General features: G+C 70.4%; 52 protein-coding genes and 1 tRNA gene (1 of these 53 running past the window's edge). 35 read left to right on the forward strand and 18 right to left on the reverse strand.

All coding sequences use genetic code 11. The annotated features are described in order from the left end of the window. From secG to lpdA, 10 genes are all read left to right on the forward strand, one after another. Positions 1-254, forward strand: a 254-nt coding sequence (gene secG / locus VGL30_RS03985) for a preprotein translocase subunit SecG (protein ID WP_331537008.1), incomplete at its 5' end; no start/stop codon positions are given. A 165-nt stretch (positions 255-419) separates the two neighbouring features. Then, complete coding sequence (locus tag VGL30_RS03990) at positions 420-2,060, forward strand: CTP synthase (RefSeq protein WP_331537010.1); 1,641 nt, start codon at positions 420-422, stop codon at positions 2,058-2,060. A gap of 156 nt (positions 2,061-2,216) precedes the next feature. Further along, on the forward strand, positions 2,217-2,399 hold the full coding sequence (rpmF, locus tag VGL30_RS03995; protein WP_331537012.1) for a 50S ribosomal protein L32: 183 nt from the start codon (positions 2,217-2,219) through the stop codon (positions 2,397-2,399). Between the two features lie 185 nt (positions 2,400-2,584). Next, the gene (eno, locus tag VGL30_RS04000) at positions 2,585-3,865 is read left to right on the forward strand and encodes a phosphopyruvate hydratase (protein ID WP_331537014.1); all 1,281 of its coding nucleotides are present in this window, start codon (positions 2,585-2,587) and stop codon (positions 3,863-3,865) included. A 72-nt stretch (positions 3,866-3,937) separates the two neighbouring features. Next, positions 3,938-4,234: a septum formation initiator family protein gene (locus VGL30_RS04005; protein WP_331537016.1), complete on the forward strand. Its 297-nt coding sequence runs from the start codon at positions 3,938-3,940 to the stop codon at positions 4,232-4,234. A gap of 68 nt (positions 4,235-4,302) precedes the next feature. Next, positions 4,303-5,343: a pyruvate dehydrogenase (acetyl-transferring) E1 component subunit alpha gene (gene pdhA / locus VGL30_RS04010; protein WP_331537018.1), complete on the forward strand. Its 1,041-nt coding sequence runs from the start codon at positions 4,303-4,305 to the stop codon at positions 5,341-5,343. Further along, entirely contained in the window at positions 5,340-6,767 is a 1,428-nt protein-coding gene (locus VGL30_RS04015) for a pyruvate dehydrogenase complex E1 component subunit beta (protein WP_331537021.1), read from the forward strand. Before pdhA ends, VGL30_RS04015 begins: the two co-directional genes overlap by 4 nt. A gap of 55 nt (positions 6,768-6,822) precedes the next feature. Then, entirely contained in the window at positions 6,823-7,128 is a 306-nt protein-coding gene (locus tag VGL30_RS04020) for a hypothetical protein (protein ID WP_331537023.1), read from the forward strand. A gap of 12 nt (positions 7,129-7,140) precedes the next feature. Next, positions 7,141-8,436: a pyruvate dehydrogenase complex dihydrolipoamide acetyltransferase gene (locus VGL30_RS04025; protein ID WP_331537025.1), complete on the forward strand. Its 1,296-nt coding sequence runs from the start codon at positions 7,141-7,143 to the stop codon at positions 8,434-8,436. An 8-nt stretch (positions 8,437-8,444) separates the two neighbouring features. Then, positions 8,445-9,851: a dihydrolipoyl dehydrogenase gene (gene lpdA, locus VGL30_RS04030; RefSeq protein ID WP_331537027.1), complete on the forward strand. Its 1,407-nt coding sequence runs from the start codon at positions 8,445-8,447 to the stop codon at positions 9,849-9,851. Between the two features lie 258 nt (positions 9,852-10,109). Here lpdA and VGL30_RS04035 read toward each other — a convergent pair whose 3' ends face one another. Continuing rightward, positions 10,110-11,678 carry an AMP-binding protein gene (locus tag VGL30_RS04035; RefSeq protein WP_331537029.1) on the reverse strand — a complete coding sequence of 523 codons (1,569 nt, stop codon included), beginning with the start codon at positions 11,676-11,678 and terminating at the stop codon, positions 10,110-10,112. A 295-nt stretch (positions 11,679-11,973) separates the two neighbouring features. Between VGL30_RS04035 and lipA the strand changes: the two genes are divergently transcribed. Both lipA and VGL30_RS04045 read left to right on the forward strand, forming a co-directional pair. Continuing rightward, on the forward strand, positions 11,974-12,936 hold the full coding sequence (gene lipA / locus VGL30_RS04040; RefSeq protein ID WP_331537031.1) for a lipoyl synthase: 963 nt from the start codon (positions 11,974-11,976) through the stop codon (positions 12,934-12,936). Between the two features lie 8 nt (positions 12,937-12,944). After that, positions 12,945-13,442, forward strand: a complete 498-nt coding sequence (locus VGL30_RS04045; protein WP_331537033.1) for a type II toxin-antitoxin system RatA family toxin — start codon at positions 12,945-12,947, stop codon at positions 13,440-13,442. On the opposite strand, the gene VGL30_RS04050 is transcribed toward VGL30_RS04045, so the two are convergent. Beyond that, positions 13,422-13,913: a CinA family protein gene (locus VGL30_RS04050; protein ID WP_331537035.1), complete on the reverse strand. Its 492-nt coding sequence runs from the start codon at positions 13,911-13,913 to the stop codon at positions 13,422-13,424. The two genes, VGL30_RS04045 and VGL30_RS04050, sit on opposite strands and share 21 nt — an antisense overlap. 78 nt (positions 13,914-13,991) lie before the next feature. On the opposite strand from VGL30_RS04050, the gene VGL30_RS04055 reads away from it, so the two are divergent. Continuing rightward, a complete protein-coding gene (locus tag VGL30_RS04055; RefSeq protein ID WP_331537037.1) occupies positions 13,992-16,226 on the forward strand; it encodes a fused MFS/spermidine synthase in 2,235 nt (744 codons plus the stop codon). 9 nt (positions 16,227-16,235) lie between these two features. Here the strand turns inward: VGL30_RS04055 and VGL30_RS04060 are convergent, their stop codons facing one another. Then, entirely contained in the window at positions 16,236-17,369 is a 1,134-nt protein-coding gene (locus tag VGL30_RS04060; protein ID WP_331537039.1) for a bifunctional 2-C-methyl-D-erythritol 4-phosphate cytidylyltransferase/2-C-methyl-D-erythritol 2,4-cyclodiphosphate synthase, read from the reverse strand. 90 nt (positions 17,370-17,459) lie between these two features. Between VGL30_RS04060 and dusB the strand changes: the two genes are divergently transcribed. The 8 genes from dusB to hflX all read left to right on the forward strand — a co-directional run bounded on the left by dusB (position 17,460) and on the right by hflX (position 27,838). Continuing rightward, on the forward strand, positions 17,460-18,467 hold the full coding sequence (gene dusB / locus VGL30_RS04065) for a tRNA dihydrouridine synthase DusB (RefSeq protein ID WP_331537041.1): 1,008 nt from the start codon (positions 17,460-17,462) through the stop codon (positions 18,465-18,467). Next, positions 18,464-19,585, forward strand: coding sequence for a two-component system sensor histidine kinase NtrB (locus tag VGL30_RS04070; RefSeq protein WP_331537043.1), 1,122 nt, complete (start codon positions 18,464-18,466; stop codon positions 19,583-19,585). Before dusB ends, VGL30_RS04070 begins: the two co-directional genes overlap by 4 nt. After that, the gene (locus VGL30_RS04075) at positions 19,582-21,018 is read left to right on the forward strand and encodes a sigma 54-interacting transcriptional regulator (RefSeq protein WP_331537045.1); all 1,437 of its coding nucleotides are present in this window, start codon (positions 19,582-19,584) and stop codon (positions 21,016-21,018) included. The genes VGL30_RS04070 and VGL30_RS04075 overlap by 4 nt, the downstream gene beginning before the upstream one ends. A 220-nt stretch (positions 21,019-21,238) precedes the next feature. Beyond that, positions 21,239-23,455, forward strand: coding sequence for a PAS domain-containing sensor histidine kinase (locus tag VGL30_RS04080; protein ID WP_331537048.1), 2,217 nt, complete (start codon positions 21,239-21,241; stop codon positions 23,453-23,455). 9 nt (positions 23,456-23,464) lie between these two features. Further along, entirely contained in the window at positions 23,465-24,856 is a 1,392-nt protein-coding gene (locus VGL30_RS04085) for a sigma-54 dependent transcriptional regulator (RefSeq protein WP_331537050.1), read from the forward strand. A gap of 457 nt (positions 24,857-25,313) precedes the next feature. Beyond that, entirely contained in the window at positions 25,314-26,177 is an 864-nt protein-coding gene (locus tag VGL30_RS04090; RefSeq protein WP_331537052.1) for a D-amino-acid transaminase, read from the forward strand. Between the two features lie 102 nt (positions 26,178-26,279). Then, complete coding sequence (gene hfq / locus VGL30_RS04095) at positions 26,280-26,525, forward strand: RNA chaperone Hfq (protein WP_331537054.1); 246 nt, start codon at positions 26,280-26,282, stop codon at positions 26,523-26,525. A 47-nt stretch (positions 26,526-26,572) separates the two neighbouring features. Next, positions 26,573-27,838 carry a GTPase HflX gene (gene hflX / locus VGL30_RS04100; RefSeq protein ID WP_331537056.1) on the forward strand — a complete coding sequence of 422 codons (1,266 nt, stop codon included), beginning with the start codon at positions 26,573-26,575 and terminating at the stop codon, positions 27,836-27,838. Here the strand turns inward: hflX and mazG are convergent. The 9 genes from mazG to VGL30_RS04145 all read right to left on the reverse strand — a co-directional run bounded on the left by mazG (position 27,835) and on the right by VGL30_RS04145 (position 36,113). Next, a complete protein-coding gene (gene mazG / locus VGL30_RS04105) occupies positions 27,835-28,653 on the reverse strand; it encodes a nucleoside triphosphate pyrophosphohydrolase (RefSeq protein ID WP_331537058.1) in 819 nt (272 codons plus the stop codon). The two genes, hflX and mazG, sit on opposite strands and share 4 nt — an antisense overlap. Next, positions 28,622-29,998, reverse strand: coding sequence for an MFS transporter (locus VGL30_RS04110; RefSeq protein ID WP_331537060.1), 1,377 nt, complete (start codon positions 29,996-29,998; stop codon positions 28,622-28,624). The genes mazG and VGL30_RS04110 overlap by 32 nt, the downstream gene beginning before the upstream one ends. 215 nt (positions 29,999-30,213) lie before the next feature. Further along, positions 30,214-30,816 (reverse strand): phosphoribosylglycinamide formyltransferase, encoded by a 603-nt coding sequence (locus VGL30_RS04115; RefSeq protein ID WP_331537062.1) that lies wholly within the window; start codon positions 30,814-30,816, stop codon positions 30,214-30,216. Further along, the gene (locus tag VGL30_RS04120; protein WP_331537064.1) at positions 30,816-31,640 is read right to left on the reverse strand and encodes an MBL fold metallo-hydrolase; all 825 of its coding nucleotides are present in this window, start codon (positions 31,638-31,640) and stop codon (positions 30,816-30,818) included. Before VGL30_RS04120 ends, VGL30_RS04115 begins: the two co-directional genes overlap by 1 nt. Further along, positions 31,637-32,413 carry a TatD family hydrolase gene (locus VGL30_RS04125; protein ID WP_331537066.1) on the reverse strand — a complete coding sequence of 259 codons (777 nt, stop codon included), beginning with the start codon at positions 32,411-32,413 and terminating at the stop codon, positions 31,637-31,639. Before VGL30_RS04125 ends, VGL30_RS04120 begins: the two co-directional genes overlap by 4 nt. 6 nt (positions 32,414-32,419) lie before the next feature. Continuing rightward, positions 32,420-33,418 (reverse strand): DNA polymerase III subunit delta', encoded by a 999-nt coding sequence (locus VGL30_RS04130; protein ID WP_331537068.1) that lies wholly within the window; start codon positions 33,416-33,418, stop codon positions 32,420-32,422. After that, the gene (gene tmk, locus VGL30_RS04135; protein ID WP_331537070.1) at positions 33,411-34,043 is read right to left on the reverse strand and encodes a dTMP kinase; all 633 of its coding nucleotides are present in this window, start codon (positions 34,041-34,043) and stop codon (positions 33,411-33,413) included. Before tmk ends, VGL30_RS04130 begins: the two co-directional genes overlap by 8 nt. A gap of 91 nt (positions 34,044-34,134) precedes the next feature. Next, positions 34,135-35,214 (reverse strand): septal ring lytic transglycosylase RlpA family protein, encoded by a 1,080-nt coding sequence (locus VGL30_RS04140; RefSeq protein WP_331537072.1) that lies wholly within the window; start codon positions 35,212-35,214, stop codon positions 34,135-34,137. Positions 35,215-35,393: 179 nt separating this feature from the next. Continuing rightward, the gene (locus VGL30_RS04145) at positions 35,394-36,113 is read right to left on the reverse strand and encodes a class I SAM-dependent methyltransferase (RefSeq protein WP_331537074.1); all 720 of its coding nucleotides are present in this window, start codon (positions 36,111-36,113) and stop codon (positions 35,394-35,396) included. 244 nt (positions 36,114-36,357) lie between these two features. Between VGL30_RS04145 and VGL30_RS04150 the strand changes: the two genes are divergently transcribed. The 10 genes from VGL30_RS04150 to VGL30_RS04195 all read left to right on the forward strand — a co-directional run bounded on the left by VGL30_RS04150 (position 36,358) and on the right by VGL30_RS04195 (position 46,657). Continuing rightward, a complete protein-coding gene (locus VGL30_RS04150; protein WP_331537076.1) occupies positions 36,358-36,798 on the forward strand; it encodes a cupin domain-containing protein in 441 nt (146 codons plus the stop codon). Positions 36,799-36,921: 123 nt separating this feature from the next. Next, a tRNA-Ser gene (locus tag VGL30_RS04155) sits at positions 36,922-37,009 on the forward strand. 248 nt (positions 37,010-37,257) lie between these two features. Next, a complete protein-coding gene (locus VGL30_RS04160) occupies positions 37,258-37,383 on the forward strand; it encodes a hypothetical protein (protein WP_331537078.1) in 126 nt (41 codons plus the stop codon). A gap of 115 nt (positions 37,384-37,498) precedes the next feature. Next, positions 37,499-38,578: a potassium channel family protein gene (locus tag VGL30_RS04165; RefSeq protein ID WP_331537080.1), complete on the forward strand. Its 1,080-nt coding sequence runs from the start codon at positions 37,499-37,501 to the stop codon at positions 38,576-38,578. 128 nt (positions 38,579-38,706) lie between these two features. After that, the gene (locus VGL30_RS04170) at positions 38,707-40,968 is read left to right on the forward strand and encodes a diguanylate cyclase domain-containing protein (RefSeq protein WP_331537082.1); all 2,262 of its coding nucleotides are present in this window, start codon (positions 38,707-38,709) and stop codon (positions 40,966-40,968) included. Between the two features lie 55 nt (positions 40,969-41,023). Continuing rightward, on the forward strand, positions 41,024-41,395 hold the full coding sequence (locus VGL30_RS04175; RefSeq protein ID WP_331537084.1) for a hypothetical protein: 372 nt from the start codon (positions 41,024-41,026) through the stop codon (positions 41,393-41,395). A 101-nt stretch (positions 41,396-41,496) separates the two neighbouring features. Then, positions 41,497-42,660 carry a patatin-like phospholipase family protein gene (locus VGL30_RS04180; RefSeq protein WP_331537086.1) on the forward strand — a complete coding sequence of 388 codons (1,164 nt, stop codon included), beginning with the start codon at positions 41,497-41,499 and terminating at the stop codon, positions 42,658-42,660. 9 nt (positions 42,661-42,669) lie between these two features. Continuing rightward, the gene (locus VGL30_RS04185) at positions 42,670-43,455 is read left to right on the forward strand and encodes a 3-hydroxybutyrate dehydrogenase (protein WP_331537088.1); all 786 of its coding nucleotides are present in this window, start codon (positions 42,670-42,672) and stop codon (positions 43,453-43,455) included. A gap of 252 nt (positions 43,456-43,707) precedes the next feature. Next, entirely contained in the window at positions 43,708-45,975 is a 2,268-nt protein-coding gene (locus VGL30_RS04190) for an NADP-dependent malic enzyme (protein WP_331537090.1), read from the forward strand. 91 nt (positions 45,976-46,066) lie between these two features. Then, the gene (locus tag VGL30_RS04195) at positions 46,067-46,657 is read left to right on the forward strand and encodes a sigma-70 family RNA polymerase sigma factor (protein ID WP_331537092.1); all 591 of its coding nucleotides are present in this window, start codon (positions 46,067-46,069) and stop codon (positions 46,655-46,657) included. Between the two features lie 97 nt (positions 46,658-46,754). Here VGL30_RS04195 and VGL30_RS04200 read toward each other — a convergent pair whose 3' ends face one another. The 4 genes from VGL30_RS04200 to VGL30_RS04215 form a co-directional block, all read right to left on the reverse strand. Continuing rightward, entirely contained in the window at positions 46,755-46,916 is a 162-nt protein-coding gene (locus VGL30_RS04200; protein ID WP_331537094.1) for a hypothetical protein, read from the reverse strand. Between the two features lie 145 nt (positions 46,917-47,061). Continuing rightward, complete coding sequence (locus VGL30_RS04205) at positions 47,062-47,673, reverse strand: sugar transferase (RefSeq protein WP_331537096.1); 612 nt, start codon at positions 47,671-47,673, stop codon at positions 47,062-47,064. 315 nt (positions 47,674-47,988) lie between these two features. Next, positions 47,989-49,983: an elongation factor G gene (locus VGL30_RS04210; RefSeq protein ID WP_331537098.1), complete on the reverse strand. Its 1,995-nt coding sequence runs from the start codon at positions 49,981-49,983 to the stop codon at positions 47,989-47,991. A 268-nt stretch (positions 49,984-50,251) separates the two neighbouring features. Next, positions 50,252-51,361 carry an S-(hydroxymethyl)glutathione dehydrogenase/class III alcohol dehydrogenase gene (locus VGL30_RS04215; protein ID WP_331537100.1) on the reverse strand — a complete coding sequence of 370 codons (1,110 nt, stop codon included), beginning with the start codon at positions 51,359-51,361 and terminating at the stop codon, positions 50,252-50,254. Between the two features lie 108 nt (positions 51,362-51,469). Here VGL30_RS04215 and VGL30_RS04220 point away from each other — a divergent pair, with 108 nt between their 5' ends. Continuing rightward, complete coding sequence (locus VGL30_RS04220; protein ID WP_331537102.1) at positions 51,470-51,703, forward strand: sulfurtransferase TusA family protein; 234 nt, start codon at positions 51,470-51,472, stop codon at positions 51,701-51,703. Here VGL30_RS04220 and VGL30_RS04225 read toward each other — a convergent pair. Continuing rightward, a complete protein-coding gene (locus tag VGL30_RS04225; protein WP_331537104.1) occupies positions 51,675-52,622 on the reverse strand; it encodes a YihY/virulence factor BrkB family protein in 948 nt (315 codons plus the stop codon). The genes VGL30_RS04220 and VGL30_RS04225 overlap by 29 nt on opposite strands. Before the next feature lie 371 nt (positions 52,623-52,993). Here VGL30_RS04225 and VGL30_RS04230 point away from each other — a divergent pair, with 371 nt between their 5' ends. Continuing rightward, complete coding sequence (locus tag VGL30_RS04230) at positions 52,994-54,325, forward strand: diguanylate cyclase domain-containing protein (protein ID WP_331537106.1); 1,332 nt, start codon at positions 52,994-52,996, stop codon at positions 54,323-54,325. A gap of 331 nt (positions 54,326-54,656) precedes the next feature. On the opposite strand, the gene VGL30_RS04235 is transcribed toward VGL30_RS04230, so the two are convergent. Continuing rightward, positions 54,657-55,316 carry a hypothetical protein gene (locus VGL30_RS04235; RefSeq protein WP_331537108.1) on the reverse strand — a complete coding sequence of 220 codons (660 nt, stop codon included), beginning with the start codon at positions 55,314-55,316 and terminating at the stop codon, positions 54,657-54,659. Between the two features lie 71 nt (positions 55,317-55,387). On the opposite strand from VGL30_RS04235, the gene VGL30_RS04240 reads away from it, so the two are divergent. Further along, on the forward strand, positions 55,388-55,525 hold the full coding sequence (locus VGL30_RS04240; RefSeq protein ID WP_331537110.1) for a hypothetical protein: 138 nt from the start codon (positions 55,388-55,390) through the stop codon (positions 55,523-55,525). A 627-nt stretch (positions 55,526-56,152) separates the two neighbouring features. Further along, positions 56,153-56,648, forward strand: the beginning of a protein-coding gene (gene tyrS / locus VGL30_RS04245) for a tyrosine--tRNA ligase (protein ID WP_331537112.1). Its footprint extends 764 nt past the window's final position; 496 of the gene's 1,260 nt are visible here — the first part of the coding sequence; the start codon lies at positions 56,153-56,155; its stop codon lies off the right edge, out of view.

Genomic DNA, 56,648 nt, shown 5'->3' on the forward strand with positions numbered 1-56,648 from the left:
TCCAAAAGAGCGAGGGCGGCGGGCTCGGGATGAGCGGTGGCGGCGGCATGTCGGGCTTCATGACCGGCCGCTCGACCCATAACCTGCTGACGCGGACGACGGCGATCCTCGCCGCCGCCTTCTTCGCGACCAGCATCGGCCTTGCCATCATGGCGGGCACCCAGCGCGCGCCGCGCTCGATCATCGAGCAGAGCCAGCCCGCACCTGCGGCCCCGGCCGAGCCGGCGGCGCCGAGCGTGCCGCTGACGAAATAGCCGAGTCGCGCCCGATTCGGCAGGGCGATGGACTCGTCGCTGCAAGCGGCGGGGTGACGACACGCCGGGGGCATTGGCGGAAAACCTCGGAATCGCGCAAGGCAGACCTGCGCCGGCCGCTTTTGGCTGGCGTTTCCGATGACCCTTCCCTTAAACTGAAATTCCATGACGCGGTACATCTTCATCACCGGCGGCGTGGTCTCCTCGCTTGGTAAAGGTCTGGCCTCGGCGGCGCTCGGCGCCCTGCTGCAGGCCCGTGGCTACAAGGTGCGGCTGCGCAAGCTCGACCCCTATCTGAACGTCGATCCGGGCACGATGAGCCCCTACCAGCACGGGGAGGTGTTCGTCACCGACGACGGGGCCGAGACCGACCTGGACCTTGGCCACTACGAGCGGTTCACCGGCGTGAACGCCACCCGCGGCGACAACATCACCACCGGCCAGATCTACAAGACGATCATCGAGAAGGAGCGCCGGGGCGACTACCTGGGCGCCACCGTGCAGGTGATCCCGCACGTCACCGACGAGATCAAGCAGTTCATCCGCGCCGATCCCGGCGAGGGGGTGGACTTCGTGCTGGTGGAGATCGGCGGCACGGTGGGCGACATCGAGGGCCTGCCGTTCTTCGAGGCGATCCGCCAGCTGGGCCAGGAGCTGCCGCGCGGCCACGCCTGCTACATCCACCTGACGCTGCTGCCCTACATCAAGACCGCCGGGGAGATGAAGACCAAGCCCACGCAGCACTCGGTGAAGGAGCTGCGCTCGATCGGCATCCAGCCGGACATCCTGCTCTGCCGCTGCGAGCAGGCGATCCCGGCCAGCGAGCGGCGCAAGATCGCCCTGTTCTGCAACGTGCGCGAGACGGCGGTGATCCAGGCGATGGACAGCGCCAACATCTACGCGGTGCCGCTGGACTACCACGCCCAGGGGCTGGACGCCGAGGTGCTGGACGTGTTCGGGCTCACCGACGCCCCGGAGCCGGACCTGGCCCGCTGGGAGGGGATTTCGCACCGGCTGAACAACCCGGACGGCGAGGTGAACATCGCCGTGGTCGGCAAGTACACGGGGCTCACCGACGCCTACAAGTCGCTGGTGGAGGCGCTGGTGCACGGGGGCGTGGCCAACAACGTCCGCGTCCGCTTCGAGTGGATCGAGGGCGAGAGCTTCGAGGACCAGGAAGAGGGGCTGATCGCCGAGCGGCTGACCAACGTGCACGGCGTGCTGGTGCCGGGAGCCTTCGGCGACCGCGGGTCGGAGGGGATGATCCAGGCGGTGCGCTTCGCCCGCGAGCACGGAATCCCCTACTTCGGCATCTGCTTCGGCATGCAGATGGCCATGATCGAGGCGGCGCGAAACCTGGCGGGGATCACCCAGGCCTCCTCCACCGAGTTCGGGCCCACGTCGGAGCCCATCATCGGGCTGATGACCGAATGGGTGCGCGGCAACGCGCGCGAGGTGCGCGGCCTGGGCGACAACCTGGGCGGCACCATGCGCTGCGGGGCCTATGACGCGGTGCTGGCGCTGGGTTCGCGGGTGGCGGAGATCTACGGCGCGACGGCCATCAGCGAGCGGCACCGCCACCGCTACGAGGTGAACATCGATTACCGCGAGGCGATCGAGCGGGCGGGGCTGAAGTTCTCCGGACTGTCGCCGGACGGCCTGCTGCCGGAGCTGTGCGAACGGACCGACCATCCGTGGTTCGTCGGCGTGCAGTTCCACCCGGAGCTGAAGAGCCGGCCCTTCGACCCGCACCCGCTGTTCGGCAGCTTTATCGGAGCGGCGAAGGAACGCAGCCGGCTGGTGTAGAGCGGCCTACGGCGGCTTCGCGGCGCCGGGGGTATAGCTCCCGACAGGACCTCCCGCCCAGGCTTGAATCCCCCGGCGGTTTGCGGCATACACCCGCGCTCATGTCGGCGGCCCGCTTGGCCGCCGCTTCCGTTTTCACGCCTGAGAGATTCTCCCATGGCCGTTCCGAAGAGAAAAGTCTCGCCGTCCCGGCGGAACATGCGCCGCGCCCACCACGCGCTGGGCCCCAACTCCTTTGTCGAGGACAAGGAGACAGGCGAGCTGAAGCGGCCGCACCACGTCGACCTGAAGACCGGCATGTACAAGGGCCGCCAGGTCCTGACGCCGAAGGAAGACTAGGCTCCTTCGGCGCGCCGGCCGCGTAGGGCCGGCCTGCGCCGTAGGCGCCGGGCCGGACCGGGGACATCAGCGAACTCACGCCACCCGGCCTGCATTGGGGCCGGCGGTTCGCAGGCCGGTTGCGGGCTCGTCGCCAGGCAATGTAAGGGCTCGTGCGCGCCGGACCATTGCAGAGCCAGGAACCCATGACCGAGATCGTCGACATCGAAGCCCGCGAGATTCTCGACAGCCGGGGCAACCCGACCATCGAGGTGGACGTCGTGCTGGAGGACGGCGCGCTGGGCCGCGCGGCCGTGCCGTCCGGCGCCTCCACCGGCGCGCACGAGGCCGTGGAACGGCGCGACGGCGACAAGGGGCGCTACGGCGGCAAGGGCGTGCTGGCGGCCGCCGCCGCGGTGAACGGCGAGATCTTCGACGCGCTCTGCGGCCTGGACGCCCGCGACCAGCGGCGCATCGACACCCTGCTGATCGGGCTGGACGGCACGGCCAACAAGTCGCGGCTGGGCGCCAACGCCATCCTGGGCGTCAGCCTGGCCGTCGCCAAGGCCGCCGCCGAATCGGTGGGCCAGCCGCTTTACAAGTACGTGGGCGGGGTCTCGGCCCGGGTGCTGCCGACGCCGATGATGAACATCATCAACGGCGGCGCCCATGCCGACAACCCGATCGACATCCAGGAATTCATGATCATGCCGACGGGGGCGTCCACCTTCGCCGAGGCGCTCAGGATGGGGGCGGAGATCTTCCACACCCTGAAGGCGGCGCTGAAGGCCGCCGGCCACAACACCAACGTCGGCGACGAGGGCGGCTTCGCGCCGAACCTGAAGAGCGCCGACGAGGCCCTGGCTTTCATCGTCAAGGCCGGCGAGGCCGCGGGTTACCGGGCCGGCGAGGACTTCCACCTGGCGCTGGACGCGGCCTCCACCGAGTTCTTCAAGGACGGCCGCTACGTGATGGAAGGCGAGGGCAAGACCCTCGATCCGGTCGGCATGGTCGACTACCTGGCCGACCTCGTGGCCCGCTATCCCATCGTCAGCATCGAGGATGGCTGCGCCGAGGACGACTTCGAGGGCTGGAAGCTGGCCACCGAGCGGTTGGGCGGCAAGGTGCAACTGGTGGGCGACGACCTGTTCGTCACCAACCCGGTGCGGCTGTCCATGGGGATCGGCAAGGGGCTGGCCAACTCCATCCTGGTGAAGGTCAATCAGATCGGCACCCTGTCGGAGACGCTGGACGCGGTCGATATGGCCCACCGGGCCGCCTACACCGCGGTGATGAGCCACCGGTCCGGCGAGACCGAGGACGTGACCATCGCCGACTTGGCCGTGGCCACCAACTGCGGGCAGATCAAGACCGGCTCCCTGGCCCGCGGCGAGCGCACGGCCAAGTACAACCAGCTCCTGCGAATCGAACAGGAGCTGGGGGACCAGGCGCTGTACCTCGGGCTGAAGTCGATCAAGAACGCGTAGCGCTGCGCTGTAATCGGCCGTTAAGCATGTTGGCGGATGGATAGGCGGTCTCCTGAGGACCTGCGATTCGCCGTGCTCGACCGCATACGCCCTTATCTGCCGACCGCCGCCCTGGCGTTCCTGATCGTCTATTTCGGGTTCCACGCCTTCACGGGGGACCGGGGCCTGCTGATGTCCGGGCAACGGGACGAGGCGCTGGCGGCCAAGACGGCGGAGCTCTCCAGGCTGCACCTGGAGCGCCTCGACCTGGAGACCCGCGCCCGCTTGTTGCGCGACAACAGCCTGTCGGCCGATTTGCTGGAAGAACGGGCGCGCTCCCTCCTAGGCTACAGCGATCCAAGGGATTATGTGATCCGGGTGCAGCGCTGACCTGACGCTGGCCGCAAGGCCTGCGCCCGGGTTTGCGCCCACTGCTTTAGGATCCGTGGGAGAGGTTGATGGCGCGCGCGCGGCCGGCCGCAAAGACTGCTGGCAAGACGGCGAAAGCCGACCCGAAGGTCGAGCCGAAAGCCGATCGGGACGAACTGCTCGGCTATTACCGCACCATGCTGCTGATCCGCCGGTTCGAGGAACGGGCCGGGCAGCTCTACGGCATGGGGCTGATCGGCGGGTTCTGCCACCTGTACATCGGCCAGGAGGCGATCGCGGTGGGGGTGCAGGCGGTCAAGCAGCCGGGCGACCAGGTGATCACCGGCTACCGCGAGCACGGCCACATGCTGGCCTGCGGCATGGACCCCAACGAGGTGATGGCCGAGCTGACCGGCCGCGTCACCGGCGTGTCCCGCGGCAAGGGCGGGTCGATGCATATGTTCTCGACCGCGTCCGACTTCTATGGCGGGCACGGGATCGTCGGCGCGCAGGTGAGCCTGGGGACGGGGCTGGCGATGGCCAACCGCTACCAGGACAACGGCAAGATCGCCTTCACCTACTTCGGCGACGGCGCGGCCAACCAGGGACAGGTCTACGAGAGCTTCAACATGGCCGAGCTCTGGCGGCTGCCGGTGGTCTATGTGATCGAGAACAACCAGTACGCGATGGGGACATCGATCGAGCGGTCGTCCTCGGAGACCCACCTCTACAAGCGCGGCGCCTCGTTCCTGATCCCGGGCGAGGAGGTGGACGGGATGGACGTTCTGGCGGTGCGCGACGCTGCGGCCAAGGCCGCCGCCCACGCCCGCGGCGGCAATGGACCCTACATCCTGGAGATGAAGACCTACCGCTACCGCGGCCACTCGATGAGCGACCCGGCCAAGTACCGGACGCGGGAGGAGGTGGACGAGGTCCGCAAGACCCGCGACCCGATCGAGCACCTCGAGGGTCTGCTGGCAAAGCGCGGCCTGGCCGACGAGGCGACGCTGAAGGGGATCGACGCCGAGGCGAAACGGATCGTCGCCGAGGCGGCCGAGTTCGGCCGCACCTCGCCCGAGCCGGAGCCGGCCGAGCTCTATACGGACGTGTACCTGGAGGCCGCCCGTTGACCGACGTGCTCATGCCCGCCCTGTCGCCCACCATGGAGGAGGGCACGCTCGCCAAGTGGCACGTGAAGAAGGGCGACACGGTGAAGTCCGGCGACGTCATCGCCGAGATCGAGACCGACAAGGCCACCATGGAGGTGGAGGCGGTCGACGAAGGCGTGGTGACCGAGATCCTGGTGCCCGAGGGGACCGAGGAGGTGAAGGTCAACACCCCGATCGCCCGGCTGCAGGGCGACGGCGAGGCCGCCGCTGCACCCCCCCGGTCGATTGCGCCGACAGCTCCCCCTGGGGGAGGGGGACCGCGAAGCGGTGGAGAGGGCCAGGCCGCGGGAGACCCTGAGAAGAAACCCCCGGAATCGGCCAGGCCGAAGCCGGAAGGCGAGGGCCCGGCGCCGGTAACGCCCTCCACCCCCCTGCGCGACCCGGAGATCCCGGCGGGAACGTCGCTGGTGAAGATCACCGTCCGCGACGCCCTGCGCGACGCCATGGCCGAGGAGATGCGCCGCGACGAGGCGGTGTTCCTGATGGGCGAGGAAGTCGCCCAGTACCAGGGGGCCTACAAGGTGAGCCGCGGCCTCCTGGAGGAGTTCGGCGAGCGCCGGGTGGTGGACACCCCGATCACCGAGCACGGCTTCGCCGGCCTGGGCGTCGGCGCGGCCATGGCGGGGCTGAAGCCGATCGTCGAGTTCATGACCTGGAACTTCGCCATGCAGGCCATCGACCAGATCATCAATTCGGCGGCCAAGACGCTGTACATGTCCGGCGGCCAGATCCGCTGCTCGGTGGTGTTCCGCGGGCCGAACGGGGCGGCCTCGCGGGTGGGGGCGCAGCACAGCCAGGACTATTCCGGCTGGTATGCCCACGTGCCCGGCCTGAAGGTGGTGGCGCCCTATGACGCCGCCGACGCCAAGGGCCTGCTGAAGGCCGCGATCCGCGACCCCAACCCGGTGGTCTTCCTGGAGCACGAGATGCTCTACGGGACCGAGTTCGAGATCCCGGAGGGGATCGACTGGGTGGTGCCGATCGGCAAGGCCAAGGTGCGGCGCGTCGGCTCCGGCGTCACCATCACCGCCCACGCGCGGATGGTGGGCCTGGCGCTGAAGGCCGCCGAGCAGCTGGCCGCCGAGGGCATCGAGGCCGAGGTGATCGACCTGCGCACCCTGCGCCCGCTGGACCACGAGACCATCGTCGAAAGCGTCAGGAAGACCCACCGGCTGGTCACCGTCGAGGAAGGCTGGGGCCCGATGGGCGTCGGCGCCGAGGTGGTGGCGCGGGTGATCGAGCACGCCTTCGACTGGCTCGACGCCCCGCCGGCCCGCGTCCACCAGGAAGACGTGCCGCTGCCCTATGCCGCCAACCTCGAGGCCCTGTCGCTGCCGTCGGTGGAGAAGATCGTCAAGGCGGCCAGGGCGGTGAGCTACAAATGAGTTCGGGCCTGAGCTGGCGGGCGGGCCACTGCCACTGCGGCACGGGGTGGCGACGGTGAGCGATCCTGCGGGCCGTCTCCATATGGAGGCCGCGCCGGGGGCGCTGAACCGCTACCGGTTCGGCCGCCGGGCGACGGACGCGCTGCTGTGCATCGAGTGCGGCGTCTACGTGGCCTCGGTGATCGAGGCCGACGGCGCGACGCTGGCCACGCTGAACGTCGCCGGCGTGGCGCTGCCCGGATTCGAAGGCCGCACGCCGGAGCCGATGACCTATGACCACGAGACCGACGAGGAGCGCCTGGCTCGCCGCAAGGCCCGCTGGACCCCCGCCGTGCTCGTGGAATCCCTACTCAGCGCCTGAGGAGCGCAATCCATGCCGATCGACATCCTGATGCCCGCGCTCTCGCCGACCATGGAGGAAGGCGCGCTGGCGAAGTGGCACGTCAAGGCGGGCGACAAGGTGAAGTCCGGCGACGTCATCGCCGAGATCGAAACCGACAAGGCGACCATGGAGGTGGAGGCCGTCGACGAGGGGACGGTCGCCGAGATCCTAGTGCCCGAGGGCACGGAGGGGGTGAAGGTCAACAGTCCCATCGCCCGGCTGACCGGCGAGGGCGAGACGGCCAAGCCGCAACCGGCCAAGACGGCGTCCCCGACGCCGGCGCCTCAGCCTGCGCCTGAGCCCTCAAAGGCTGAAGCCAAGCCTGCGCCGGCGGCCGCGGAAGCCGCCGGCGACGCCCGCATCTTCGCCTCGCCGCTGGCCAGGCGGGCGGCGCAGGAGAAAGGGCTGGACCTCGCCGCCGTCAAGGGCTCGGGCCCGCACGGACGGATCGTCGAGGCCGACGTGCTGGGCGCCAGGGCCGGCGCAGCGGCCGCCCCGCCTGCAGCGGCGCCGAAGCCGGCGGCTGCGCCCGCCGCGGCCCAGGCCCCGGCGGCCCCGGCTCAGGTCCCGACGCTGGAGCAGATGGGCATCCCGCCGGGCTCCTACGACCTCACGCCCCTGGACGGCATCCGCAAGGTGGTGGCGCGCAGACTGACGGACTCGTTCCGCGACGTGCCGCACTTCCCGCTGAACCTCGACCTGGAGATCGACCGGCTGCTGGACGCCCGGGTGCGGATCAACGCGGCGCTGGAGGCCGACAAGGTCAAGGTCAGCGTCAACGACCTGGTGATCAAGGCCGCCGCGGCGGCGCTGATGAAGGTCCCGCACGCCAACGCCTCGTTCACGCCGCAGGGCATCGCCATGCACCACCACGCCGACATCTCGATGGCGGTGGCCATCGACGGCGGCCTGATCACCCCGATCATCCGCCAGGCCGAGACCAAGAGCCTGAAGCAGATCGCGCTGGAGACCAAGGACCTCGCCGAGCGGGCGCGGACCCGCAAGCTGAAGCCCGACGAGTTCCAGGGCGGCACCTTCTCGATCTCGAACCTCGGCATGTACGGGATCCGCTCGTTCTCCTCGATCATCAACCAGCCGCAGGGGGCGATCCTGTCGGTGGGGGCGGGCGAGAAGCGGCCGGTGGCGCGCGGCGACCAGCTCGCCGTCGCCACCGTCATGACCGTCACCCTGACCTGCGATCACCGGGTCGTTGACGGCGCGGTCGGGGCCCAATGGCTGGCCGCGTTCAAGACCTTCATCGAAGACCCCATCACCCTCCTCGCCTAGGCGCACACATGGCCGTTGATTTCGACCTCCTCGTCATCGGCGCGGGACCCGGCGGCTATGTCGCCGCCATCCGCGCCGCCCAGCTGGGCATGAAGACCGCCATCGTCGAGCGCGAGGCGCTGGGCGGGATCTGCCTCAACTGGGGCTGTATCCCCGCCAAGGCGCTGCTGAAGAGCGGCGAGGTCTACGAGCAACTCGGCCACCTGGGGGACTACGGCCTCAGCGTCGAGGGCCGGGCGTTCGACTTCGACAAGGTGGTGCAGCGTTCGCGCAAGGTCGCCGCCCAGCTGGCCTCCGGCGTGGGCTACCTGATGAAGAAGAACAAGATCGAGGTGATCGAGGGGGCGGCCGTCCTGCAGAAGGGCGAGGGCGCCCCGCGGGCGGTGATCACGCTGAAGGCCGGCGGCCAGCGCACCGTGCAGGCCAGGTCGGTGATCCTGGCGACGGGCGCGCGGGCGCGGACCATTCCCGCCGCGGGGCTGGAGCCGGACGGCGACAGGATCTGGACCTACCGCGAAGCGATAGTCCCCAAGGCCTGCCCGAAGTCGCTGCTGGTGGTCGGGTCGGGCGCGATCGGCGTCGAGTTCGCCAGCTTCTACCGGGCGCTGGGGGCCGAGGTGACGGTGATCGAGGCGCTGCCGCGTATCCTGCCGGTGGAGGACGAGGAGGTCTCGGCCGCCGCCCGGAAGGCCTTCGAGAAGCGGGGCCTGAAGTTTCGGGTGGGCGCCGACGTCAAGAAGCTCGCGAAATCCAAGACCGGCGTGACCGTCGACCTGGACGTCGGCGGCAAGGCCGAGACCCTGGAGGCTGAGGTCGCCATCGTGGCGGTGGGCATCTCCGGCAACGTCGAGGACCTGGGCCTGGAGGCGCTGGGCGTGAAGATCGACCGCGGCCATGTGACCATCGACGCGCACGGGGCGACCAACGTCGCCGGCCTCTACGCCATCGGTGACGTGGCCGGCCCGCCGTGGCTGGCGCACAAGGCGAGCCACGAGGGCGTGCACTGCGTCGAGCACATCGCGGGCCTGGCGCCGGCGAACCTGAAGTCGCCGATCCCCGGCTGCACCTATTCCACCCCGCAGGTCGCCTCGGTCGGCCTGACCGAGGCCCAGGCCAAGGAGCAGGGGCTGGAGGTCAAGGTGGGCCGCTTCCCGTTCAAGGTGAACGGCAAGGCGATCGCCGCTGGCGAGACGGAGGGCTTCGTCAAGACGGTGTTCGACGGCAGGACCGGGGCGCTGGTGGGCGCGCACATGCTAGGCGCCGAGGTCACCGAGATGATCCAGGGCTTCGTGCTGGCCATCACCCTGGAGGCCACCGAGGCCGAGTTGCAGGGCGCGGTGTTCGCCCACCCCACCATGAGCGAGGCGATGCACGAGGCGTCGCTCGACGCCTACGGCCGCGTGCTGCACCTATAGGGCCGGGTCGGCTCAAGACTTTTTGGTGACGCCGAGTTTTGCACTGCGCCTTTTCCGCCCCGTCCCGCAGAGGACGGGGGAGAGGGACCACTCGCCGAAGGGCGAGTTGTGGAGGGGGCGCAGGTTCTGCGGTGCGGCGGCCCCGCCCCCACCGTCACGCCTCTGGAATTCATCCTCGGACCGGCCACGGGCCGGACCCGGGGAGGGCGCGCCACCTCCCCCGTCCTTTTCGGGAAGGGGGAGGAAAGAGGCGAGCGGCTACGCCGCCCTGTTGCGACCGCCGGCGGCGTCGGCCTCGGCCATGCGCTGGACGGCGACGTAGTCGGTCTTGCCGGTGCCGAGCACCGGGATCTCCGCGGCGCGGATGATCTTGCGGGGAACGGCGATCTCGGGTGCGCCGACGGCCTGGGCGTGGGCCACCAGGCTGGCGGGGTCGGCGCCGGGACGGTCGGTGACCAGGACCAGGCGCTCGCCCTTCTTGGGGTCGGGCAGGGAAACGACGGCGTGGCGGCTGTCTGGCCAGACCGCGGTGGCGAGGTCCTCGGCGACGGTGAGCGAGACCATCTCGCCGCCGATCTTCGCGAAGCGCTTCACCCGGCCGAGGATCTTCACCCAGCCGTCCTCGCTGATGGACACCACGTCGCCGGTGTCGTGCCAACCGTCCGCCGGCGGCTCGACGGCGCCGCCGGGCGCGAGGTAGCCGGACATGACGTTGGGCCCGCGCACGAACAGCCGCCCGCCGCCCGGGATGCCGGGGACCGGGTCGAGCCGGGTCTCCACGCCGGGCAGCAGGCCGCCGACCGTGCCGCGGCGGTTGTCGCCGGGCGTGTTGACCGCGATCACCGGGGCGGCCTCGGTGGCGCCGTAGCCCTCCAGCACCGGCACGTCCCCGAAGCGCTCGGCGATCAGGTTGTGGGTCTCTTCGCGCACCTTCTCGGCGCCGCAGACGATGAACTGCAGGCCGGCAAGCTCGCCGCGCTCCGCCGAGCGGGCGTACTGGTTCACGAAGGTGTCGGTGGCCAGCAGGATCGAGGCGCCGGTCTCCTTCAGCAGCGGCGGGATCTGCTTGACGTGCAGGGGCGACGGATATTGGAACGCCTTCATGCCGGTCAGCAGCGGCAGGAGCACGCCGCCGGTCAGGCCGAAGCAGTGGAAGGTGGGCAGGGGGTTGAACATCACCCAGGCCGGGTCGAGCGGGATGTGGGCGGCGATCTGCTCGACGTTGGCCATCAGGTTGGCCTGGCTCAGCACCACGCCGCGGGGCGCCCCGAAGGAGCCGGAGGTGAACAGGATCACGCCCGGGTCGTCGGGCCGGGCGGCGGTGCGGAACCGGCGCGGGAAGGCCCCCGCGGCCGCGGCGTAGAGCTTGTCGGCCAGGCCGATGGAGGCGCGGACCTCCTCCAGGTAGGTGATCGTCGCCAGCGGCTCGAGCGCGTCGGTGATGTCGTGCAGCTTGGCCTGCTCGACGAAACGGTGGGCGGTCAGCACCCGCCTGACGCCGGCCAGTTCGCAGGCGGCCTTCAGGTTGCGGATGCCGGCGGTGAAATTGAGCATGGTCGGCGTGCGGCCGAAGGCGTGCAGGGCGAAGAACGTCACCACCGTGGCGGCGCTGGCCGGCAGCATCACGCCCACCCGCTCGCCGGGCCGGGTCACGCCGGCGAGCTTGCGGCCGAGGGCGAAGGCCGCACGGATCAGGTCGGTGTAGGTGAGGGGGTTGCGCTCCTGGTCCTCCAGGATCTGCTTCCTGGCGCCATGGCGGTCGCGGGCGTCCACAAGGGCGTCGAACAGGGACCTGCGGGTCAGGCGCGGATCGAATACGGCCGTCAACAGTCAGGCTCCCACTTACGTTGCGTGAGCCTACAGACGGGTTTCAGCCTTGAAAAGATCGGTTACACGGCGTGAGCCCATGTGTCAGGCGATCAGGTGATGATCACAGTATAAGACCCGGAAAATACCCGATATTCTTTGTTTCAGGCTTAACCGGAGGTGGGCTTCCGGCGGTTTCGGTCCGCTCGCCGGCTGTGGCGGGCCAAGGCCTGCGTGGTCCGGCTCCTGGGCGTGGGCGCAGGCCCGCGCGAATTCCCGCCTTGATCGCGGGGCCCGGGCGGACGATCTAGAGAGCATGGCCGTGATCATCGACACCCTCGCCGGTCGCCAGAGACCGAGGCACCCCGAAAAGGAGGGCCGCCCCGAGACGCCGCTGCTGCGCAAGCCGGATTGGCTGCGGGTGCGCGCGCCAGGCTCGGCCGGCTACGCCGCCACCCGGGCGATCGTGAAGGAACACGGGCTGGTCACCGTCTGCGAGGAGGCCGCCTGCCCAAACATCGGCGAGTGCTGGACCAAGAGCCACGCCACCATGATGATCATGGGCGACACCTGCACGCGGGCCTGCGCCTTCTGCAACGTCGCCACCGGCAAGCCCGAGCCGCTGGATCCGACCGAGCCCGTGCGGGTGGCGGAGGCGGTGGCCAAAATGGGCCTGAAGCACGTGGTCATCACCTCGGTGGACCGCGACGACCTGGCGGACGGTGGCGCGGCGCATTTCGCCGAGGTGGTCCGGGCGATCCGCCGGGCGGCGCCGGGCACGACCATCGAGATCCTGACGCCGGACTTCCTGCGCAAGGCCGGCGCGGCCGAGCAGGTGATCGACGCCAAGCCCGACGTGTTCAACCACAACCTGGAGACCGTGCCGCGGCTCTACCTCTCGATCCGGCCCGGGGCGCGCTACTACCACTCCCTGCGGCTGCTGGAGCGGGTGAAGGAGCGCGATCCCGCCCAGTTCACCAAGTCCGGGGTGATGGTCGGCCTGGGCGAGGCGAAGGAGGAGGTGATGCAGGTGATGGACGACATGCGCTCGGCCGGCGTCGACTTCATCACCATCGGCCAGTACCTGCAGCCCACCCGCAAGCATGCGGCCATCGACCGGTTCGTCACCCCGGACGAGTTCCGCGCCTATGAGGAGATCGCGCGGGCCAAGGGCTTCCTGATGGTCTCGGCGAGCCCGTTGACCCGCTCGTCGCACCACGCGGGCGAGGATTTCGCCAGGCTGCAGGCCGCGCGCCGGGACCGGGCCGGGGCGCCCTGAGCGCCGCCTTGCGCCATCACGTCACGAAAATCCTGCCCTATGCGCCCGACCAGCTGTTCGCGCTGGTGGGGGACGTGGAGCGTTATCCGGAGTTCGTGCCCTGGATCACGGCCCTGCGCACCTGGAATCCCCGCAGCCTGGGCGAGGAGGCCGACAGCCTGGACGCCGAGGCCTCGGTCGGGTTCGCGGTGGTCAAGGAGCGGTTCTCGACGCGGGTGTGGCGCGACGCCGGCGCGCGGCAGATCGACGTCGGCCTGATCTCCGGGCCGTTCCGGACGCTGGCCAACCGCTGGCGGTTCCTGCCCGACCCGGCCGGGACGCGGGTGGAGTTCGACATCGACTTCGCCCTCAAGTCGAAAGTGCTGCAGGCGCTGCTGGCGGCCAACTTCCGCCATGCGGTGGAACGGCTGATGGGCTGCTTCGAGGCCCGGGCGAAAGCGCTGTACGGCCAGAAGCTCTCCCCCTCGATGGAGGAGGGCTCGAAGTCAGGTCACCCGGTCCCTTAGCGCCTGCAGGGCGGCCTGGACGGCGGCGAGCTGGATTTCCTCGCGGGTTTCGAACTCGAAGAACTCGGACCGGTGCATCAGGCCCTGGTTCGCCCGGGCGGTGGCGATGTGCACGGTGCCGACAGGCTTCAGCGGGGTGCCGCCGCCGGGACCGGCGACGCCGGTGACGGCGACGGCGATATGGGCGTTGGAGTTTTCCAGCGCCCCCTCGGCCATCATGCGGGCCACCGGCTCGGAGACCGCGCCGAGGTCGGCGATCAGGTCGCCGGGGACGCCCAGCATCTCCTGCTTGGCGCGGTTGGAGTAGGTGATGAAGCCGCGGTCGAAGATGTCCGACGCGCCGGGGATCGCGCAGATGGCGCTGGCCACCAGGCCCGCGGTGCAGCTTTCCGCGGTGACCACCCGGAGCGAGCGCCCGCGGGCCTCGTCGATCAGCAGGCGCGCAAGGGTCTCGATTTCCAGGGAAAACATCGGCGGCGGACTCCGCTAGGCGATAACGAGGCGAGACCACAACATCGCGCCGCCCGAAGACACAAGGCGATTCGCCCCATGACCACCGCGGATATCGGCCAGGCGCCGCGCGCCGCCGCCTCGCAGGCCCTGTTCGCGGCGACGATCTTCGCCAGCGCCGCCCTGGTGTTCCTGGTGGAGCCGATGGCGGCGAAGCTGGTGCTGCCGCTGCTGGGCGGCGGACCGTCGGTCTGGAACACCAGCCTGGCGTTCTTCCAGGCGGCGCTGCTGGCGGGCTACGCCTACGCCAACCTGCTGCAGCGGCTGGGCTCGCTGCGGGCGCAGGTGCTCACCCACCTGGGCGTGCTGGCGGCCTCGGCGCTGGTGTTGCCCTTGCGGGTGCACGAGGCGTTCGGGCCGCCGTCGTCGGACCATCCGGCGCTATGGCTGCTGGGCGTGCTGGCGGTGTCGCTGGGGCCGCCGTTCGCGGCGCTGTCGGCCACCGCCCCGCTGGTGCAGGTCTGGTACGCGCGGGTGATGCGCCTGGACGAAGGGCGGGGGCCCTATTCGCTCTATGCGGCCAGCAACCTGGGCAGCCTGATCGCGCTCCTGGCCTATCCCGTCGTGGTCGAGCCGGCGGCGAGCCTGCACGGCCAGAGGATCGCCTGGTCGGCGGGCTACGGGCTGTTCATCCTGCTCCTGGCCACGCTGGGCTTCAGCGCGGCCCGGACGCGGGACCTGTCGCCGGCGCCGGCGCGGGCCGCGGGGCCGTCGGTCGCCTGGCGCGACCGGCTGACCTGGCTGGCGCTGGCGGCGATCCCATCCAGCCTGATGCTGGGGGTGACGACGCACCTCACCACGGACGTGGCGTCCGCGCCGTTCCTGTGGGTGGCGCCGCTGGCGCTCTACCTGCTGACCTTCATCATCGCCTTCCAGGACAAGCCGCTGATCAAGCCGGGGTTGGCGCTGACGCTGCAGGCGGCGGCCGCCGCCGCGGCGGCGGTCACCCTGCCGTTCAAGGCCGGCGGCTTCGTCCTGACGCTGGGCGTGCAGCTGCTGGGGTTCTTCCTGACGGCGCTGATGTGCCACCAGGCGCTGGTCGCGCGGCGGCCGGACCCGTCGCGGCTGACCGCCTTCTACCTGTGGATGTCGGTGGGCGGGGTGGTCGGCGGGGCGTTCAACGCCTTCGCAGCGCCGGTGATCTTCAACAACGTCTGGGAATACCCGCTGGTGCTGGCGCTTTCCTGTCTGGCGCGGCCGTGGGGGCGGGGACGCTTCGCGGTCTGGCGGTGGGGAGTGCTGGCCGCCGCGATCGGCGCGGCGATGGCCGCGCCGATGCTGGCCGAGCGCCATCAGCCTGAGACGGTGGTGAAGCTGGCGCTGGCGACCGTCACGGTCTGCGCCTTCCTGCTGCGCGGGCGCGCGGTGATGTTCCTCGCCGCCATCGTCCTGGTGCTGGTTTCGGCCACCACCATCAACGGGCGGGTCGACGTCCGCGAGACCTGGCGCAGCTTCTTCGGCGTGGTGCGCCAGTCGGAGCGCCCGGTGGCGGCGATGGGCGGGCCGGTGCGGATGCTCTCGCACGGCTCGACCCTGCATGGGGCGCAGGCCCTGGACCCGCGCTGGCGGTGCCGGCCGCTCACCTATTACGCCCCGGAGACGCCGATCGGCCAGGTGTTCACCTCGGCGCTGGAGCGCAAGCCCGCGTTGCGGATCGGGGCGGTGGGGCTGGGGACCGGCACGGTCTCGGCCTACACCCGGCCGACGGACACCCTGACCTTCTTCGAGATCGACCCCCTGGTGGTGCGGATCGCCACGGACCCCCGCCACTTCAGCTACACGACGGGGTGCGCCAAGGGCCGGATCGACTACGTGGTCGGCGACGCCCGGCTGACGGTGGGCAGGCAGGCGAAGGACCGGTTCGACATCCTGCTGATCGACGCCTTCTCCTCCGACAGCGTGCCGGCGCACCTGCTGACCGTGGAGGCGGTGAAAAGCTACCTGGAGCGCGTCATGCCGGACGGGATCGTCATCCTGCACCTGTCGAACCGCAACCTGGACCTGCGCAGCCCGGCGATGGCGGTCGCCCGGGCGGCCGGGGGCGTGGCGCTGCTGCAGCGGCACATGGAGGCGCCTGGCGCGCCGCCGCTGTGGGAGTCCTCCGAGGACGCGCTGATCGTCGGACGCGACGCCGCGGCGCTGGCCCCCTTCGCCGGGAACCCGCGCTGGACGCCCGCCGACCCCACACGGGCCAAGCCCTGGACCGACGACTACATGAACCTGGCCGGCGCGCTCTACGCCCGGCAGAAGGAACGCTTGACCTGGCTGCCGTGAGGTGGGCGCTCAGATGGGGGTCTCGACGGCGGCCACCGCCTGGGCCAGCAGGCCTTCGCCCCGGCCGGTGAAGCCCATGCCCTCGGTGGTGGTGGCCTTGACGCTGACCCGGCTCACGGGGAGGCCGAGGATCGCGGCCAGGCGGAGGCGCATCGCCTCGCGGTGCGGGCCGATCTTCGGGCGCTCGCAGACCAGGGTCACGTCGACGTTGAGAATCCGCCCGCCGTGCTCGGCGACCAGCTTCGCGGCATGGGCCAGGAAGCGGGCGGAATCCGCGCCGCGCCACTGCGGGTCGGAGGGCGGGAAGTGCTGGCCGATGTCGCCCAGGCCCACGGCGCCCAGCAGCGCGTCGGTGAGCGCGTGGAGGCCGGCGTCGGCGTCGGAGTGGCCGACCAGGCCCCGGTCGTGGTCGATCCTGACGCCGCAGAGCCAGACGGCCTCGCCCGGGCCCCAGCGGTGGGCGTCGGTCCCCTGGCCGATGCGGGTGATCCGCGCGGCGCCGGCCAGACGCTCGGCCATGGCGAAGTCCTCGGGATAGGTCAGCTTCATCAGCATGGGGTCGCCCGGCGTCAGCACGACCCGGCCGCCGGCGCGCTCGACGAGAGCCAGATCGTCGGTGGTTTCGCCCGCCTGCAGGGCGGCGCGCAGGCCGCCCAGACGGAAGGCCTGCGGCGTCTGCGCCCGCCAGAGGCCGTCGCGGGGGACGGTGGACACGCCGGCGTCGGTGCGGCGCTTCAGGGTGTCGGCGACGGCCAGGGCGGGGGCGGCGGCGTCTGCACCCGCCAGCGCCTCGATGAGCGCCTGGACGTGGACGGCGCCGACGAAGGGACGCGCGGCGTCGTGGACCAGCACGATCTCGTCATCGGGGCCCGAGAGGGCGGCGAGCCCCGCCCGCACCGACTGCGACCGGCTGTCGCCGCCCGCGACGGCGCGCCACCCGGAGAGGCCGGCCAGCGCTTCCGCCGCGGCGCCCAGGCGGTCGGGGGCGACGACGACAATCGCTTCGCGGGCGCCGGCGGCCAGCAGGGCCTCGACGGACCAGCGTAGAAGGGGGCGGCCGGCCAGCATGCGCCAGGCCTTCGGCGCACCCGGGCCGGCGCGCAGCCCCTGGCCGGCGGCGACGATGAGGGTCGAAAAGGTCACACCGGCTGTTTACGACTCGCCTGCTGCTTGTCCAGGCTTTACTGCGCTGCACAATATGCCTAAAAAGACGGCGATGGGGGTGATCATTAAATGAGCAAAATGCTCGCCATAGGGGATGTCGACGTCGGGGCGCGGACCTGGATCGCGCCGATGACCGGCGTCTCGGATCTGCCGTTCCGCAGGGTGGCCAGCCGCCTGGGCGCCGCCTATGCGGCGACGGAAATGGTCGCCTGCGCGGAATTCGCCCGCGGGCGTCCCGACGTCGTGCGCCGCGCGGCGGTGGGCGAGGGCTTGCCTCTGATGGTGGTGCAGCTGGTGGGCTGCGAAGCGGAACACCTGGCCGCGGGGGCGAGGCTCGCCCGGGCGGCCGGCGCCCAGATCATCGACCTCAACTTCGGCTGCCCGGCGAAGGAGGTGACCGGCGTCCTCTCCGGCTCGGCGCTGATGCGCGACCCGCAGCGGGCGGAAAGCCTGATCGCCGCCGTGGTGGACGCGGTCGATACGCCGGTGACCGTGAAGATGCGGCTGGGCTGGGACGAGGCCTCGATCAACGCGCCGGAGATCGCCGCGCGGGCCGAGGCGCGGGGGGCGCGCGCCGTCACCGTGCACGGGCGCACCCGGCGGCAGTTCTACAAGGACCGTGCCGACTGGGCGGCGGTGCGCGCGGTGAAGGCCGCCGTTTCCATCCCGGTGATCGTCAACGGCGACATCGTGGACGCCGCCAGCGCGCGCGCCGCGCTGGAGGCCAGCGGGGCGGACGCGGTGATGATCGGCCGCGGCGTCTACGGCCGGCCCTGGATCGCCGCCCAGATCGAGACCGAACTGGCGGGCGACGCCTTCGAGGCGCCGGATTCGACAGCGAGGCTGGAGATTGCGCTGGCGCATCTGCACGAAAGTCTTGAATTCTATGGGGACCGGCTGGGGCTGCGGATATTTCGCAAGCACCTGGCGGCCTACGTCGAAAACGCGCCCTGGCCCAATGAGGCCCAGGCCCGACGGAGCGCCCGCGGGGCGCTCTGCCGTATGGAGGATCCCGGTGAGGTCGAACGCGGCCTGACCGCGCTGTGGCGCGGTCGAGAATCGAGGATGGCGGCATGAGCAGTCGTAAGACTGTGCGATCTACGGGTTTTGAATTGGAGGAACTGAAGGCGGCGGCCTTCGACCTCAGCCCGGAACCATCACTGGTGATCGACAAGGACGGCGCGGTCGCCGCGGTCAACGAGGCCGCGGAGGCCTTGTTCGGCCAGGGCCTGGGCCTGCTGGCCCGGGGACGGTTCCGCGCGGCCTTGCCGGCGGGCTCGGCCCTGGTGGACCTGTTGAACCGCGCCATCGAGGAGAACGCCAGGGTCCGCGAACGGGGCCTGGAGATCAACCTGTTCGGCCTGCCGCCCTTCGAGGCGGACGGGGCGGCCGCACCGCTGGGCGACGGCGCCGTGCTCCTGACCCTGCACGTGCGGGGCGGATCGCTGGGCGGCGAACGTAACGGCGTGGAGGCGGCGTCCCTGCGCTCCATCGTCGGCCTGGGCCGCATGCTGGCGCACGAGATCAAGAACCCGCTGGCCGGCATCCGCGGGGCCGCGCAACTGCTCGGCAGCGGGGCGCGGCCCGAGGACGTGCCGCTGGCCCAGCTGATCGTCAACGAGACCGACCGGGTGCGCCGGCTGGTGGATCGGATGGAGGCGTTCTCCGACGACGCCCCGCCGATGCGCACGCCGCTGAACATCCACGAGGTGCTGGACCGGGTGCGGGCCCTGGTGGCCAACGGCGCCGCCGAGGGGCTGACGCTGCGCGAGCATTACGACCCCTCCCTGCCGCCAACCCCCGGCGACGAGGACCAACTGATCCAGATCTTCCTGAACCTCCTGAAGAACGCCGCCGAGGCCGCCCACTCGCGGGGTGACGGGCGCGGCGAGATCTCGATCTTTACCGCCTACCGCCACGGGGTCCGGGTGCGTTCGGCCAGGGGCCAGGTCCTGCGCGGCGCGCCGCTGGAGATCCGGGTCGTGGACAACGGGCCGGGCGTGCCGCCCCACCTGCGCGAAAGCCTGTTTCAACCCTTCGTCACGACCAAGACGCATGGTGCGGGCCTGGGCCTCGCCCTGGTCGCCAAGCTGGTCGCCGGCCACGGCGGCCTCATCGATTTCGAGTCGGAGCCTGGGCGCACGATGTTCCGTGTGCTGCTGCCCATCGCTTCGCAAGAGGATTACCCGGTATGAACGCCAGTCTCGCCAGCAACGCCAGCAAGAAGATCCTGATCGCCGACGACGACGCCTCCATCCGGCTGGTGCTCAGCCAGGCGTTCACCCGCCTGGGCTACCAGGTGCGGGCGACCGGCAACGCCACCACCCTGCTCAAGTGGGTGTTCGACGGGGAGGGGGACCTTGTGGTCACCGACGTCGTCATGCCGGACGAGAACGTCTTCGACGTGCTGCCGCGCATCCGCAAGGAGCGGCCGAAGCTGCCGGTCATCGTGATGAGCGCCCAGAACACCCTGCTCACCGCGGTGAGCGCCGCCGAGATCGGCGCCTTCGACTATGTGCCCAAGCCCTTCGACCTGGACGACATGACCTCGGCGGCCCGCCGGGCGCTGGCCCGTCCCGCCGATCCGGAGGCCGCCAAGGCGCAGGCCCGCGCCATCCGCGACGAGCGGCTGCCGCTGATCGGCCGCTCGGGGCCCATGCAGGACGTCTACCGCACGGTGGCGCGCCTGGTGGGGGCGGATCTGACGGTGCTGATCCTGGGGGAATCGGGCACCGGCAAGGAGCTGGTGGCCCGCGCCCTGCACGAGATGGGGCGCCGGCGGGACGGCAAGTTCGTGGTCATCAACCTGGCCGCCGTGCCGCGCGAGCGCGTCGAGACGGAGCTGTTCGGCCGCGACGACGGCGTCCCCGGCAAGCTGGTGGAGGCCGACGGGGGGACGCTGTTCCTCGACGAGATCGGCGACATGCCGCTGGACGCCCAGACGCGGCTCCTGCGGGTCATCGACGGCTCCGAGCCGGCGCTGAATCCCAAGACCGGCCGGCGGCCCAACGTGCGGCTGATCGCGGCCACCAACCGCGACCTGCGCGCGCTGATCCAGCAGGGGCTGTTCCGCGAGGACCTGTTCTTCCGCCTGAACGTCGCCCCCATCCGCCTGCCGCCGCTGCGCGACCGGGCGGAGGACATCCCGGACCTGGCCCGCGCCTTCCTGCTGCGCGCCAGCCGCGAGGGCCTGCCGGCCAAGACCATCGACACCAGCGCCCTGGAGCGGCTGAAGCTGCACGCCTGGCCGGGCAACGTCCGCGAGCTGGAGAACCTGATCCGCCGGATCTGCGCCCTCTACGCCGAGGAGCTGATCAGCGCGCGGATCGTCGAGCGCGAGCTCGCCGACCACCAGGCGCCGGTGGCCGGCCAGGACGGCCCGCTGACGCTCTCGCAGCTGGTGGAGCGCCACCTGGGCGGCTACTTCGCCGAGCAGCCGGACGGGGTGCCGCCGGTGGGCCTCTATGACCGGGTGCTGGAGGAGGTGGAGCGTCCGCTGATCCAGCTCACCCTCTCGGCCACGCGCGGCAATCAGGTGCGGGCCGCGGAGATCCTGGGCCTCAACCGCAACACCCTGCGCAAGAAGATCCAGGACCTGGGCGTTGAGATGAGCCGCGGCCGGCGCTGAGCCTTCGCCGCAACAAGGCTGTTGGATTCCAGGCACACAAACGCCTAGGGTGCTGGATCTGAAGTTCGCCCGCTTGAAGGGGCGAGCGTGGAGCGGACTTCAGATCCAAAAAGCATACTAGAAACAAGGACTCCCTAGTGTCCTTATCAATTCCGAAGTTCGTCCGAGCCCGCCACCGGCGCTTGCGAACTTCGGAATCGGGACACTAGGCTCGCGGGCGATGTCGTCGTTGGCCTCCAGCCGCCCCTCCGAGCCGCCCCTTCAGGCGACGTTGCGGTCGCGCTACCTGCTGGGCGGGGGATTCGCCCTGGCCGCGGGGCTGACGGCGTTCGCCATCCTGCTGGCCGCTTCTCCGCCGGAGACCGGGCCGCTGGGACCGGCCAGCACGCTGATCCTTACGTTGCTGGGCTTCAACCTGGTGCTGATCGCGGCCCTCGCGCTGCTGGTCGGCATGCGGTTCATGGCGCTGCGCAGCGCCCAGGCGAACGACGCAGGCGCGCGGCTGCACATGCGCTTCGTGGCGCTGTTCGCCTTCGCTGCCGTGGCGCCGGCGGTGGTGGTGGCGCTGTTCTACGGGGTGCTGGTCTCGAGGGGGGTCGACAACTGGTTCAGCCAACGGGTCCAGACCATCGTCAACAATTCCGCCACCGCGGCGCAGAGCTATCTCGATGAGCAGAAGCGCTACATCGGCGACCATGTGACGCTGATGGCCGGGGACCTCAACGACGCCGCCCCGGCGCTGCAGGCCAGCCCGGTGGCCTTCAGCCACTTCCTCGCCCAGCAGGCCGCTTACCACGGCTTCCCCGCGGCCTACTTGATCGATCGCGAAGGCCGGGCGCTGAGCCGCGCGGAGGTCCCCGGCGCGCCGGCCTTCGCGGTGCCGCCGGCGCTCAGCTTCAAGGTCGCCGACGAGGGCGACATCTCCATGGGCATGGTCGAGTCGGCCAACCTGATGCGCGCCATCTACCGGCTGAAGGCCTATCCCGACGCCTACCTCTACGTCGCCCGGCCGGTGGAGAAGGGGATCATCAGCCACCTGCGGGAGACCTCGGACTCCATCGCCTCCTATCGCGACGCCGCCGTGAACCGGCAGCGCATCCAGATGGTGTTCGTGCTGAGCTACGTGGAGACCGCCATGCTGGTCTTCGTGGGCGCGGTCTGGTTCGGCATGTCGCTGGCCAACGCCATCTCCGGGCCGGTCGGTCGGCTGGTGCAGGCGGCCGGCCGGGTCGCGAGCGGCGACCTGACCGCGCGGGTCGACTCCGCGGGGGACTTTGAAGAGATCGCGGTCTTGTCCCGCGCCTTCAATCGGATGACCAATGATCTTCAGGTCCAGCAAGCGGCGCTCCGGCAGGCCAACGCCGAGGCGCAGGAGCGGCGGCAATTCATCGAGACCGTGCTGCTCGAGGTGAGCGCCGGCGTGATCGGCCTGGACGCCGACGGCCGCATCTCGGCGGCCAACCGGCAGGCTGCGGCCCTGGTCGGGCTGGGCGAGGGCGACGAGGGGCGGGGGCGCAGGCTGGCCGACGTGGCGCCGGAGTTCGCCGAGGTGACCGAGCGGGCTGTGGCCTCCGGCGAGGCCGAGGCCGAGGTGGACATGGTGCGGGGCCGCCAGACCCACCGGCTGCGGGTGCGCGCCAGCCGCAGCGAGCGCGGCCTGGTGCTGACCTTCGACGACATCACCCGCCTGGTGGCCGCCCAGCGCAACGCCGCCTGGAAGGACGTGGCGCGGCGCATCGCCCACGAGATCAAGAACCCGCTGACCCCGATCCAGCTTTCGGCCGAGCGCATCCGCAAGAAGTTCCGCCGCAACGTGGCCTCCGACGACCTGGAGGTGTTCGACCGCTGCACCGACACCATCGTGCGCCAGGTGGGCGACATCGGCCGGATGGTCGACGAGTTCTCCGCCTTCGCCCGCATGCCGGCGCCGAAGTTCGCCGAACAGCCGGCGGCCGAACTGCTCCGCGCCGCCGTCTTCGCCCAGCGGGTAGCTTCGCCGGACATCAGGGTGGAGCTGGAGGAGCCGGTTCCGGAGGTCGCGCTGTTCGTCGACGGCCGCATGCTGTCCCAGGCGCTGACCAACATTCTGAAGAACGCGGCCGAGGCGATCGGGGCCCGGCACGGCGAGGCGGGCCGCGGCGAGGGCCGCATTCAGGCCCGGCTGATCTCGGACGACCACGGTCTGGCCTTCGAGGTGGAGGACAACGGGGTCGGCCTGCCGGCCCGCGACCGCGACCGGCTGACCGAGCCTTACGTGACGACCCGGGAGAAGGGCACGGGCCTGGGACTGGCCATCGTCAAGCGGATCATGGAAGACCACGGCGGAGAGCTGGTCCTGACGGACGCGTCCGGCGGCCAGGGGGCCAGGGCGATCCTGCGCCTGCCGGCCTCGTCGCGGGCGCGGCGGCAGGCGACGCCGGAGAAGGCCACGGCATGAGGATGAAGTATGGCGGCTGATGTTCTTGTGGTCGACGACGAGGCCGACATCCGCGACCTTGTGGCGGGCATCCTCGCCGACGACGGTTATGCGGTGCGCACGGCCAACGATTCGGAATCGGCCCTGGCCGCGGTCCGGGCCCGCAAGCCGTCGCTGCTGGTGCTCGACATCTGGATGCAGGGCGGGGGGATGGACGGGCTGGAGCTGCTCGACCTGGTCAAGGCCCTCGACGGCGACCTGCCGGTGATCATGATCTCCGGCCACGGCAACATCGAAACCGCCGTCAGCGCCATCAAGCGCGGCGCCTACGACTTCCTGGAAAAGCCCTTCAAGTCCGACCGCCTGCTGCTGCTGGTGGAGCGCGCCCTCGAGTCGGCCAACCTGAAGCGGGAGAACCGGCGGCTGCGCACCCAGGCGATCACGCCCGAGGGGCTGCTCGGCAAGTCGGTCGCCGCCCAGCAGATGCGAGGCCTGGTGGCCAAGGTCGCCGGCGCCAACAGCCGGGTGCTGATCTCCGGCCCGCCCGGTTCCGGCAAGGAGACGGTGGCGCGGCTGATCCACCAGGCGAGCCCGCGCGCCCGCAACGAATTCGTGGCGATCAGCGCCGCCGGCATGACGCCCGAGCGGATGGACGAGGCGCTGTTCGGCGAGGAGGGGGAGGGTGGGCGCACCGCCCGGGTCGGCGTCTTCGAGCGCGCCCACGGCGGCACGCTCTATCTCGACGAGGTGGCCGACATGCCGCGCGAGACCCAGAGCCGCATCCTGCGGGTGCTGGTCGAGCAGCGCTTCCGGCGGGTGGGCGGGTCCTCGGACGTGCAGGTGGACGTGCGCGTCGTCTCCTCCACGTCGCGCGACCTGCGCGGCGAGATCGCCGCGGGGCGGTTCCGCGAGGACCTGTTCCACCGGCTGAACGTGGTGCCGATCAACGTGCCGGGCCTGTCCGAGCGGCGCGAGGACATCCCGATGCTGATCGACGACTTCATCCAGCGGATCAGCGAGGCCACCAACATGCCCAGGCGCAAGCTGGCGGACGACGCGCTCGCCACCCTGCAGGTGCGGGCCTGGCCCGGGAACCTGCGCCAGCTGCGCAACAACATCGAGCGGATCCTGATCCTGGCCTCCGGCGATCCCGCGGAGCCGATCACCGCCGACATGCTGCCGGCGGAGGCCACGGTGAACGAGCAGAGCTCGAGCATGGGGGCCGAGCGGATCATCGCCCTACCGCTGCGCGAGGCCCGCGAGGTGTTCGAGCGCGAGTACCTGAACGCCCAGATGCTGCGCTTCTCCGGCAACATCTCTCGCACCGCCGCCTTCATCGGCATGGAACGGTCGGCCCTGCACCGCAAGCTGAAGTCGCTTGGCCTGTCGAACGCCCGCATCGTCGAGGAAGAGGTCGAATAGTGGGACGGTGGATCGAAGCGAAGCCCGCCCCTTTCCTCCCCCGTCCCGAAGAGGACGAGGGAGGGGGACCGCCCGCTGAAGAGCCGGTGGCGGAGGGGGCGCGGGTTCTGTCGTGAGGTCGCCGGGGCGTACGCGAGCGCGGGGCCTCAGGTGCGCCGGCCGGCCTGTTTGTTCGTACTATGTTCTTGGCGCACAGCGCCGCTTGAGCTACACTTTCCAGGCGTGAAGAGCCTCGCAAGGTCTTTACCGGTCAACACCCCACGGTGCTGACCGGTTCAGCGCCGGTAACACATCGGAGGTCGATCAAGACATTGATTCAACAGTCATTTCTCCGAGCTCAAAGGTGTTGTTCGCCACCCCGAAAAACGGCTTCCTACCGAAAGCAGGGGACGAGTTGCGGCGTTCGGATGTCTGCGGCCGCAAACCTCTCCGCGACCGCGCAGGAAGGCCTCGCCTGATGGGCCGTATCGTCTATGTGAACGGCCGCTACGTGCGCCACGCCGAGGCCTGCGTGCACATCGAGGACCGCGGCTACCAGCTCGCCGACGCGGTCTATGAGGTCTGGGCGGTGTTCGACGGCCGGCTGGCCGACGCCGAGGGCCATTTCGCGCGGCTCGCCCGCAGCCTGGGCGAGCTGAAGATCGCCGAACCCATGGGCCGCCGGGCGCTGACCGTCGTGCTGCGCGAGACCCTGCGGCGGAACAAGGTGCGCGACGGCCTGCTCTACCTGCAGGTCAGCCGGGGCGTGGCGCCGCGCGACCACGCCTTTCCCCAGGGCTCCGTACCGCCGGCTGTGGTGGTCACCGCCAAGTCCCTCGACCGGGCGGCGGCCGAGGCCAAGGCGGCCAAGGGGATCGGGGTGGTCACCCTGCCCGAGACTCGCTGGGCGCGTTGCGACATCAAGACCGTGGGCCTCCTGCCCAACGCGCTCGCCCGGCAGACCGCCGCCGAGGCGGGAGCGAGCGAGGCCTGGTTCGTCGACGACATGGGCCTGGTGACCGAGGGCGCGGCCTCCAATGCCTGGATCGTCGACGCCGACGGAATCCTGCGCACCCGCGACACCAACGCCAACATCCTGCGCGGCGTCACCCGCTTCACCCTGATCGACGTGATCCGCGAAAGCGGCCTCGCGGTGGACGAACGCCCCTTCACCGTCGCCGAGGCGCTTTCGGCCAGGGAGACGTTCGTCACCGGCGCGGGCGCCCTGGTCACCGCGGTGGTCAGCATCGACGGCCGGCCGGTGGGCGACGGCAAGCCCGGTCCGGTGGCGACGAAGCTCCGGAGCCTCTATATCGAGCGGGCGAGGGCGACGGCGGTCTAGATCGCGCGAGTGCGATTGCTTCGACCGTGAAAGCCTGCGTACTTCGAAACTGTGTGTGGGGGCGGCTGTCGCCCCTCGATGAAAAACAAGAGGCGAAAAGCCATGAGCGACAAGAAACAGAACCTGCAGGACACCTTTCTCAACAGCGTGCGCAGGTCGAAGACTCCTCTCACCATCTTCCTGGTGAACGGCGTGAAGCTGCAAGGGGTGGTGAGCTGGTTCGACAACTTCTGCGTGCTGCTCCGCCGCGACGGCCAGTCGCAACTGGTCTATAAGCACGCCATCTCCACCATCATGCCGGCCCAGCCGGTGCAGCTCTACGAGCCGGCGGAAGACGACGAGGATTGAGTTCATCAAAGGCAGTTGATCGCGAGGCCCCGCCCCAGCGGGCGGTCGTGATCCATCCCGTCCACGACGCGCGCTCCGCCTCGCGCAGCGCTCAGGCGCGGCTGGACGAGGCCACGGGCTTGGCGATGGCGCTGGACCTGGTGATCGCAGGGACGCTGATCGCGCCCCTGCGCGGCCGCACGCCTGCGACCCTGTTCGGCAAGGGCAAGGTCGAGGAGATCGGCCGGCTCTGCGAGGACGTGGAGGCGGACGTCGCGGTGATCGACGACGCCCTGACCCCGGTGCAGCAGCGCAACCTGGAGAAGGCCTGGCAGGTGAAGGTCCTCGACCGTACCGGCCTGATCCTGGAGATCTTCGCTCGCCGGGCGCGGACGCGGGAAGGCCGGCTGCAGGTGGAGCTGGCCAGGCTCTCCTACGAGCGCTCGCGCCTGGTGCGCACCTGGACCCACCTGGAGCGGCAGCGCGGCGGCTTCGGCGTGATGGGCGGCCCGGGCGAAACCCAGATCGAGACCGACCGGCGGCTGCTGGCCGAGAGGATCGGCAAGCTGAAGCGCGACCTTCTCGAGGTGCGCCGCACGCGGACCCTGCAGCGCGCGGCGCGCCAGCGGCATCCTTATCCGACGGTGGCGCTGGTGGGCTACACCAACGCCGGCAAGTCGACCCTGTTCAACCGGCTGACCGCCTCGGAAGTGGTGACCGAGGACATGCTGTTCGCCACCCTGGATCCCACCCTGCGGGCGCTGAAGCTGCCGGACGGCCGCCCGGCGATCCTGTCGGACACGGTGGGCTTCATCTCCGACCTGCCGCATGAGCTGGTGGAATCCTTCCGCGCCACCCTGGAGGAGGTGCGCGAGGCCGACGTGATCCTGCACGTGCGCGACATCGCCAGCGACGAGAGCGAGGCGCAGGCGCAGGACGTGCGCGCCGTGCTGGAGCGGCTGGGCGTGGACCTCGAGGAACGCCGGGTGGTGGAGGTGTGGAACAAGGCCGACCTCCTCGACCTGGAGACCCGACAGGCCCTGGCCGGCGACGCGCGGCGGGTCCATCCGCCGGCGCAGCTGGTCTCGGCCGCGACCGGGCAGGGTTGCGAGGCGCTGCTGGCCACCGTGGCCGGCCTGGTGGACGACGCCCCGCCGGTGGCCGCCCATGTGCCCCCCGGCGACGGGGCGGCGATCGCCTGGCTCTACCGCCACGGCCGCGTCACCCAGCGGACCTCCGACGCCGAAGGGGGCGTCACGCTGTCCGTGCGGCTGAGCGCCCAGGCGCTGGGACAGTTCGAGCAGATGTTTCCTGAGGCCGAGGTGCGGGTCTAGCCCTTCTCCGCCGCCTTCGCCCGGTCCCAGAGGGCGTCCATCTCAACGAGGTCCGATTGCTCCGGCGTCAGCCCTCGGGCGGCGAGCGCCGCCTCGATGAACTGGAAGCGGCGGATGAACTTGGCGTTGGTGGACCTCAGCGCGTCCTCCGGCTCGATGTCGAGGGCGCGGGCGAGGTTGGCGACCACGAACAGCACGTCGCCCAGTTCCTGGCGCAGCTTCTCCCGATCTCCGGCCGCGATCTCGGCCTCCAGCTCGCCCACCTCTTCGTGCAGCTTGGCGACCACCTCGCCGACGGTGGGCCAGACGAAGCCGACCTTCGCGGCGCGCTTGGAGAGCTTGACGGCGCGGGTGAGGGCGGGGAGGCCGACGGGCACGTCGTCCAGCAGGCTGGCGGCGCGGCCCTTGCCAGCTCGCTCGGCGGCCTTGCCGGCCTCCCAGGCGGCGCCCTGCTCGGCGATGGAGCCGTAGGCGACGCCGGCGAAGACATGCGGATGGCGGCGCTCGAGCTTGTCGCAGATGGCGGTCGCCACGTCGTCGAAGTCGAAGGCGCCTTGCTCCTGAGCCATCCGGCCGTGGAACACCACCTGCAGCAGCAGGTCGCCCAGCTCCTCCTTCAGGTCGGACAGGTCGCCCCGCTCGATGGCGTCGGCGACCTCGTAGGCCTCCTCGACGGTGTAGGGCGCGATGCTGGCGAAGGTTTGCTGCACGTCCCAGGGACAGCCGGTGGCAGGGTCGCGCAACCGGGCCATGATGGCGGTCAGCCGGTCGATGGGACGCAGGTCAGTCGGCGGGGCGGGAGCGGGGGCGGGCATGAAGGCTCCCTGAAGGCGACGATTCAACGGCCGGCGCAAGGGGCGGGCTTGCGTCCGCCCGCGCCAGCGCGTCGCGGATGGCCCGATGACGCCGGGCGGTCAGCGGATGGCGCAGCACCAGCCAGCCCGCCAGGACGGAGAGGGCGGCGGGCAGGCCGACGAACAGGCCCTGCAGGCCATGCAGCCCCGCTGGACCTCCGCTGGCCCGGGCGTCGAACCCGAACGCCTGCAACAGCGGGAAGGCGACGCCCACCGCCGCCGCCGAGCCGATCTTCACCGTACCGGAAAGCAGGGCGTAGAGCAGGCCGGTGCGGTCGACGCCGGTCGCCAGCCGCACCTCGTCGCCCACGTCGGCCATCATGGCGCGCAGCAGGAAGGCGCCGGCCGCGAACGGCACGCCGATTAGGAACATCAGCACGCCTGCGACGACCGTGTCCCCCGGCGGGATGGCCAGCGCGCACAAGGTCAGGGCGGCGTAGATCCCGTTGGAGACGGCGAGCGCCCGGTGCTTGCCCAGCTTCACCGCCAGCCAGGCCCACAGCGGCGCTCCGGCCAGACCGCCGATGAAGTAGGCCAGCAGCAGCAGGCTGGCCGCCCCCTTGTCGAAGCCCTTCACCCGCTCGAAGAAGAAGAAGAACAGCGCCCCGGTGATCGCGGGGCCCGCGCCGATCAGGAAGTCGGCGGCCAGGATGCGCAGCACGTTGCGCCGCCCCAGCAGTCCCAGGTAGTCGACCGCGCTGGCGCGAGACGGCGCCGTGGTGACCAGGGGCTCCGGCACGCGCCAGACGGCCAAGGCCACGGTCAGCGGGGTCAGCACCACCACGAACCACCCCATGGCCGCCACGCCGGCGCTGTGGGCCTTGATTCCGAAGAACGGCAGCAGGGCGGGCAGGGTGAGCACCAGCACCATCCCCACTACATTGCCCGCCTGCCACCAAGCGTAGATCCGCGAGCGCTGGTTGTAGTCGGGCGACAGGACCGCGCCCCAGGCGATCTGCGCCAGGCTGGAGATCGAGGTTCCGGCGTAGACCGCCAGCAGCCAGACCAGCAGATAGCCGGTCCCGACGCCCGGCCTGGCCATGAACAGCTGCCAGGTGGCGACCATCAGTATCGGCACGCTGAGCGCCAGCCACAGCCGGAACCGACCGAAGCGGCTGCGGGTGGCGTCCATCACCGCGCCGATGAACGGGTCGAAGCCGATGTCCAGCAGGCGCACCAGCAGGAAGGTCGCGCCCACCGCCGTCAGGCTCAGACCTAGTTCGCTGGCGTAGAACTCCGGCAGATAGACGACCAGCGGCAGGCCCAGGCCCGCCAGCGGCAGGCAAGGCAGGGCGTAGGCCGCCATGCTTGGGTCTGAGCGTCGGACGTCAGCCATTTCGGCGAGCATTTCACATGTCGGTGCGCTGGGACAGCGAGGCGCCGGCCGGCCCGTGTTGCACCGTTCCGGCGAAACCATCCAATTCTCGCCTAAGGAATATTATCAGAAATTAAGGCCTCAGCGCGAGCCTGGTCGTTGGCCCCCAGGGTTATATGGCTGAACATCGGGCGCTCTTCTTTGGGTCAAGCGGGCAGTTTGAGCCGTCCGTCAGCGATCCGTTGCAGCGTTTCGACGAAGAAGCCCGGCTCCAGGGCCGTCACCCGGGCCTCCAGGGTCTCCGCGGTGTCGTCGGGCCGGACCTCAACGGCGCGGCGCGCCACCACCGGGCCGCGGTCGTATTCCTCGTCCACCAGATGGATGCAGGCGCCGCTCTCGGCGACGCCGGCGGCGATCACCGCCTCGTGCACCCGGCGGCCGTACATGCCGTGGCCGCCGAAGTCAGGCAGCGGACCCGGGTGGATGTTGAGGACGCGGCCGCGATAGCGCGCCAGGGTCTGCGGGCCGAGCTGGCGCAGGTAGCCGGACAGCACGACGAGTTCGACCCCGGCGGCCTGCAGGGCGTCGCGCAGAGCCCCGTCGGCGGCCTCGGGGTCGGACTGGGTCGGGATGCAGAGGGTCGGTACGGCGCGAGCGGCGGCGAATTCCAGGACCGGCGCCGTGCGGTTGTTGGAGACGACGAGGCGCGGCTCGGCGTTAAGACTTCCGGCTTCGATGGCGCCAAGGATCGCCCGGGCGCTGGAGCCGTTGCGGGAGGCCAGGAATCCGAGCTTAAGAAATTGAGACATCAGAAGATTCCATGCTCAAGCTGATGTCGGAAGCGAAGGCCGTCGAAGGCCGGTTCCACGCCGGGCGGCAGGGCGGCGGCCAGGGCGTGATAGTCCAGGTCGACGTGCATGTTGGTGAGGATGGCCCGCTTCGGCTTAATGCGCGCGATCCATTCCAGCGCCATGTCGACATGGGCGTGGGTCGGGTGCGGCCGCCAGCGCAGGGCGTCGACGATCCAGACGTCGAGGTCCGCCAGGGCCTCGAAGGCCTCGTCGTCCAGACCGACCACGTCGCTGGAATAGGCCACGCCGCCGAAGCGGAAGCCGATGGAGCGGATGCCGCCGTGGTCCTGATCGAAGCTGACGACGGGGATGGGGCCGGAGGGCCCCTCCACCGCCCAGGCCTGGCCATGCGCGGGCAAGGCCATGGGGCGGCAGATGGCGGGATAGCCCCCCTCCCCCTCGAAGAGGTAGCCGAAGCGACGGATCGTCGAGGCGGCGGTCGCCGTGTCCATGTGGCACGGGATCAACGCGCGCTGGCGCAGGAAGAAGGCGCGGACGTCATCGATGCCGTGGGTCTGGTCGGCGTGGTCGTGGCTGAGCAGGACGGCGTCCAGTCGCTTCACCCCGGCGCCGGCCGCCTGCAGGCGGAAGTCGGGGGAGGTGTCGACCACCAGGGTCGTTTCCTGCTCCGCCCCCTTGCCCAGCCGACGGACGAGCAGAGAGCAGCGGGTGCGCAGGTTCCTGGGCTCGGCGGGGTCGCAGGCGCCCCAGTCGCCGTCGGCCCGCGGCACACCGCCGGAGGACCCGCTGCCCAGGATGGTGACCTCCAGCACGCCGGTCATGGGCGCGGAATCCGGTCGAAGAGGGCGAAGAAGGCGTCCTCGGTGCGCTGTTCGGCCTCCTCGCGGCCCCAGCCGCGGATCTCGGCGAGCTTCTCCAGCACGGGGACGATGTAGGCCGGCTCGTTGCGACGGCCCCGGTGCGGCACGGGGGCCAGGTAGGGGCAGTCGGTCTCGACGATGATCCGGTCGGCGGGCATGTCGGCGATCACCGCGCGGACGTCGGCGGCGGCCTTGAAGGTGGCGATGCCGGAGACCGAGAACCAGGCGCCCAGCGCCGCGGCGCGGGCCGCGAGCTCCGGCCCGCTGGTGTAGCAGTGCATCAGCAGGCGGAAGGGGCCGGCGGCGTGCTCCTCCTCCAGGATGTCGCCCATCGCCGCGTCGGCCTCGCGGGTATGGACGACCAGCGGCAGTCCGGTCCGGCGGGCCGCGGCGACGTGGGCGCGGAAGACCTGGGCCTGCACCTCGCGGGGGCTGAGGTCGTAGTGGAAGTCGAGGCCCGTCTCGCCGATCCCGACCACCCGAAGGTCCTCGGCCAGGCGGACCAGGTCGGCGGCGGCGAGGCCGGGATTCTCCCTGGCCTCGTGCGGGTGGGTGCCCACGGTGCACCAGATGTCCGGCGCGTCGGCGAGCTCGCGGACCTTCTGGAAGTGGGAGACCTTGTCGCTGATGTTGACCATCAGCTTCACGCCCGCAGCGCGGGCCCGGGCGATGACGGCGTCCCGGTCCTCATCGAATTGCGGCGCGTGCAGGTTGACGTGGCTGTCGATCAGCATCGGATCTCAGGCGCGGGCCGCCTCGCGCAGCTCGGACAGGGCGGTGTACAGGGCGTCGGCGCGGTCGAGATTGAGCCCCTCGGCCTCGCGCGGCAGGCGGGTCAGCGTCTCCCACGCCTGGGCCCAGCGATCAAGCCGGCCCTGGCCCTCGGCGGCGCGGGTGACGGCGAAGCCGTAGACCCGCTCGGCCAGTCGCTCGAACAGCAGGCCGAACTGCAGGGCCCCCTCCCCGCCGCGGAACCGGTCGGCCAGCGCCAGCGCCAGGCTCTCGTCCACCTGCGGCAGCGCCTGGAGGATGTCGCGGGCGGCGTCGTCCAGTTCCAGGGCGCCGGCGGCGGCCAGGGTGAAGGCCCGGCCCAGCGCGCCGCCGGACATGCGCGACAGGCGCAGCGCCTCCTCGTCGTTTACCTCCAGGCGGGCCTGCAGGAAAGCCGCCGCGCCCTCCAGGTCGAGGGGACGGAAGGCCAGCCGGCGGCAGCGGGAGCGGATGGTGGCCAGCAGCCGGCCCGGCGAATGGGAGACCACCAGCAGGACGCCGCGGGGCGGCGGCTCCTCCAGGGTCTTCAGCAGGGCGTTGGCGGCGTTGACGTTGAGGTCGTCGGCGGCGTCGACGATGGCCACCCGGTGCGGGGAGCTGGCCGGCGACTTGGAGAAGAACTCGCCCAGGCGGCGGGCCTCGTCGACGGGGATGACCTTGCGCGGCTTGCCGTCCTCGCCGACCCGCTCCAGCACCAGCAGGTCGGGGTGCGAGCGGGCCGTCACCTGGCGGCTGACCGGGTGGGCGGGGTCCGAACCCAGGACGCCGTGGGCCGGATCGGCCGGCGCGCCCAGCAGCCGGCGGGCGGCGCGGTAGGCGAAGGTCGCCTTGCCGACCCCCTCCAGGCCCGTGAACAACCAGGCGTGGTGCAGGCGACCGCGGCCGCGGGCCGACTCGAAGGCCGCCTCCTGGTCCTCGTGGCCCTGAAGTCCGAAGACCTCGCGGGGGTGCGGGACGGGGTCAGCCATCGGCCGCCAGCCGGGCCGCGACCACCGCCCAGATCGCCGCCTCCACCGCGTCCGGCGGCAGGGTGGCGTCGATGACCGTGCAGCGCTTGGGCTCGGCGCGGGCGATGTCCAGGAAGGCCTGGCGCAAGCGGGCGTGGAAGGCCTGGCCCTTGGACTCGAAGCGGGTCTCAGCGTCGCCGCGGCCGCCGGCGCGGGCCAGGCCGTCTTCCACCGGCAGGTCGAGGATCAGGGTGAGGTCGGGGCGCACAGGTCCCAGCACCTGGGCCTCGAGGGCGGCGATCAGGGCCGGATCTGCGCCGCCGGCGGCGCCCTGGTAGGCGCGCGTGGAATCGGCGAAGCGGTCGCAGACCACCCAGGCGCCGCGGGCCAGCGCCGGGACGATCACCCGCTCCACGTGGTCGCGGCGGGCGGCGTACATCAGCAGCGTCTCGGTGACCGGCGACCAGCGGTCGGCCTCGCCGCGGACCAGCAGGTCGCGGATGCTCTCCGCGCCCGGGGAGCCGCCGGGCTCGCGGGTGGCCACCACGTCGCGGGTCCCGGCCAGGCGGGCGGCCAGCCTGCGGAGCTGGGTGGACTTGCCGGCCCCCTCCCCGCCTTCGAACGTGATGAACCTGCCCTGCGCCACGGGCCCAAGATGGCCGGTCGCGCGCCGATGTCCAGACCGGGGTCAGATCCGACGCAAGGCCGGTGAGGACGTTCGTTTGGATCGGCGGGGCTCAGAACGGGCGGATCACCCGGGCGTCGGCGTAGCCGGAGGCCGCGACGCGGTCGCGCAGGGCCCAGGCCTCGGCCTCGTCGTTGGAGGCCTGCAGCATCACCCGGTAGAGGGTGGCGCCGTCCTCGCGGGAAACAGGCTCCACCGTGGCCGGGCCGGCGGAGGCCAGCTGGCTCGCCACCCGCTGGGCGGCGTCGGGATTCGAATAGGCGCCGGCCTGCACCCGGTAGGCGCCGCCCGCCGGCGCGGGACGGCCGGCCGGGCTGTCGGCCTGGGCGCTATAGGTCGGCCTGTAGGCCGGCTGGACGGGCGGCGCGTAGCCGGGCATGGCGGTGGGCGCGTAGGTCTCGCCGGTCCGGCCGTATACGGAGGCGCTCGACGTCTCATAGCGGGCCGGCGCGGCTGCGGCCGGCGGCAGGGATTGGGCGCCGACGGGCGCGGGCGGGGCCAGCGGACGGGCGGCGACCACGGCGATCGGCGCGGGAACCGCAGCCTGCGGGGCGACGGGCCGGGCCGGGCCGGCCGCGGCGTAGCGGGTCCCCTCGCCCACCCCCAGCGGGGCCGAACCCAGGTAGCGCACGCGCACGTTGGCCAGGCCCTTCTGGTCGTAGCCCAGCTGGCGGGCGGCCTCGCGGCTCAGGTCGATGATCCGGTCGCCCACGAACGGCCCGCGGTCGTTGACGCGCACCACCAGCTTACGGCCGTTGTCCAGGTTGGTCACCTCCACCAGCGAGGGCATGGGCAAGGTGGTGTGCGCCGCCGAGATGGCGTGCATGTCGAAGGTCTCGCCGTTGGCGGTGGCCTTCATGTGGAACTCGTCGCCGTACCAGGAGGCGACGCCGGTGTGGTCGTAGGCCGGGTCCTCCTTCGGCACGTACCAGATGCCGCCCACCTGGTAGGGATTGCCCACCTTGTAGACCCCGCCTTTGCCGGCGGGCTGGGTCCCCTGGCTCGCCTGGCCAGCGGCTCCGGTCGGCAGGCGGTTGGAGAGCGTCGGGTGCACGGTGGCGCAGGCCGACAGCGCCACGCCCGCCAGCAGCAGCGCGGTAAGGTTACGGACCGGGGCTCGGGCGGCGGACATGCGGGGATTTTCCTCTCGGCAACACGATCCGCGGGCGCGGCGTCACGGTTAATCCTGGGCAAGGAGGTTTGACCGTGCGTTAAGCGGCTTGGTTAACGGGTGCGACGGTTTGCGCCTTCCCGCCCGCCTGGGCGTATGGCTCGCGTCGGGTTGCAAGCCTCGCGAGCCCCAGTCTCAGGTCAGAACGTGGCCTTGAGCTTGCGAACCACGCGGTCCGCAATCGACAGGCGCTGGGTATGCGTCACCCTGAACACCTTCGGCGCGTCGGCGGAAAGCGACTTCTGGGCCCAGCCCCAGCCGTCGTCTTCGGTGAAATTCCCGAATGCGGGATGCGGCAGGACGAGCTTCTCCCAGACTGCCCGGACCTGCTGGAGATCCTTTTCCTCGTCGGTCAGGGCCTGGACCTGCGGGTTCGACATGGCGGCGGCGCTGCCGCGATAGTTCCAGTCGAGGTCGTCGAACAGGATCCAGCCGCCAGGCTTCAACACCTTCTCGCACAGGAAGAAGGTGAATCCGTCAGCATCCCAGGTGTGCGCCCCGTCGATGAAGATGAAGTCGAACGGTTCCGCGGCGTAGTCGTCGAGGTTCCGTTGCAGGTGCCAAGTGTAGGAGATCGGGTCGAAGTGCAACTCGACGAACCGGTCGAGTCCGGCCTCCGCGACGAGTTGCGCCGCGGCGGGAAGCCGCTCCTTGGCGCTCAGGATATCGACGCCGATTACCTTGCCGTTCAGTTCTTCGGCGGCGCCGGCCATCCAGACCGTCCCCACCCCGTGGGCGAACCCCAGTTCCAGGCAGCGGGGGGCTGGGGTCTGCAGGATGAAGTCGTAGAGCTGGCGGCCTCTCCGCGGGGGCGTGTGCGGTGTGTCCTTGACGATTGAAACGATCCGATCCGGCGTCATGGACGGCTCCGCACATGCTGTGGATCGACGCTAGCACGGCCGGCGACGGACTCCACCATAGGTCGATCAGCAGGAACGGCACGCATGCTTCATCATTGGATTTGCATGCAGACTGCACGCTTAGCGAGCAGGAGGCGAGGCTGCGCCTGGCGTTGATCGCCCGCCAGCGATGGCGTGCGACCACCGGCGGTGGCGACGAATGCGGGTGCGTATGCTAAAATTGCCCTTAGACTGGAGGAACGCCATGCTGAAAGCCATCGCCCTTGCGAGCGGCCTCGTCGCCCTCGCTTCACCCGTCTTCGCCCATGCCGCCGGCGGCGAGGCCTGGGGCCCCGGCCCGCCCGGACTGCCGCCGGGCAGCCAGGCGACGGTGGTCTCCGGCGACCCGACCAAGCCTGGGCCGTTCGTCATCAAGGCGAAGATGCCGGCCGGCTACAGGATCCCACCCCACTGGCACCCCACCGACGAGAACGTCACCTTGCTCTCCGGCGACCTGACCCTGGGCATGGGCGACAAGCTCGACCCGGCCAAGGGCGAAAAGCTCGCCGCCGGCGGGGCCATCGTGGCCAAGGCCAAGATGCACCATTTCGCGATGACCAAGGACGGCGCGGTGGTGCAGATCGCGGCCGAGGGTCCGTTTGAGATCACCTACATCGATCCCGCCGACGATCCGCGCCGGAAGTAGGCCCCGGCAAGGCCCTGCGCCGCCCGCCCTTGGCACCGCAGGGCGAACCCGGATACAGCACCGCGGTCTGCATGCAGGACGGGTGGCCGAGTGGTTTAAGGCAGCGATCTTGAAAGCTTGTGGGGATGGGTGGCCGAGCGGTTTAAGGCACTGGTCTTGAAAACCAGCGACGGGCGACCGTCCGTGGGTTCGAATCCCACCCCATCCGCCAATAAATACAGCCACTTAGCCGTTATTTAGCTCAGCGCCCGGCGCGCGATGCCGCGCCGCTGGAAGCGGCGAATAGCGAGCTGCAACGAAGGGTAAACACGGCAGCGATTTAACGGATGTGCAACAGCGGAGGCGCCGCTACCGGGGCGCGTCAGGCTTATCGACCAGCTTCTCGACTAGGACGAATCGACATTCAGCGCAGCCAGAGCATGACGGCGGCGATGTGGATGAAGGCCGCTGGGACCCCTCATGGCCGCGAACGCCGGGACCGCCGTCCTGCGGATGGCGAGCGGCTTCGAAGTCCCCATCACCCTGATCGAGACCGACGCGGACGGCGCGGACTTCGACGCCAGCGGAGATCTTCCGGCGGCGTGAGGCCGCCAGCCGAAGCTTTGCCGTAAAATCAGGCGCCTGGACTATATTCGGCGCGGCGCGCCTAGGCGCCGGCCGCGGGGTGGGACAGCCTCCGGGCGATGATCCGCACCGGCTGATGAAACGCACCGTCCCAGGGTTACTGGACTCCCCGCTCAGGAACCTGGCGGCCGTGGTCGCCTTCATGCTGGCGCTGATCGTAGTGACCACCGGCGGCTATATGGCGGCCGGCTGGAGCTTCGCCGACGCCGTCTACATGGTGATCCTGACCGTCTATTCGGTGGGCTACGAGGAAGTGCGGCCGATCGATACGCCGGCGCTGCACGCGCTCACCATCGCGGTGATCGCTTTCGGTTGCACGGGCATGATCATCTTGACCGGCGCCCTGGTGCAGGTCTTCACCATAGCGCAGATCAGCCAGATCATGGGCTCCAAGCGTGTGAACACCGAAATCGACCGCCTGAAGGACCATGTGATCATCTGCGGCTTCGGCCGCATCGGGGTGATGCTGGCCGCCGACCTGAGAGGCGCGGCCGGCCGCTTCGTGGTGATGGACCGCAGCGAGGCTCGGATCGCCGAAGCCCGGTCGCTGGGCTATCTCTGCCTGCAGGCGGACGCCGCGGACGAGGCGGCGCTGCGGGCCGCGGGCGTAGCGCGCGCCCGGGTTCTGGCCACCGTGCTGCCCGACGATGCGGCCAATGTGTTCATCACGCTCACCGCCCGCAGCCTGAACCGCGAGCTGCAGATCATCGCCCGCGGCGAGCAGCCCTCCACCGAGAGCAAGCTCATCTACGCGGGGGCGAACAAGGTGGTGCTGCCCACCCACATCGGCGCCGAGCGGATCGCCGAGATGATCCTGCACCCGGAGACGGCCCGGTTCCTGCGCGGGTCGGAGCGAATGATCGACTTCGAAAAGACCCTGCGGAACCTGGGGCTCTATCTGGAGATGGTCACCGTGCCGGCGGGGTCGCGCGCGGTGGGCGACACGATCGGAGACCTGGAGCAGCGGGCGCGCGGCGCCTTCTACGTGGTGCAGGTCGACCGGCGTGAGGGCGACACCATCACCCGGCCCGAGCCCACGGTGCGCGTCGAGGCGGGCGACGGGCTGCTGGTGGTCTCACGCGCCGAGATCGCCGCGGTCACCACCATCCTGCAGGCGCCGCCGGAGCGGGTGCGGGCCGGGCGCAGCCGGTTCTGATCGCCCGGCCCCTGACACGTAATCTGCAATAACTGCGACAATCTGGCTCTGTTTTTCCGCGTCATCTTCAGGGTTTGATCACCCCAAACCGGTAGGTTTCGCAGCGTTGGGGTGGCGGAACGCAGACCATGTATGACCAGAAGACTCGCCGCGGTCTGATCTGGCCGGCCCTGTTGCTGGTCGCAGCCGCGCTGGGCTTGCTGATCGGTGCGCAGATCTATCTGGCTCGCGAGGCGGACTTGTCGGCCTTTATACGCGAGCGGACCGTCGTGGCCAACGGCCTCGACAACTACGCCGACGACATCGCCCGCAGGAGCGTGTCGGTGACCCTGTGGGACGACGCCGTCGTCCACCTGGACAACCGCTTCGACTACGCGTGGGCTGAGACTAACATCGGCCGCTACCTGAGCGACACGGAGAAGTTCCAGGCGGCCTTCATCCTCGATCGCGCCGACCGGACGATCTACGCCATGCGCGGCGGGCTCAGCGTGCCCATCGCCGGCGTCGGCGATCTGGCGGCCGCCGCCTCCGACCTGGTGGCGGAGACGCGAGTCGCGGAAAGCCGGCGCGGGCCGGCCGCGGCGATCATCGCCCGCCGCCACGCCATCGAGACCCCGATATTCGCCTCCGGCTACCGGCGGGTGGGCAGCGACGCCTACCTGATCACCGCCATGCTGGTGCAGCCGGACTTCGGGACCGCCCTGCCGCAGCACGAGCGCTCGACGGTGGTGGTGTCGGCGTTGCGGATCGACGCGGCCTTCCTGGGGGTGATCGCCGATCGCTTCCTGCTGAAGGACGCCCGCTTCCAGTTCGGCGCGCCGCCGGCGGCGGCCGGACGCGCCGAACTGGCGCTGAACAACGGCCGCAACTCGCCGATCGCCAGCATCGCCTGGACACCGCCTACGCCGGGCACGGAATTGCTGCGCCGCGCCTTGCCTTCGACCCTGCTGCTGGTGGGCGCGCTCTGCGCGCTGGCCTGGGCGCTCTACGTCCGGGCACGCAAGGCGGCGCATAACCTGATCGCCAGCGAGGCGCGGGCGGCGCACATGGCCTATCACGACAGCCTGACCGGCCTGCCCAACCGGACGAGCCTGGCGGAGAAGCTGGGCCGCGAGCACGAGCAGTTGCGACGCACCGGCGTGGACTTCGCCGTGCACTGCGTCGATCTCGACCGGTTCAAGGAGATCAACGACACCTTCGGCCACGCGGCGGGCGACGAGCTGATCCGGGCGGTGGCGAAGATCCTGTCGGCCGCCTGCCGGCGGGGGGACACGCTGGCCCGGCTGGGCGGCGACGAGTTCGCCATCGTCCAGGCGTCCGCCACGCCCGGGAGCGCCGCGGCGCTGGCGGACCGGATCATCGCCACCCTGGCCGAGCCGATCGAGCTGTCGGTGGGCCGAACGTACATCGGCGCCAGCATCGGGGTGACCCTGGTGCGCGATCCCCTGACCGATCCCCATGACCATCTGCACCAGGCCGACCTGGCGCTCTATCGGGCCAAGGACGGGGGCCGCGGACGTTACGCCTTCTTCGAGCCGGAGATGGATGCGGCGGTCCGGATGCGCCGCGCCCTGCAGGCGGACCTGCGCCAGGCGCTGAGCAACCGCGACCTGCAGATGGTCTACCAGCCGCAGGTGGACGCCAGCGGCCAGGCCTTCGCCGACAGCGCCGCCTGGCCGGGCCTGAAGGTGGCCGTGAACCTGTCGGCGGCGCAGCTGCGCCTGCGGGACTTCACCACCAAGCTGGCGGAGCTGGTGGCGGAGACCGGCGTCGATCCGCGCCGGTTCGAGGCGCGGCGAACCCGCGTAGCCGGGGGACGGTTTCCACTTCCGGCTGTCGCGCTCTACGCTGCCTTCCAACCCGCCCGGAGCGGGCTCAGAGGAAGGACCACGCCCATGATCCGACGCGCCCTCGCCGTCGCGGCGCTCACGTTCGCCGCCGCAGGGTCCGCCGCGGCGCAGACGCCGACGGTCATCCGCACCTTCGCCTCGCCCACCGCGCCGATCGCCCAGACGGTGAGCGTGCCGGCGGGCTACGAAACCATCCACATCTCCGGCGTGCTGCCCGACCTGCCCAAGGCGCCGGAAAAGCCCGGCGACGCCGAGACGCAGGCCGCCGGCGTGTTCGACAAGATCGCCGCGATCCTGAAGACCAACGACCTGTCCGAAGGCGACGTGGTCACCATGACCATCTACATGGCGGGCGGCGACGGCGGGGCGCGGATGGACTTCGCCGGCATGATGAAAAGCTACCTGAAGCACTACGGCACGGCGGCCCAGCCCAACAAGCCGGCGCGCTCCACCGTGCAGGTCGCAGCCCTGGCCGCGCCGGGCGCGCTGCTGGAGGTGGAGGTGAGCGCGGTGCGTGCGCCGAAGGCCTCGCCGCATTGACCGGGGGCGCCGGGGGCGTATGATTCGCGGGCCTCAGGCAAGAAGGGCCAAGCCCATGCCGAACCCCCCGGAAGCCGAACCCTCCCCGTCCGTCGTCCGCCCCGTCGAGGCGGCGCTCGCGCCCTATCGCCTCTACGCCCAGGCCTTCGCCACCGCCCAGGAGGCGGCGGGCCTGTGGATGCGGGCCTGGCTGCACGCCTGGGAAGGCGCGCAGACACTGGCGCTGCAGCAGATGCAACTGGCGCGCGGGCTCAGCGGCGCGATGACGGCCGCACGTCCTTCGGCGGCGGAAGGCTCCGAAGCGGACCCGCAGGCGGTCGCCTGGCCATTGGGCCGCATCGCGGCCGCGGCGGCCCGCGTGGCCCAAGCGTTCGACAGCGACCCGCGCTGGACGGCGCGGCCGACGGAGCGGCCCCGGCCGCACTGAGGTTGCGAGCCGTCTTCGGCGTCTTCGCTTGTGCACCGCAATATCGCTAGTGCAGCGACGCGGCCGCCGGGCTATGATCGGCCGCACCTCATGGAGCGGCCATGCGAGACACCGCTGAAACAGGCTCACAGCCCAGACGCGTCCTGGTGTTGCAGGGCGGCGGCGCTCTCGGCGCCTACCAGGGCGGTGTCTATGAGGCGCTGAGCGACGGGGGCGTGCAGCCGCACTGGGTGGCGGGCATCTCCATCGGCGCGATCAACGCCGCGATCATCGCCGGAAATCCCCCGGAGTCACGCGTGGCGCGGCTGCGGGAGTTCTGGGAGCTGGTCTCCTCGGGCCTGACGCTGACGCCGGTGGCGGTCAACGAACAGATGCGGGCGATGATCAGCGAGGCCAGCGCCGGCTGGGCGGCGACCTTCGGCGTGCCCGGAATGTTCGCGCCCCGGCTGGTCTCGCCGCTGCTGCGGGCCGACGGGGGGCCGGAGGCGCTCAGCTTCTACGACACGACGCCGCTTCGGCAGACGCTGGAGCGGCTGGTGGACTTCGACCGGATCAACTCCGGCGAGACGCGGCTCTCCGTCGGCGCCGTCAACATCCGCACCGGCAACTTCGCCTATTTCGACAACGTCCGGGAGACCATCGGGCCGGAGCATATCATGGCCTCGGGCGCCCTGCCGCCCGGCCTGCCGCCGGTGGAGATCAAGGGCCAATGGTACTGGGACGGGGGCCTGGTCTCCAACACCCCGCTGGAATACGTGCTGGAGGCCGACCGCCAGGACGACCTGCTCATCCACCAGGTGGACCTGTTCAACGCCCGCGGGCGGTTGCCGCGCAGCCTGCCGGAGGCGATCGAGCGAGAGAAGGAAATCCGCTTCTCCAGCCGCACCCGGCACAACACCGACACCAACATGCGCATCCACGAGCTGAAGTCGGCGCTGCGCAACCTGATCGGCGCCCTGCCCGCCTCGCTGTCCGACGACCCGGACGTGCAGATGCTGGGGGCGTTCTCGAAGGAGACGGCGGTGACGGTGGTGCAGCTGATCTACCGCTCCAAGGTCTACGAGGGCGGCTCGAAGGACTACGAGTTCTCCCGGCCCGCCATGCAGGATCACTGGACCTCCGGCGTGGTGGACGCCAAACGCTCGCTGCGCCGGCAGGCCCGGTACATGGCCGCCTCCCGCCCCGGCGGCACCGCCGTGTTCGACCCCGGCCGCGACGAGGCCGCCAAGCCGCCGTCGGCGCTCTCTCCCCCCGCTTCAGCCTAGGACCTGCGCATGTCTCTGAAATCCAAGGCCGCCGTCGTCACCGGTTCGACCAGCGGCATCGGTCTGGCCATCGCCCGGTCGCTGGCGGCCGAGGGCGCGAACGTGATGATCAACGGCTTCGGCAAGCCGGAGGACATCGAGAAGGAGCGCGCCGGGCTGGAAAAGGACTTCGGCGTCCGCTGCGCCTATTCCGCCGCCGACATGTCCAAGCCCGACCAGATCGCCGGGATGATCGCCGAGGCGGAGAAGACCTTCGGCGCGGTCGACATCCTGGTGAACAACGCCGGCGTGCAGCACGTCGCGCCGATCGAGGAGTTCCCGGTCGAGAAGTGGGACCAGATCATCGCCATCAACCTGTCCTCGGCGTTCCACGCCATGCGCGCGGCTGTACCGGGGATGAAGGCGCGCAAGTGGGGGCGGATCATCTCGACGGCCTCGGCCCATTCCCTGACCGGCTCGCCGTTCAAGTCGGCCTATGTCTCGGCCAAGCACGGGATCGCCGGCCTGACCAAGACCGTGGCGCTGGAACTCGCCACCTTCGGCGTCACCGTCAACTGCATCAGCCCGGGCTATGTCTGGACGCCGCTGGTGGAGAATCAGATCCCCGACACCATGAAGGCGCGCGGGCTGACGCGGGAGCAGGTGATCCACGACGTGCTGCTGGACGCCCAGCCCACCAAGCAGTTCGTGACGCCGGAGCAGGTGGGGGCGATGGCCGCCTACCTGTGCGGCGAGGCGGCCAGCCAGATCACCGGCGCCAACATGTGCATCGACGGCGGCTGGACGGCGCAATAGGGCCACGGATCTGGCGACCCACGGCCGGCCATGCTCGCGTGACCGCGGATCTCCCCTTATTTGGATGTCTTCGCCGGGCTTGTCCGGGCGACCCATGAACGCCGTCCTGAGAAGATAGCCTCCGGACGCGGTGTCCATGGATCCCCGGCATTCCGCGCTCGCGCGCTCCAGCCGGGGATGACGTCTGCGAAAAGGATTGCGGGCCGCGGGCGCATACGGCTCGCCGCCGTCACCTCATGGAGGCCGACCCACATGGACGAAGACCTTCGCCGCGAGGCGCTGCGCTATCACCGGATTCCGCGCGCCGGGAAGATCTCCGTGCGTCCTACCAAACCGATGGCGACGCAGCGCGACCTAGCGCTGGCCTATTCACCGGGGGTGGCGGCGGCCTGCGAGGCCATCGTGGCCGACCCGGCCCAGGCGCGGGAGCTGACGACGCGCGGCAACCTGGTGGCGGTGATCACCAACGGCACCGCCGTGCTCGGCCTGGGGGACATCGGGCCGCTGGCCGCCAAGCCGGTGATGGAGGGCAAGGCCGCGCTCTTCAAGACCTTCGCCGGCATCGACGTCTTCGACCTGGAGGTTGACGCCCATGACGTGGACCTGTTCTGCAACGTGGTGGCGGCGCTGGAGCCCACCTTCGGCGGGATCAACCTCGAGGACATCAAGGCGCCGGAGTGCTTCGTCATCGAGCGGCGGCTGCGCGAGCGGATGAACATCCCGGTGTTCCACGACGATCAGCACGGCACGGCGATCGTCTGCGCCGCGGCGATCCTCAACGGCCTGCGCCTGCAGGGCAAGGCGCTGAAGGACGTCAAGCTGGTGACCTCGGGCGCGGGCGCTGCGGCCATGGCCTGCGTCGACCTCCTGGTCAGCATGGGCCTGCCGCCGGACCACGTGACGCTGACCGACATCAAGGGCGTGGTGCACGCCGCCCGCGAGGATGTGCCGGGCTCGGAGCTGGCCCGCTATGCGCGCCACACCGACGCGCGGATCCTGCCGGAGGTGCTGGACGGAGCCGACGTGTTCCTGGGGCTTTCGGCGCCCAGGGTGCTGAAGCCCGAGTGGCTGGGCCGGCTGGCGCCCAACCCGTTCATCCTGGCGCTGGCCAACCCGGAGCCGGAGATCCTGCCGGAGCTGGCCAAATCCGCGCGGCCGGACGCCATCGTCGCCACCGGCCGCAGCGACTATCCCAACCAGGTCAACAACGTGCTGTGCTTCCCCTTCGTGTTCCGCGGCGCCCTGGACGTGGACGCCTGCGAGATCAACGAGGCGATGAAGATCGCCGCCGTGCAGGCGGTGGCCGACCTGGCGCGCGAGGAAGTGAACGAGGTGGCCGCGGCCGCCTATGGCGGAGCCTCGCCGACCTTCGGGCCCGAGTACATCATCCCCAAGCCCTTCGACCCGCGGCTGATCCTGCGGATCGCGCCAGCGGTGGCCAGGGCGGCCATGGACTCCGGCGTCGCCCGCCGGCCGATCGCCGACTTCGCGGCCTATTACAGCGAGCTGGAGCGGTTCGTGTTCCGCTCCGGCCAGCTGATGCGGCCGGTGTTCGACATCGCCCGGCGCCGCCGCCGGCGGGTGGCGATCGCCCAGGGCGAGGATCCGCGGGTGCTGCGGGCGGCGCAGACCATCGTGGCCGAGGGGCTGGCCACGCCCGTGCTGATCGGCCGGCGCGCGGCGATCGAGGCCCAGGCGCAGGCGTTGGGACTGAAGCTCGACATCGGCGGCAAGATCGAGGTGCTGGACCCCGAGGCGGACGCCGACGTCTTCGAACCGCTGGTGGCGCGCTACCAGGCGATGGTAGAACGGCGCGGCGTGCCGGTGGAGGACGCGCGCCGGCGCCTCGCCACGCGGCCGTCGGTGGCCGCAGCCCTGCTGCTGGCCGTTGGCCGGGTGGAGGCGGCGCTCTGCGGCGGCGAAGGCGACTGGTGGAGCCACATGACCGACGTCCTGCCGATCGTGCCGCGGGAGGCGGGCGCGGGGCGGATCTATTCGATCACCGGCCTGATCCTCGACGAGGACGTGGTGTTCATCGCCGACACCCACGTGAACGTCGACCCGACGCCGGAGCAGATCGCCGAGATGACCGTGCTGGCCGCCGCCGAGGTGCGCCGGTTCGGCCTGACGCCCCGGGCCGCCCTGCTCTCCCACTCCAACTTCGGAGCCAGCAATTCGCCGACGGCGCGCAAGATGCGCGAGGCGCTGCGGCTGGTGCGCCAGCGGGCGCCGGAGCTGCAGGTGGACGGCGAGATGCACGCCGACGCCGCACTGAAGGAGGTGCTGCGCCGGCGGCTGGTGCGCGACAGCGTGCTGACGGGTTCGGCGAACCTGTTGATCATGCCCAGCCTGGACGCCGCCAACATCGCGCTGACCCTGCTGGCCGCGGCGACAGGTGCGCTGAAGGTGGGGCCGCTGTTGCTCGGCGCCGCGAAGCCGCTGCACATCCTGACGACGGACGTGACCGCGCGGGGAGTGGTGAACATGACCGCCCTCGCTGCAGCACAGGCGGCGCCTTGAGGGAATGCGATCATCACGTCGTTCAAAGGCGGAGCTTATTGCGGCGCTCGCGCGTTAACGGTCCGCAGGGACGCGAGCGAGAGGCTGGTCGATGACGACGGAAAGCGGACGGGACGAGGCGTTCAAGGCGGAGCTGACTCAGCTCATCCCCCACATGCGCGCCTTCGCGCGCTCGCTGTGCGCCAACCCCGCCGAGGCGGAGGACCTGGCCCAGGAGGCGCTGCTGAAAGCCTGGAACGCGCGCGGCAGCTACGCCATCGGGACCAACCTGAAGGCCTGGACTTTCATGATCCTACGCAACCAGTTCTATTCCGAGAAGCGCCGCTCCTGGCGCTCCGCCCCGCTCGACCCGGAAGCGGCGGAGCGGACCCTGGTGGCGGTGAGCGATCCTGACGCCGGCCTGGAGCTGGACGAGGTGCGCCGGGCGCTGGCGCTGCTGCCGGACGACCAGCGCGAGGCGCTGATCCTGATCGGCGCGGGCGGGTTCTCCTACGAGGAAGTGGGCGAAATCTGCAACTGCGCCACCGGCACCATCAAGAGCCGGGTCAGCCGCGCCCGCGACCGCTTGGCGCTGATCCTGGCGGAGGGCTCGCAGCCGCAGGACGGCGTGCGCCCGAGCGCGGCGATGGACTGCATCCTCGGCGAATTGGCCAGCCTGGGAGCGCACCGCAGGGCGGCGTAGCCGCGAAGCTCAGCAAGCGGACACTCATCTTGAAGTTGTGCTTAGGTCGGGCTGATCACAATTAATTTATTGCAACGCAACAACGGACGCTGCAGAATCACTCTGCGGCGTCAAGCGTTGCATTGACGGCCGCCTGAGCCGCCTGCCGGTCGGAATCGGCGCCACTGGCGACCGTATCGCCGTTTTCGTCGTACACATGCCACGTCCAGCCGGCTTCCGCTTGGCTGAGAGAATAGGCCAACTGCTGCACGCTCTGCATTCTGAACGTCCTGGGTTACTGCACTGCACAATGAACGCCCGAAGGGTCCCGCGGTCAACACAACTGTCGTCGGGGGGATTTGGTTCAGTCCGTGTGGCGGACTTGTGACGCGAATGTGCAGCCGCCGGAGCGGCTGGCGCCCGCCCTAGTAGGAGCCGCGCTTGGCCAGGACCGCCGGCAGGGTGGCGGCGAGCACCCAGATGTCCAGCAGCGGGTTCTTGTGGCGGGCGTAGATGCAGTCCAGCGCCACGCGGGTGCGGTAGCTGACGTCGTTGCGGCCGCTGACCTGCCAAAGGCCGGTGATGCCCGGCTTCACCGCGCAATAGTGCCGGTAGCGCCAGCCGTAACGCGGGACCTCGGCCTCGACGATTGGCCGCGGGCCCACCAGGCTCATCTCGCCACGCATAAGGTTGAACAGCTGCGGCAGCTCGTCGAGGCTGGAGCGGCGCAGGAAACGGCCGATCGGAGTGATGCGGGGATCGTTGCGCAGCTTGAAGTCCGCCGCCCATTCCGCCCGCGCGGCGGGGTCGGCGGCCAGGAGGTCGGCCAGGCGGGCCTCGGCGTCGACGGCCATGGTGCGGAACTTCAGGCAGTAGAACGGCTGGCCGTGCCGGCCGACCCGACGATGGCGGAACAGCACCGGACCGCGGTCATGGGCGTGGATGGCCAGGGCGATGGCCAGCATCAGCGGCAGAACGAGCAGACAGACGCTCAGGACGATCAGCACATGCATCAGATCAAGGATGGCGGCGTCCACCGAACGCCGACGCCGCGCTCCGGACGGCGCACGCCCAGCAACTTCACCGACGTAACTCAATTCCGACATGCCGCCGTGGGACCGCGCAATGGGCCGGCCCCCCTCCACGAGCCTCATAACCGAGGTCGGCGGCTTCGAGTTCGGTTCAATCTGGACTTTTTTATGTTCGGGTAAGATTAACGCACGGCGAGCGTCTTCGAGCTCAACCCTTAGTCTGATCCGAGAGAAGAAATTCGCTGGAGTCAGCAGCTCCGCGGCGAAAATTAAGGCGAACCCTTAATTTTCGCCGCGGCTTGGTGCGAGAGGGTGAGCCTGTCAGGCTGACCGGTGGGTGACCTCTTCGGCCAGTCGCCCGGTCAGCTCGGCCATGTGGTCGAAATCGGACTCGAAGGTGCCCAGGCCCTGGGTGATCGAGCGGATCTCGGCGATCAGGTCATGCCGCTCGCTCTGGGGCAGGTAGGCCTCGATGCGCTCCCAGCCCGGCCAGCCCTCGCGGGGGCCGAAGCCCAGGATCTGGCCGCGGCGGGAGGAGAGCGCCGAGGTGATGTTCGACAGGCTGGAGGACGGGGCGAAGACGACCAGTTTCTCGATCGGCTCCAGCAGCACTGAGCCGCAGCCGCGCAGGCCCTCCTCGATCGCCAGGCGCCCGGCGGCGCGGAAGGCCATTTCCGAGGAGTCGACGCTGTGGTGGCTGCCGTCGATCAGGGTCACCTCCAGGTCCACCACGGGAAAGCCGAGCGGGCCTCTGCTCAGCCCGTCGCGGGCCCCCTGCTCCACCGCCGGGATCCACTGCTTGGGCACGACGCCGCCGGCGATCTTCGGCGTGAAGGTGAAGCCGGAGCCGCGGTCGAGCGGCCGGATCTCGACGGTGACGTCGCCGAACTGGCCGTGGCCGCCGGTCTGCTTCTTGTGCCGGCCACGCTGGGTGACGCCTTTCTGGATGGTCTCGCGGTAAGGCGTACGGGGCTTTTCGGTGGCCACCTCGACTCCGAAGCGGCGCTTCAGCCGGTCCAGGGCCAGGCGCACGTGGCCCTCGCCCTGCCCGGCCAACAGCACCTGGCCCATCTCCGGATCGTGGACGAGCTCGAGGCCGGGGTCTTCCTCCACCAGTTTGGCGAGCGCGCCCGAGACGCGGACGTCGTCCTGGCGGTTGGTGGCCGCCACGCCGATGGCGTAGAGCGGCGGCCGGCGCGGGGCGAAGCTGCGGGATTCCACCGGACGCCCGTTGAGGGAGATCACGTCGCCCGCGGCCACCTGCTCCAGCTTGCCGATGGCCACCAGGTCGCCGGCCTCCGCGGCGGCGATCTTCTTCAACGCGCTCCCTTGCACTGCGAAGAGGCCGCCCACGCGGCCGCGATCGCCGCTGGGCAGGGTGAGGTCGGCGCCGTCGGCCATGCGCGCGCCCAGCACGCGGGCGTAGGCGAGCTTGCCCGCCTGGCCGGCGTAGCTCGTTTTCATGACATAGGCGCCGGGACCGGCCAGGCCCAGGCGGGCGGCGGCGTGCTCAGGCGTGGGCGTCTCGTGGCGAAGCGCCTTCAGGAGGCGGCGTATGCCGAAGCCGTTCTGAGCCGAGCCGAAGAACACTGGCACGATCAGGCCCTGGTTCATCTCGCTCACCAGGTCGGCGAAGACCAGGTCGCGGCTGGGGGTGACGTCGGTGAGCAGTTGCTCCATCAGCTCGTCGTCGAAGTCGGCGAGTTGCTCCAGCATGTGGAAGCGGGCGTCGGCCTCGACGGCGGCAAGGTCGGGGGTGAGCTCGATCCGCTCCGAGGGCCGGCCGTTGCGGTAGACGAAGGCCCGCTCCAGGGCCAGGTCTACGAAGCCGGTGACCTTCTCGCCCTCGAGGATCGGCAGCTGGCGGGCGACCAGCGGCTTGGCGCTGACGGGGGCGAGCGCGGCCAGCAGGTCGTCGATGGGCCCGCGCGCCTGGTCCATCTTGTTGATGAACAGGGCCCGCGGCACGCCCAGGCGCTCCAGGTCCTGCAGGACGGGCTGCAGCAGGGCGGCCTTGCCCGGATCGGGCTCGGCCACGATCAGGGCGAGGTCGACGGCGGCCAGCGCCGCGTCCGCCTCGGCGGCGAACTCCACGGAACCGGGGCAGTCGACGACGGCGTAGCGCTCGCCCATGAACTCGAAGCTGGCCAGGTTCAGCTCCACGGAGTGACCGCGGACCCTGGCCTCGGGACTGGAGTCGCCCACCTGCTTCTCCCCGCCGGGACGGCGGTCGATGGCGCCCACGGCCAGCAACATGGATTCCAGCAGGGTCGTCTTGCCCGCGCCGGTCGGTCCGACCAGCGCGAGCGTCCTCACCAAGCCATTCGTCGAATGCGGCATACGCGTTCCTCCCGCGGTTGAAGGCGCTGGGGGACCGCCGGATCTCGAAGTCTCGGATCTCGAAGTCTCGGATCTCGAAGTCTTGGGGCATCCGCAGCGCAAGCCTTCGGGCTGGCCGCCGCGGTCCGATGCGGACATCGACGCCGCCTCTGGCGGAATTACGCCACCTGCGGCGACGGATGGTCAAGGGGCCAGTGACGCTCAGCGGACCGGCGGCTGATCCGGGCCTGGGATCGCCCGCGCCTCAGTAGGTCACCACGCTCCTGATGCTCTCGCCGGCGTGCATCAGGTCGAAGGCGCGGTTGATTTCCTCCAGCGGCATGGTGTGGGTGATCATCGGATCGATGGCGATCTTGCCCTCCATGTACCAGTCGACGATCCTCGGCACGTCGGTGCGGCCCCGGGCGCCGCCGAAGGCCGTGCCGCGCCAGACGCGGCCGGTGACCAGCTGGAAGGGCCGCGTGGCGATCTCGCGGCCGGCCTCGGCCACGCCGATGATGATGCTCTCGCCCCAGCCGCGGTGGCAGGCCTCCAGCGCCTGGCGCATCACCTGGACGTTGCCGGTGCAGTCGAAGGTGTAATCGGCGCCGCCGTCGGTCATCGCCACGAGGTGGGCGATGAGGTCGCCCTCGACCTTGGCCGGGTTGACGAAGTGGGTCATGCCGAACTGGCCGCCCCAGGCCTCGCGGGCCGGGTTGAGGTCGACGCCGATGATCTTGCCGGCGCCCACCATCCTCAGGCCCTGGACCACGTTGAGGCCGATGCCGCCGAGGCCGAAGACGATGCAGTCGGCGCCCGGCTCCACCTGGGCGGTGTTGGTCACCGCGCCCACGCCGGTGGTGACGCCGCAGCCGATGTAGCAGGCCTTGTCGAAGGGGGCGTCCTTGCGGATCTTCGCCACCGCGATCTCCGGCAGAACGGTGTAGTTGGAGAAGGTCGAGCAGCCCATGTAGTGGGCGATGCTCGCCCCCTTGTAGGAGAAGCGGCTGGAGCCGTCGGGCATCACGCCCCGCCCCTGGGTGCTGCGGATGGCGGTGCAGAGGTTGGTCTTGCGCGACAGGCAGCTTTTGCACTGGCGGCACTCGGGCGTGTAGAGCGGGATCACGTGGTCGCCCGGGGTCACGGTGGTCACGCCCGGCCCCACCTCCACCACCACGCCGGCCCCCTCGTGGCCCAGTATGGAAGGGAAGATCCCTTCGGAATCGAAGCCGTCGAGGGTGTAGGCGTCGGTGTGGCAGACGCCGCTGGCCTTGATCTCCACCAGCACCTCGCCGGCGCGGGGACCCTCCAGGTCGAGCTCGACGATCTCCAGCGGCGTCCTGGCTTGGAAGGCGACGGCGGCTCGGGTCTTCATGGGTCAGCTCTGAACTATGGGGACGGACGGCGGACCATTTCGCAAATCGCGACCCAGGTGAAGCCGGCGCGTATGGTTTTGACGCTGCGAACGGGCTAACGGGGCGCGATGTCCGAACCCGAAATCCTGGTCGACGCCCGCGGCCACCGATGCCCGGTGCCGACGCTGCGGCTGCGCCGGGCGCTGGAGGCGGCGCCGGCGGGCGCGCGCGTGCGGCTCCTGGCGGACGATCCGATGGCGCGGATCGACGTGCCGCACTTCGCCGCCGAGGCCGGAGCCCAGGTGCTCGACCGCAGCGAGGCGGAGGGGGTGCTCAACTTTCTAGTGGCGAAGCCGGCTTAGCCGAGGCCGGGAACGCCGCCCGCGGCCGGGCCGGCGGGGCGCGGTGAATGGCGATCTCGATCTCGGTGGCCAGCGCGCCGCCCAGGAAGATGGCGTTCACGTTCCAGGAAAGCCAGATCAGGAACACGACCACGGCGGCCACGGAGCCGTAGGTGGCCCCGAGTTGGGCGATCTGTTCGACGTAGAAGGCGCTGGCCCAGGAGGCGCCCAGGCAGAGGAAGGCCGCGCTGACTCCCCCCGCCGCCGAGGCCCGCCAGGCGACCGGCTCCGACGACATGGCGAAGCGGTAGATGAGGGTCATGGCCAGCGTCACCCCGGCGCTGGCCCAGGTCCATTCGCTGTACAGCCAGGGTACACCGGCCAGCGGCCGCAGGTGGAAGGTGGCCGACAGCAGGCGCAGTCCGAAGAACACCGCCGAGACGCCGGCCAGCAGGGCGAAGGCGCAGATCAGCACCACCAGGGCCATGATGTTGAAGCCGACGAAGCCCCGCGGCTGGTCCTCGTCGTGGATGAAGGAGAGGCCGGCCAGCAGCGCCTTGAACCCCCGGTGGGCGGCGTAGGCGCCGATGACCAGGGCGAGCGCGCTCTGGGCGGAGACGCGCAGGGGCGCGGCGGCCAGGCGCGCGAGCTCGGCCTGGAAGAGCGCCCGGGAGGCGGGCGGCATCATCTGCGCCAGCAGCTCCACCTGCCGCTCGGCCTGGGCGGGCTCGGACAACAGGCCGTAGAGGCCGATGAGAATCGCCAGCGCCGGGAAGGCGGCCAGTAGGGCGAAGAACGACACACCGCCCACGTAGAGCATCACGTCGCGGCCCCAGAGCCGGGTCAGCGCCTTGCCGGACACGCGCAGGCACCAGCGCAGCCAGTGCAGCGGGTCCCAATCGACAGCGCGCAGGCGTTCGAGGACGGCCGTGAACTTCATCGCGGGGAGGTTGTGACGGGCCCCGGCGCAGACGCAAGGCGGAAACGGAACGGCGCGCCACCTGTTGTTCAGGTGGCGCGCCGCCGATGGGCGTGTCTTGTCCATCGAGTCGGTCGCCGTATCGAGGGACGGGAGAGCACGGCGAACAACCTGGAGCCAGATTGGTCGGCGCCGCCTGAACCGCGGCTGAACGCCGCCGTCAGCTTCGGAGTCACCCGGGACGGCGCCGCGATCGTGCGGGCTGCGGCGGCAGGGTTGCGGCGCCGCGCCAGGAGAGGTGTAAGAGCGGCCGGCGCAGTCTAGTCTGCAAGGCTTGTGATTCCTCATTGCGAAGCGCCGCGCCCCACGCCCGGCGCAGGGAAAGTGCGAAGATGACCGCCAGCGTCCAGGCGCGAGTACTGATCGTCGCGCGCGACGACGCCCTGGCGGGGCCCCTGTCGGAGGGGCTCGACCGGCTGGGCTGGCGGACCATCACCGCCCGCGGCCCCTATGCCGCCGTGGCCGCCCTGGGTGATCTGCAGATCGAAGCGGCGATCATCGACCTGCGCAGCATGGGCGACGACGGGCTGGGGCTGGCCAAGCGGCTGAAATCGGCCTGCAACCCGCGGCGCCTGCCGGTGCTGGCGATCGGCGAGCCGGACCCGTCGCTGGAGGCGCACGGCTTCGACCTGACGCTGGCGCCGCCGATGCACCCGGCCCAGGCGGTGATGCGGCTGGAGTCGCTGGTCCGCAACGCGGTGGCGGAAGAGGAATTCGAGCTGCGGCTGGAGACCTTCGCCGACCGGGGCCGCAGGCTCGACCTGCCGGAGCCGGACGTGAGCCTGTTCCGGGTGCTGGCGATCGGCGAGCCCGCGCCGCAGTTCCTGGCGCTGTCCAACGCGCTCGGCCGGTCGGGCGCCGAGGTGGTGGGGGCGTTCACCGCCTACACCGCCTTCGACTACCTGCACGAACGGCCCTTCGACGCCGTGGTGCTGTGGGCTGGGGAAAGCTCGGCCGAGGCGCTGTCCATCGCGGCCGGCATGCGGCGCAACACCCGCCTCTACCACACGCCGGCCCTGCTCTACATGCAGCAGGAGAGCTACGTGACCATGTCGGAGGCCTACCACCGGGGGATCACCGATGTGGCCTCGCCGGAGACGGCGGAGGTGGAGACGGCCAAGCGGGTGATCGAGCTGGCCCGCAGCTACCGGCGCCAGACCGCGATCCGCCGGGCGCTGGAGAAGGCGCGCAGCTCCGGGATCATGGACGCCGCCACGGGCCTGTTCACCCGCGACCTGTTCGCCGCCCACCTCGGGCGACTGGCGCATGCGTCGCGGGTGAGGAACCGGCCGCTGTCGGTCTGCGTGCTGCGGGTGGCGGACCGCTCGGAGGTGATCCAGGCCCGCGCCGGCGGCTGGCTCGACCGGGCCATCCCGCAGATCGGCTCGATGATCGGCCGGCTGGTGCGGGTGGAGGACACCGCCGCGCGCCTGGCCCCGGAGGTGTTCGCGCTCGCCCTGCCCGCCACGCCGCAGGGCGCGGCCCGGGCGGCCGGCGAACGGATCGCTGCGGTGATCGGCTGCACCGCTTTCGAGGCCGGCGACAGCAAGCAGCCCTTCGTCGTCGACTTCGACATCGGCGTGGCCGAGGTGAAAGGCCCCGAGACCGCCGGCCGGGCGCTGGAGGAGGCCGCCGCCCGGGCGGCGACACGGCAGGCGGGGTAAGCGCGCAGTCGCGCCCGCCACGGGCGGTCCCGAGCCCGACCCTTTCGGCGGTAAATACTTTTCCGGGGCGGCGGACAACACCCCGCAGTTCTGTGAAACGATCATTAAATCAATAGTTTGGTTTGGCCTCCGGCGTTGACCGGGGGTGCTGACCGGTAAACGCCTCGCAGGGACTCGTGGCGGCGGCGCAGGGCTAAGCCCTGAACCCAGCGGAAGCCGGGAGAGGATAGCCCAGGCTGCGCCGTGCGGCAAGAACATAGAGGGAACACTTCTGCGCTGCAGGCCCGTCCCTCCCCGTCCTCCGCGGGACGTGGGAGGAAAAGGCGCGGTCCTACGGGCGTGCGTCGCTCGGCGAAATTTCCTCGGAGGTTTCGGCCGCGAGCCGGCCCCGGTCGAGGGTCGGATGGATGTCGGGGACCATGGGCATGCCCTCAGTGGACGGACGGAACGAGGGCGGCGGCGGCCTGCCCCCCGCCCCGAAGCGCGGATCGGCGCCGGCCCGGGCGGACGAGCGAAACCGCATCGGCCTCTCTTCCGGTAACGGCTCGGGCAGGGCTGTCCGCTCGAAGTCCGCGACGCGTTGCTCCAGGATCTTCGAGCAGAAGTCGTGCTGCGCGGCGCCCTCGTTCGCCAGGGACCGCGGATCGCACCGGTCATGGCCCGCGATCGGGCCGCCCGTCGGGGTGCGGCCCTGCGCCGGGCTGGACAGCGGCTGCGGCCCCTCGGCGCTGGGTTTCGCCCGGGTCAGCTGGGGACTGGACCGGACGGCGGGCCCCTCGGAACTGAGCTGCGCGACCGGGGCCGGGACCATCGCCGGCGCGCCCCGCGCACTCTGTCCGGCGCGCGGCCCCGGTTGCGCGGCTTCGACCGCCGAACCGGCGGGGCGATCGGCGGCCACCTGGTCGACGGAAACCGGGTCCTGCGCCGCCACACTGCCCGACGCGGTCAACAGCAGGACGAGACCGAACGATCTTCGCCCGCCCACCTTCACCGGCTGCCGTTCTGATAGATGGCGATTTGCTGGCCGCCTGTCTGGCTCACGTAGGAGTCGTTGCTGGAGCCTTGCTGAGCGGCCATCGCCTTGGCGCCGTCGTCGCCTGGTTGATGTCGGAGTACAGGTCGTTCCCGTCGATTTGCGTCGAGATGGCCGTGTTCCCGTCGCCCACCTGGGTGACGTACGACGCCGAGTTCGAGAGGTAGTCCGGCGAACCTTGCTGCGACTGGGAGCTCCAGTTCTCCGAGCCGTTCTAAGTGGCGTTGGCGACCAGGTTTTCGCCCCGTTGGTCCAGATGGGCGTAATTTTCGATCGAGCCGCCGGCCGGGCTGCCACCCACCGGGCGAGTTCTGTCGCCGACCGCCGTTCGGAAACATTCAGGATTCCGTCGCAGACTTGCAGGTCGCGGGGCGAATCAGGGAATTGGAGCACGCTTTGATTGATTTTCAACACGCGGAGCTCGCGCGAAACGATAACGCGCGCTTATCTATCTAGATCAAACCACTCCTGTGGCCAAGAACTGCTTCCCCCGGACGCCGTGATGTTGTGAATTGCACACTCATTTTATGGTTGACCGTACATATAACGCCGATACGACCCCGGACATCAGCCATATTGGGTATTTTGCAACCTCGACGAATTGCCACACCAGCACTCGCGCGTTTCGGCGCTCGAAAGCGAGGACTTTCGAACCGGGGGCTTGGATCGAGCCGCCGCAGAGGGGCCGCCACGCGGCCCGCGCCGAGACTCCGACCACCCCGAACGCGTCGCCGCCGCTTGGGCGCGACACGGCCCCCGTGCTAGAGCCCGCGTCCGACACCGCAGAGGCCGCCATGTCCGCCGACCCCCCGTTCAAGTCCGAGTTCCTGCGCACCATGCAGGCGCGCGGCTACATCCATCAGATCACCCACCCCGTCGAGCTGGACGAGGCGGCGACCGGCGGCGTGCTCACCGCCTATATCGGCTTCGACGCCACGGCGCCCAGCCTGCACGTGGGCCACCTGATCCAGATCATGATGCTGCGCCGGCTGCAGCAGGCCGGCCACCGTCCCATCGTGGTGATGGGCGGCGGCACCACCAAGGTCGGCGACCCGACCGACAAGGATACCCAGCGCCCGCTGCTCTCGGAGGCCCAGATCCAGGCCAACATCGACAGCATCAAGTCGACCTTCTCGCGCTTCCTGACCTTCGGCGACGGGCCCACGGACGCGATCATGGTGGACAACGCCGAATGGCTGGACCAGCTCGGCTACGTGCAGTTCCTGCGTGACTACGGGGTGCACTTCACCGTCAACCGCATGCTGAGCTTCGAAAGCGTGAAGCTGCGGC

The organism is Phenylobacterium sp., assembly GCF_036502675.1.
Taxonomy (GTDB): Bacteria; Pseudomonadota; Alphaproteobacteria; order Caulobacterales; family Caulobacteraceae; genus Phenylobacterium.

Excerpts from the sequence above, each read along its gene's own strand:
- VGL30_RS03990 (WP_331537010.1), top strand. The coding sequence starts at position 420 with ATGACGCGGTACATCTTCATCACCGGCGGCGTGGTCTCCTCGCTTGGT.
- rpmF (WP_331537012.1), top strand. The coding sequence starts at position 2,217 with ATGGCCGTTCCGAAGAGAAAAGTCTCGCCGTCCCGGCGGAACATGCGC.
- eno (WP_331537014.1), top strand. The coding sequence starts at position 2,585 with ATGACCGAGATCGTCGACATCGAAGCCCGCGAGATTCTCGACAGCCGG.
- pdhA (WP_331537018.1), top strand. The coding sequence starts at position 4,303 with ATGGCGCGCGCGCGGCCGGCCGCAAAGACTGCTGGCAAGACGGCGAAA.
- VGL30_RS04025 (WP_331537025.1), top strand. The coding sequence starts at position 7,141 with ATGCCGATCGACATCCTGATGCCCGCGCTCTCGCCGACCATGGAGGAA.
- lpdA (WP_331537027.1), top strand. The coding sequence starts at position 8,445 with ATGGCCGTTGATTTCGACCTCCTCGTCATCGGCGCGGGACCCGGCGGC.
- lipA (WP_331537031.1), top strand. The coding sequence starts at position 11,974 with ATGGCCGTGATCATCGACACCCTCGCCGGTCGCCAGAGACCGAGGCAC.
- VGL30_RS04050 (WP_331537035.1), bottom strand. The coding sequence starts at position 13,913 with ATGTTTTCCCTGGAAATCGAGACCCTTGCGCGCCTGCTGATCGACGAG.
- VGL30_RS04055 (WP_331537037.1), top strand. The coding sequence starts at position 13,992 with ATGACCACCGCGGATATCGGCCAGGCGCCGCGCGCCGCCGCCTCGCAG.
- dusB (WP_331537041.1), top strand. The coding sequence starts at position 17,460 with ATGAGCAAAATGCTCGCCATAGGGGATGTCGACGTCGGGGCGCGGACC.
- VGL30_RS04070 (WP_331537043.1), top strand. The coding sequence starts at position 18,464 with ATGAGCAGTCGTAAGACTGTGCGATCTACGGGTTTTGAATTGGAGGAA.
- VGL30_RS04075 (WP_331537045.1), top strand. The coding sequence starts at position 19,582 with ATGAACGCCAGTCTCGCCAGCAACGCCAGCAAGAAGATCCTGATCGCC.
- VGL30_RS04080 (WP_331537048.1), top strand. The coding sequence starts at position 21,239 with ATGTCGTCGTTGGCCTCCAGCCGCCCCTCCGAGCCGCCCCTTCAGGCG.
- VGL30_RS04085 (WP_331537050.1), top strand. The coding sequence starts at position 23,465 with ATGGCGGCTGATGTTCTTGTGGTCGACGACGAGGCCGACATCCGCGAC.
- VGL30_RS04090 (WP_331537052.1), top strand. The coding sequence starts at position 25,314 with ATGGGCCGTATCGTCTATGTGAACGGCCGCTACGTGCGCCACGCCGAG.
- hfq (WP_331537054.1), top strand. The coding sequence starts at position 26,280 with ATGAGCGACAAGAAACAGAACCTGCAGGACACCTTTCTCAACAGCGTG.
- mazG (WP_331537058.1), bottom strand. The coding sequence starts at position 28,653 with ATGCCCGCCCCCGCTCCCGCCCCGCCGACTGACCTGCGTCCCATCGAC.
- VGL30_RS04110 (WP_331537060.1), bottom strand. The coding sequence starts at position 29,998 with ATGGCGGCCTACGCCCTGCCTTGCCTGCCGCTGGCGGGCCTGGGCCTG.
- VGL30_RS04115 (WP_331537062.1), bottom strand. The coding sequence starts at position 30,816 with ATGTCTCAATTTCTTAAGCTCGGATTCCTGGCCTCCCGCAACGGCTCC.
- VGL30_RS04120 (WP_331537064.1), bottom strand. The coding sequence starts at position 31,640 with ATGACCGGCGTGCTGGAGGTCACCATCCTGGGCAGCGGGTCCTCCGGC.
- VGL30_RS04125 (WP_331537066.1), bottom strand. The coding sequence starts at position 32,413 with ATGCTGATCGACAGCCACGTCAACCTGCACGCGCCGCAATTCGATGAG.
- VGL30_RS04130 (WP_331537068.1), bottom strand. The coding sequence starts at position 33,418 with ATGGCTGACCCCGTCCCGCACCCCCGCGAGGTCTTCGGACTTCAGGGC.
- VGL30_RS04140 (WP_331537072.1), bottom strand. The coding sequence starts at position 35,214 with ATGTCCGCCGCCCGAGCCCCGGTCCGTAACCTTACCGCGCTGCTGCTG.
- VGL30_RS04145 (WP_331537074.1), bottom strand. The coding sequence starts at position 36,113 with ATGACGCCGGATCGGATCGTTTCAATCGTCAAGGACACACCGCACACG.
- VGL30_RS04150 (WP_331537076.1), top strand. The coding sequence starts at position 36,358 with ATGCTGAAAGCCATCGCCCTTGCGAGCGGCCTCGTCGCCCTCGCTTCA.
- VGL30_RS04160 (WP_331537078.1), top strand. The coding sequence starts at position 37,258 with ATGGCCGCGAACGCCGGGACCGCCGTCCTGCGGATGGCGAGCGGCTTC.
- VGL30_RS04165 (WP_331537080.1), top strand. The coding sequence starts at position 37,499 with ATGAAACGCACCGTCCCAGGGTTACTGGACTCCCCGCTCAGGAACCTG.
- VGL30_RS04170 (WP_331537082.1), top strand. The coding sequence starts at position 38,707 with ATGTATGACCAGAAGACTCGCCGCGGTCTGATCTGGCCGGCCCTGTTG.
- VGL30_RS04175 (WP_331537084.1), top strand. The coding sequence starts at position 41,024 with ATGCCGAACCCCCCGGAAGCCGAACCCTCCCCGTCCGTCGTCCGCCCC.
- VGL30_RS04180 (WP_331537086.1), top strand. The coding sequence starts at position 41,497 with ATGCGAGACACCGCTGAAACAGGCTCACAGCCCAGACGCGTCCTGGTG.
- VGL30_RS04185 (WP_331537088.1), top strand. The coding sequence starts at position 42,670 with ATGTCTCTGAAATCCAAGGCCGCCGTCGTCACCGGTTCGACCAGCGGC.
- VGL30_RS04190 (WP_331537090.1), top strand. The coding sequence starts at position 43,708 with ATGGACGAAGACCTTCGCCGCGAGGCGCTGCGCTATCACCGGATTCCG.
- VGL30_RS04195 (WP_331537092.1), top strand. The coding sequence starts at position 46,067 with ATGACGACGGAAAGCGGACGGGACGAGGCGTTCAAGGCGGAGCTGACT.
- VGL30_RS04200 (WP_331537094.1), bottom strand. The coding sequence starts at position 46,916 with ATGCAGAGCGTGCAGCAGTTGGCCTATTCTCTCAGCCAAGCGGAAGCC.
- VGL30_RS04215 (WP_331537100.1), bottom strand. The coding sequence starts at position 51,361 with ATGAAGACCCGAGCCGCCGTCGCCTTCCAAGCCAGGACGCCGCTGGAG.
- VGL30_RS04220 (WP_331537102.1), top strand. The coding sequence starts at position 51,470 with ATGTCCGAACCCGAAATCCTGGTCGACGCCCGCGGCCACCGATGCCCG.
- VGL30_RS04225 (WP_331537104.1), bottom strand. The coding sequence starts at position 52,622 with ATGAAGTTCACGGCCGTCCTCGAACGCCTGCGCGCTGTCGATTGGGAC.
- VGL30_RS04230 (WP_331537106.1), top strand. The coding sequence starts at position 52,994 with ATGACCGCCAGCGTCCAGGCGCGAGTACTGATCGTCGCGCGCGACGAC.